Origin of the sequence: Mesorhizobium sp. CAU 1732, assembly GCF_039888675.1 — a bacterium.
Lineage (GTDB): Bacteria > Pseudomonadota > Alphaproteobacteria > Rhizobiales > Rhizobiaceae > Aerobium.
Genome location: NZ_JBDQQR010000002.1, coordinates 715,395 through 770,260 on the forward strand (window position 1 = coordinate 715,395; position 54,866 = coordinate 770,260).

Consider the following 54,866-nt stretch of genomic DNA (forward strand, 5'->3'; position numbering starts at 1 on the left):
GTGGTGTACTACACGCTGCAGAACTCGCCCGACTACAAGCTGGCCTACCAGCATTATTTCCCCGACAAGATCTAGGGGCCGCAAGTGGTTTGCCCGGCAGGCGCGGTTCTCGGATCGCCGTCTGCCGGGTCCATCCAGATGCCAAATGCGGGAAGCTAAATGATCGCTTACATCCGGTTTGCGGACACGCTCTCGGCGTGGTTCGGCAAGGTGTTCGCCTGGTGCGTCATGGCGATGACGATCGGCGTGGGTTACGAGGTGTTCGTGCGCTATGCGCTGAACGCGCCGACGCCATGGGCCTTCGACCTCTCCTACATGATGTACGGCACGCTGTTCATGATGGCCGGCGCCTACACGCTGTCGCGTGACGGGCATGTCCGAGGCGACTTCATCTACCGGCTCTGGCGGCCACGCACGCAGGCGACGGTCGAGCTGGTCCTCTACATCTTCTTCTTCTTTCCCGGCGTGCTGGCTCTCATCTTCGCCGGCTGGCGCTACGCCGCCCGCTCGTGGCGCTATCTGGAAGTCTCCAGCATGAGCCCCGCCAACATCCCGATCTTCCATTTCAAGTCGGTGATCGTGGCGGCGGGCATCCTCCTGTTCATACAAGGCGTCGCGCAGGTCTTCCGCTGCGTGGTCTGCCTGCGAACGGGCGCCTGGCTGAGTGCCGACGACGACGTCGAGGAGACCGAAAAGGTCCTGATGGATCAACTCGCCCGGGAAGACGCCCCGATCCATGGCGGGGAGCCGCTGGATATTCCCTCAGGCTACGAGCCCGCCGAACTGAGACAGGATCGCAAGGATGACTGACCCGTTCATTGCAGTCGTGATGCTGCTGATCCTGATCCTCGCGATCTTCCTCGGCTTTCCCGTCGCGTTCACGCTCATGGCGCTGGGCGTCGGCTTTGGCTACTACGCCTATTTCGACGATGGCCGGATGTGGCGCGCCTATGAGCGGGCGGTCGAGGACGGCGCCAGCACCATGACCCAGTGGGAGCAGTGGGTCGGCGGCTTCTTCAACAACCGCATCTTCGATCTCTTCGTGAACCAGACCTATTCGGTCATGTCGAACGACGTGCTCACGGCGATCCCGCTCTTCCTGTTCATGGGCTACATCGTCGAGCGCGCGAACATCATCGACCGCCTCTTTTCCACGCTCTACATCGCGACGCGCCGCCTGCCCGGCGCGATGGCGGTCGCCGCACTCGTCACCTGCACGCTGTTCGCGACCGCGACGGGAATCGTCGGCGCGGTCGTCACTTTGATGGGCCTGCTGGCTCTGCCGGCGATGCTGAACGCCCGCTACGATGTCCGCTACGCGACCGGCGTGATCTGCGCCGGCGGCACGCTCGGCATCCTGATCCCGCCCTCGATCCTGCTCATCGTCTACGCGGCGACATCCGGCGTGTCTGTCGTGCGCATGTATGCCGCAGCACTCATCCCCGGATTGATGCTCGCCGGACTGTATCTCGTCTACGTCATCGGCCGCGCAATGCTGCAACCGCGGCTCGCACCCAAGCCGCGCGACGAGGACATCGGCGAGCACACATCCGGCCAGGTCGCGTGGATGCTGCTGACGTCCTTCGTCCCGCTGGCATTTCTGATTTTCGCCGTTCTGGGCGCCATCCTGTTCGGCATCGCCACGCCGTCGGAAGCGGCCGCGATCGGCGCGATCGGCGGCATCGCTCTCGCCGCCGCCTATGGCGCCCTCACGTGGCAGCGGCTGAAGGAATCCGTCTATCTCACCGCGCGAACGTCCGCGATGGTGTGCTGGCTCTTCGTCGGCTCGGCAACCTTCGCCTCCATCTTCGCCTATCTCGGCGGGCAGCAGCTCGTCAGCGAGTTCGTCACCGGGCTCGACATGTCGCCGCTGATGTTCCTGATCGTCGCGCAGCTCATCATCTTCGTGCTCGGCTGGCCGCTGGAATGGACGGAGATCATCGTGATCTTCATCCCGATCTTCCTGCCGCTGCTTGCCCATTTCCAGATCGATCCGCTGTTCTTCGGCATCCTCGTCGCGGTGAACCTGCAAACGGCGTTCCTGTCTCCGCCCATGGCGATGTCGGCCTATTATCTCAAGGGCATAGCGCCGAAACATGTGCAACTGCCGGACATCTTCATGGGCATGATGCCGTATATGGCGATCGTCATCTTCTGCCTGGTGCTGATCTACGTCTTCCCGCAGACCGTCTACTGGCTGCCCAACCTGCTGTACGGCTGAACAGGAACGCCCGCGATGTTGCTATCGAGACTCTGCGCCGCCCTCGCCTTCGCCAGCTTCCTGGCGTTCATGTCCGTCTATGTCCTGCGTGTGAACCGGCTCGACCTGTGGGTCGTCATCGGCATCGCCATCCTGCTGGCCGTCTACAACCTTTTGACCGAAAAGGATTTGAGGCGCTGAGACGCGTTAAAGCATGTCTCCCAGAAGGGAGAACCGGCTTTGGGATAAAGACATACGTAAAAGACAAAGACCTGAAGCGTGGCAGGCGAACCTGAAGGATCGCGACACGCTTTAGTCGCTCGCGCCACGAAGCCCGAGCGGCGGAGCCTCGGCCTCGTCCGGCAACTCGCGGTCGAACGCGTATGACATGCCCGTCCACCGCCAGATTCGTCCCTTGTCGTCGCCGCGCGCCGGCAGCGTGACGATGTCCGGCCATCCCTCCGTCGCCGATCCGGGGTCGGTGTAGAGAACCACGTTCTCGGTGTCGTAGACCTGCCGCCAGCCTGCCTCGCCGTCATCGGGCGCGAAGCCGGTGATGTTGCAGCCGGTCGCCCCGTAATACCAGGACGAGCCGCAGAGCCGCGTGAAGAACAGCCTGCGTCCATCATCGCCCTCGATCATCGCGACGTCGAGCTTCGGCTGCGACGCGGTCGAGGTCGCAAACGCTGCGATGTCGTCCTCGCGCAGCGTGCGGGCGAGGTTCAGGTATGACGAGTAGGGCGTCAGCGTCACAGCGCGATAGGCCGACATGTCGCGCGGCGAGCAGCGTTCCTGTGCCGCATCGATGGCCAGACGCGACCCGCGCAGCGGATAGGCGATGTCGCCGATCGTCTCTCGCAGCGCATCGGACAATTCGATCTCCATGCGCAGGCCGGCCTTGAGCGACCCGATCGCGCGGCGCGGCACGGCCATCGTCAGCGTGCGCCCCTCACTCTCGACCGTCAGGTCGAAGCTGTTGCCGTCCACCACGAGCGCGCCGCCGCCATCCGCGCCTTCGACGCCTTCGGCAAGGTCCAGGCGCAACGTCCAGCGCTGCGCCACGCATGACAGAACGGCGCGTGACACACGCGCTTCACCGCGCGCGGCGGGCAGGACGGCATTCGCCTCGGCCTCCTCGACCACCCAGCGATCCGGCGTCTGTGCGTGAGAAGGAGCAACCGCCCCGCAGGCGATGATCGACGCCGCCAACAGGCCGGGCAGGGCAGAGCGACCTGCAATACTCGTTCCGCCTCTCGCCAAGCCCCTGCCCCAATTCACGTCCCGTCTCCCCCGAAGAATCACCCGGCCAAGTCTATTGGCAATGCCACGAGCGGCAAGGCCGCCCTCTGTCACAATCAGATGAGCTTGCCCGACAGGACATTCCTGCTAAAAGTGCCGCCGATCCTATGGGGGCGCGCGCCCCCGAACCACAGCCGGGGACGACATGTCGAAGTGGAAAGACGTCAAGAAGGTCGTGCTCGCCTATTCGGGCGGCCTCGATACCTCCATCATCCTGAAATGGCTCCAGACCGAACTCGGTGCGGAGGTCGTGACCTTCACGGCGGATCTCGGCCAGGGCGAGGAGCTCGAGCCCGCGCGCAAGAAGGCCGAGATGCTCGGCATCAAGGACATCTATATCGAGGACGTGCGCGAGGAATTCGTGTCCGACTTCGTGTTCCCGATGTTCCGCGCCAATGCGCAGTATGAAGGCCTGTACCTGCTCGGCACGTCGATTGCGCGCCCGCTGATCTCCAAGCGTCTGGTCGAAATCGCCCGCGAGACCGGTGCGGACGCCATCGCCCACGGCGCTACGGGCAAGGGCAACGACCAGGTCCGCTTCGAGCTGTCGGCCTACGCGCTCAATCCCGACATCAAGGTCATCGCGCCGTGGCGCGACTGGTCGTTCAAGTCGCGCACAGACCTGATCGACTTCGCCGAAAAGCACCAGATTCCCGTCGCCAAGGACAAGAAGGGCGAGGCACCGTTCTCGGTGGACGCCAACCTTCTGCACTCGTCCTCCGAGGGCAAGGTTCTGGAAGATCCGTGGGGCGAGCCGCCGGAATACGTCCACATGCGCACCCTGTCGCCGATGGACGCGCCCGACAAGGCGACCGACATCGTCATCACCTTCAAGAACGGTGACCCCGTCGCCATCGACGGCAAGGCGATGTCGCCGGCGACACTGCTCGCCGCGCTCAACGATCTCGGCCGCGACAACGGCATCGGCCGCCTCGATCTGGTCGAAAACCGCTTCGTCGGCATGAAATCGCGCGGCGTCTACGAAACGCCCGGCGGCACGATCCTCTTGCAGGCGCATCGCGCGATCGAGTCGATCACGCTCGACCGGGGCGCGGCGCATCTCAAGGACGAACTGATGCCGCGCTATGCGGAGCTGATCTATAACGGCTTCTGGTTCTCGCCCGAGCGCGAGATGCTTCAGGCGCTGATCGACAAAAGCCAGCAGGACGTCGAAGGCGAGGTTCGCCTGAAACTCTACAAGGGCAATGTCATCGTCACCGGCCGCCGCTCGCCGAAGTCGCTCTACTCGGATGCACTGGTCACCTTCGAGGACGACCGCGGCGCCTACGACCAGAAGGATGCCGAAGGCTTCATCCGCCTGAATGCCCTGCGCCTGCGCACGCTCGCGGCAAGGAAGCGGAACAGCTAGAGCGTTTCGGGTTTTCGCGGAAATACCCCCTCCACCACTTCGTGGTCCCCCTCCCGTAAACGGGGGAGGGTCCAGGTTGCGGCCGTCCGCGACGCCGGATCCTCCCCCCCATTTCCATGGGGGAGGGGGACCGCCGAAGGCGGTGGAGGGGGCGTTTCGCAAGCAGCGATTCCACCTCATCCAGAACCGCTTTAAGACTGTTACCTGCAGACAAAGAAAAAGGGGGCGCCACGACAATGGCGCCCCCTTTTTTCAAACCCTGGGTCATCTCGCCCCGCAAGCGCGGAGCGACGGTCTCAGTTGCCGTCGATGTCGGCTGCGATGATCGCGATTGCCTGCTGGTAGACGCCGGCGGCGTTCCAGCCCTGGATCGCGCCGAAATTGGCTTCGCCAGGCTGATAGCCGCGACCCGGACGCCATCCATGCGCACGCAGGAAGTTGGCCGTCGACGCAAGCGCGTCCGCGCGCGACCGGATCAGGTCGATATGGCCGTCCCCGTCGCCGTCCACGCCGTACTTCACGACATTCTCCGGCAGGAACTGCGTCTGGCCGACTTCGCCATGCGCCGCGCCGATCGCGTTCGGCGACAGATCGCCGCGATCGATCAGCGTCAGTGCGCCGTAGAGCTGCCGCGTGAAGAATTCCGAACGGCGGCAATCATAGGCGAGCGTCGCCACTGCCGAGATGATGTTCTGGTTTCCGAGGAAGCCGCCGAAGCCGGTCTCCATGCCCCAGATCGCGAGCAGCGGACCGGGCGGAACGCCGTAGCGTGCCTCGATATTGGCGAACAGGGACGCATGCTGCTTCTTGAGCGACTTGCCCTTGCGCGCGATCGCGGCGCCGCCGCGACGCTCCATGAACTGGTTGAGCGTCAGCTTGAAGCTCTTCTGGTTGCGGTCGGCTGAAATGGTCTTGCTCGCATAGGTCGTGCCGTCGAGAGCCGCCAGCGCGCGCTGGCCGACGCCGCGAGACGCGGCTTCCTGCCGGAACTGCGCCTTCCAGGCATTGAAGCCGCTGGCATTGTTGCCGCACGTCGCGGCCTGCGCCGCGCCGGCCGACATGCCGGCAACGAGTACGATGGCAGAGAGCAACCCGCCCCTGAACAGACTTTTCATTCAATTCTCCTCGGTAGCGAGCCGATCCCCAAAAATGGAGATTGCCAATGAACTCCGGGTTTGTCACCCGCATGACGAAACGTTGATCCCGTGCTCGGGCCCGGTATGGGCGGATAGACTTGCATAGTCTTCGTCCGTTACCGGGACCTTACTTGGGTGCCTGTGCCTGTCGATGGTGTCGAACTTGTGATCGCCGCGCACCGTCACGGTTCTCCGGATGTCGCGCGTTACCGCCTCCGTATCAAAGCTTGAAGCCCACGGATACAGGCTTTTTGGAACCTACCTGACACTCTACCGTTCTGGTTGCCAAGGGACCGTTACGAAGGAAGAATACCATGAAGACGAGATTAATTCTGTCTGTCGCCGCTGGCGCTGTCATCGCCATGTCGACATCCGTATTCGCCCAGTCGATGGTCGTCGCGACCACCGATCTGAACATCCGGTCGGGTCCGGGGCCGCAATATCCGGTCGTGGGCGCGATCACCGTCGATGGCCAGGCCACCCTGAACGGCTGCCTCGAAGGCAGCAAATGGTGCCAGGTCAGCTTCAACGGCGCCGAGGGCTGGGCCTATTCCGACTATCTGCTGGCTGACAATTCGGGCGTCGAGGTCGTCGTGACCGAGCGTCCTGCGCAGATGGAAATCCCGGTCGTGACCTATGAAGATACGGGCGACACCGCCAGGGCAGGCGGCGTTGCGGGTGCCGCGACCGGCGCGATCGCCGGTGCGATCATCGGTGGTCCGATCGGCGCCGCTGTCGGCGGCGTTGCCGGCGCGGCCGGTGGCGGCATCACGGGTTCGATCATCGAGCCGACGCCCGAGGTGCGCACTTATGTTGAGAGCAACCCGGTCGACCCGGTCTATCTCGACGGCGAAGTCGTGGTCGGCGCCAGCCTGCCCGATACGGTCGAAGTCCGGGAAATCCCGGATTACGAGTACCGCTACGTCTATGTGAACGGCCAGCAGGTGCTCGTCGAGCCCGATACGCGCCGCATCGTCTACGTCGTCCGCTAGTTCCCTCAGCCTGACGGACGACGCGAAGCCGCCGGTCGCAAGACCGGCGGCTTCAACCTTTTCCAGGCGCGCAAACCTTGACTCCCGCGCCGATTTCCTGTCTAGAGCCCACGAATTCAGCGACGAGTGAAAACTCCGAGCCGCCGACCTGGACGCTTCTTCCCTGGCGAAGATGTCGATCCCGGAGGTCAACACCCGGCAGCGCGATGCGCCCCCGGGTGCTTTTCGGCTTTGGGTTTGGCTTCGACGCCTTGAGGCACTACCTCTCCGGCGACAGGATTTGGCGGAGAGAGGGAAAAGCGGATGTTTGAGAGCCTACAGGAAAGACTCGGTTCGATACTGAACGGCCTGACCGGCCGTGGCGCGCTGTCGGATGCCGACGTCTCGGCCGCGCTGCGCGAGGTTCGCCGTGCGCTGATCGAGGCCGACGTCGCGCTTGAGGTCGTGCGCTCCTTCGTCGACCGCGTCCGTGAGAAGGCCGTCGGCGCCGAGGTTCTGAAGTCGATCAAGCCCGGCCAGATGGTCGTCAAGATCGTCCATGACGAACTGGTCGAGATGCTCGGCTCGGAAGGCGAGACGATCGACCTGAACGCGCCCGCGCCGGTCGTCATCATGATGGTCGGCCTCCAGGGCTCGGGCAAGACCACCACCACGGGCAAGATCGCCAAGCGCCTCACCGACCGCCGGGGCAAGAAGGTCCTGATGGCGTCGCTCGACACGCGCCGTCCGGCCGCGCAGGAGCAGCTTCGCCAGATCGGCGAGCAGGTGAACGTCGCCACGCTTCCGGTCGTAGCAAACCAGTCGCCGGTCGACATCGCCCGCCGCGCGGTGCAGGCCGCCAAGCTCGGCGGCCACGACGTCGTCATCCTCGACACCGCCGGCCGCACCCATATCGACGAGCCGCTGATGGTGGAGATGGCGGAGATCCGCAAGGTCTCCAATCCCCACGAAATCCTGCTCGTCGCCGATTCGCTGACCGGTCAGGACGCCGTCAATCTGGCGCGGTCCTTCGACGAGCGCGTCGGCGTCACCGGCCTCGTGCTGACCCGCATGGACGGCGACGGCCGCGGCGGTGCGGCCCTGTCCATGCGCGCCGTCACCGGCAAGCCGGTCAAGCTGATCGGCACCGGCGAGAAGATGGATGCGCTGGAGGAGTTCCATCCCAAGCGCATCGCCGACCGCATCCTCGGCATGGGCGACATCGTCAGCCTGGTCGAGAAGGCCGCCGAAACCATCGACGCGGAAAAGGCCGCGGCGATGGCGAAGAAGATGCAGTCGGGCAAGTTCGACCTGAACGACCTCGCCGACCAGCTTCGCCAGATGCAGAACATGGGCGGCATGGGCGGCATCATGGGCATGATGCCCGGCATGGGCAAGATGAAGGACCAGATCGCCGCTGCCGGCCTCGACGACAAGATGTTCGGCCGCCAGATCGCCATCATCCAGTCGATGACCAAGGCCGAGCGCGCCAATCCCGATTTGCTCAAGCACTCGCGCAAGAAGCGCATCGCCGCCGGCTCCGGCACCGACGCCGCCCAGATCAACAAGCTCCTGAAGATGCACCGCCAGATGGCGGACATGATGAAGGCGATGGGCGGCAAGGGCAAAGGCGGCGGCATGATGCGCGCGGCCATGGGCGGCCTCGCCTCCAAGATGGGTCTCGGCGGTCTCGGCGGCGGAATGATGCCCGGCATGGGTGGCGGCATGCCCGACCTGTCGAAGATGGACCCCAAGCAGCTCGAAGCGCTGCAGAAGCAGGCACAGGCAGCCGGCCTCGGCGGCGGGCTTCCCAAGGGCCTTCCAGGCGGAGGCGGGCTTCCGGGCCTGCCCGGCGGCCTCAATTTGCCCGGCCTGCCCGGTGGACCGAAGCGGAAATGACGGGGGAGACGCAGACAATGACGCAGACCAGGGACGAGGCGCGCGCGCAGCTTGCCGACTACCGCGCCTCGATCGACAACATCGACGCAGCCCTGATCCACATGCTGGCCGAGCGCTTCCGCTGCACCAAGGCGGTGGGCGTGCTCAAGGCCAAACACGGACTGCCGCCCGCCGATCCCTCGCGCGAGCAGCATCAGATTGCGCGGCTGAGGCAACTCGCCAAGGACGCCAATCTCGACCCCGATTTCGCGGAGAAGTTTTTGAACTTCATCATCCGCGAGGTCATCCGCCATCACGAGGCGATCGCCTCGGAAACGGCAGCGAATTCCTGAACACAACGATCACCGGACCTGAACAGGCCGAAACCTTTAGGAGAATGACATGGCACTGAAAATTCGTCTGGCCCGCGCTGGCTCCAAGAAGCGCCCTTACTACCACGTCGTCATCGCCGACGTCCGCTCGCCGCGCGACGGCCGCTTCATCGAGCAGGTCGGCGCATGGAACCCGATGCTGCCCAAGGACGGCGATCGCGTGACGCTCGACGAAGAGCGCATCAAGCATTGGCTCGACAACGGCGCGCTGCCGACCGACCGCGTCGCCCGCTTCCTCGACCAGGCCGGCCTGACCAAGCGTGAAGCCCGCTCGAACCCGAAGAAGGCCGAGCCGGGCAAGAAGGCCCAGGAGCGCGTCGCACTCGCCAAGAAGGCCGAGGACGATGCAGCCGCCAAGAAGGCCGCCGACGAAGCCGCAGCAGCAGAAGCCGCCGCCGCTCCGAAGGAAGAAGAGGCTCCCGCCGAGGAAGCCGCTTCCTGATCCAATGCATGTCGCCCGAAAGTGGGCACCGGTTTCGGGAAAACGACATGCATGAAACAAGGACTTGAAGCGCAGCAAGCGAATCTGAAAGATCGCGACGGGCTTCAGGCTCGAAACTGCGAAATGGCGGGCTTCGGCCCGCCATTTTCATGTGCGGACGAGAAACTGGTCGGCATTCAGCGCGCGAGGGCGGTTCCGAATGAAGTGGAATCGCCTTGCGCAAAACACCCCCCGTCCCTTCGGACCACCTCCCCCGTAAACGGATGAGGATCCAGGTCGAGGACGGCCGCAACGTGGATCCTCCCCCATTTTCATGGGGGAGGGGGACCGCCGAAGGCGGTGGAGGGGGCGTTTCGGTGAAAACCTGAAATGGTCCAGGGCAGCGTCAGGCGGCCCTCGGCGCATCCTGACCGGCTGCGCCCTGCCCCCGGTTCAGTCTCCATACGAACACACCGACGACGACATAGGCGATCACGCCATAGGCTGCCGGCGGTATCGCCATTTCCGGATTGTTCAGCATGTGCTCGCTCATCGCCAGTGCGATGACGAGGGCGGCATTGTGCAGGCTGATCGACATCGACAGTGCGACGGCCTGACCCCGCTCGATCCTGAGCATGCGGGGCACCCAGTAACCGACCGCGACGCTCGTCAGGCTGAAAGCAAGCGCGAGCGCACCGACCGTAAGCCCCCATGTCGCCAGCAGCCGCCATTGCCCGACCAGGGCGATCAGCACCACGACGACGAGGAAAAGCGTCGCCAGCAGCTTGACCGGCCTGTTGAGCCGCTCCGCGAAGGCGGGATAGCGCTTGTGGATGTAAATGCCGATCAGGGCGGGCACGATCGCGATGGCGAAGATCTGAAGCACCTGACGAAGCTCGAGCCGGACCGCGCCATCCTGGCCGTAAAACGCCAGCAGCGACAGATTGGCGATGATGGGCAGGGTCACGATCGAGAGCAGCGACGTGACGGCCGCAAGCGAGATGCTGAGTGCGACATCGCCGCGCGCCAGATGCGTATAGAGCGCAGCCGACGTCCCGCCGGGGCTCGCGGCAAGCAGCATCATCCCGACGCAGATGGCCGGCGGCAGGTTGGAGAGCGACACGAGGACGAAACACAAAACCGGCAGAAGAAGGATCTGGCAAAAAAGCCCCACAAGCACAGGCCATGGCCGCGCGAGCACACGCACGAAGTCCGAGAGCCTGAGCGAAAGCCCAAGCCCCAGCATGATGATGCAAAGCGCCGCCGGCAGCCCGATGCTCAACGCCATACTGGATTGCATATGCCGTCCCCCGTGAAGAAGCACATGCTAATATGAAGGTGTTACGAGAGATTGAAGGGGAGCTTTGTGACGTTGGAAGGACGCCAATCTAAAACCTGAAATCTGCCGCCTCTCTTGGTCCTCGGTCGTTCAACGTGTGGTGTGTGCCAAGCCCGAGGATCGTGCGCGAACCTCAACCGTTGAACATCAGCTTTCGACCCCGTTTCTGCCATTGGCGCCGCCATCGCTCTGTCCCAAAAGCAGCCGTTGGCGGCTCAACGATTTCCTTCAGGCTTTGGCGCGCTCACCAAGCGGTACACGAATAGCTCAGGAGCGTCTTGCGCGAACGCCTGAGCAACTTACTGCCTATGCTGCTCGTACTGGCTTGGGGCCCTTCCAAGGATTCATCATTCCATAAGTTTCTGCTTGATAGGTCACATTATTTTAGATGTCCGGGCAATGCCGAGCCGTCTCTGACAAACTGAATGGCCACTGCGGCACTTTCAGCATTTGCTGATCGATAGTGGCTTGGAGGCACCCCCATCACCCGTTTGAAGGCCCGACTGAAGGAAGCCTCAGACTCATATCCAAGGCGTTGTGATACAACGGAAATTCGCGCGTTGTCGCGAACGATCCAGTATCGGGCCTGATGCATACGAACCTGTGCGATATACTGGGCTGGTGTTTCGCCAACCACGTTGGAAAACTTGGCGGCAAAACCTGATCGCGATACGCCGATGAGATCAGTAAGCTTCTCGACGGTCCAATCATACTCTGTGTGGGAGTGAATAGCAGCTAACGCGCGTCCGATCTGCGGATGGCGAACCGCTGCGATCCATCCACTGGCACCGGCGCATCCGTATTCCACCCAGGAGCGGATGATCTGCGCCGCAAGGACGTCCGCGAGCCGCGCCACAATCCCACAAGCACCGACCCGGTTCGCCGCCATCTCGCAAGCCATTGCATCAAGCAGTTGAAGCGTGGCGGGTTCGTGACGCATGAGTTCCTTGGCTTGCATGACTTCCGGCATCATCCCGAGCAGTGGATGCAGGCTGTCCAGATTGAAGCGCATGGACCCATAGAACAACAGGCAGTTGCTGCCGGTCGCCATAGCGCTCGGATCGTAGACATCTTCGCCGAGAGGTCGACACTGCCATTGGGGAAAAGGTTGCCGTATGGCATCTGGCTCACTGGCAAGTGCGTGGGCTCCTCCGCGCGGCAGCAAAACGGCATCGCCGGCTAATAGCTCCAACCATTCTCCCCCCGGCGTCAGGAGCCAGCAGGCTCTGCCTCCGACGAAATGGAAATATGCGTGCGGCTTTTGCGGAAAAGAGAACGCCCAGGAGCCGTCAAGATGACGCCGCCCATACTCGATGCCGTCGAGCCGTAAACTTTGCAGCATGCCGGTGAGATGATCAATTGGCCGCGGATTGGACGAATTGCTAAGCATATCAGATTCTATAACATGGAAACGCCAATTCGTCCACGGTACGACTCTGGGAAACCACACCGGAGCCTGCCTATGTCCGATACGTCCTGTGACGATGATGCGATATCCACTAGCGCTTTTGCCTCCGATGTCGGACAGACAAAGGCTGCCTGGGGGGCGGTCGCATCGCTGGCCGTTGGCGTATTCGCCATGGTCACAGCGGAGTTTCTGCCAGCCAGCCTTTTGACACCCATGGCCAATGATCTCGGCGTCACCGATGGAACCGCTGGGCAGGCGGTGACCGCAACGGCGCTCGTCGCGGCCATCGCGGCACCTGTCGTTGTCCTTGGAACGGCGAGGCTCGATCGCCGCGTCGTGATCTGGGGCCTGTCGCTCCTGCTGGTGCTGTCCAATCTCCTTGCAGGTATCGCGTGGAACATCTGGGTGCTGATCCTTGCTCGTATTGGCGTCGGCATCGCGCTGGGCGGGGTCTGGGCGCTGGCCGCCGCTCTCGCCCTTCGCCTAGTCCCCCGGCATATGCTGCCAAGGGCGACCGCCGTCATTTTCGGCGGCATCGCGGCTGCGACCGTGTGTGCTCCCGCACTCGGAGCCTTTCTCGGCGATCTCTGGGGATGGCGCGTCACTTTCACTGTGGCGGCCGGTCTGGCTGCATTCGCTCTGTTGATGCAACTGGTCACGCTACCGAGCCTATCTCCCGAAACCCCGCCCGGCCCCGGCACCTTCGCGATTCTCCTACGGCGGCGCAGCATCCGGATCGGATTTCTGACGGTGCTGCTTGCCTTCTCCGGACATTTCGCAGGTTACACCTATATCCGGCCGTTTCTCGAACAGGTGCCGCATCTCGACGTGCAGATGATCTCTCTGGCCCTGCTCGCCTTCGGAGGCGGAGGTCTCTTCGGAAATTTCGCCGGTGGCTTCCTCGCTGAAAGAAGCGTCAGGCTGGAGATCGGCGCGGCATCGGTTCTTTTGGCTTTTGCGGCATTCACGCTGTTGGTCTTTGGACACAGCACGGGGACAGCCATTTTCGCGGTGACGATATGGGGCTTTGCCTTTGGTGCGCTTCCCGTCGGCACCCAGACATGGACGACGCAAGCAGGTGCGGACCACGCCGAAAGCGCCGGCGCCCTCCTCGTCACCACGACGCAAGGCGCAATTGCCATCGGCGCCGTGGCCGGAGGCATGCTCGTCGACAATCTGGGTATAGAGAGCGTCATGATCTACTGCTCCCTGGCGGCGATCGCGGGAAGCTCCGTGATGCTTCTTTTTTCTCGAGAATAATCACCCACACCAGTACCGCCGCGCCAGCGCAGTTGGCGCTCCCACCAAAACCATCTCGCAGCTGGAAATTACCTCAAATTCCAGTCGGGAACAAAAGAGATGGAAAGCAAAAATGTCAGAATTTGGCGTTCTTGGAAGTGCAACAATTCATGCTGTGAAATGAAGGAGCTTTCTTCTCGGCGTAGGATGAGCACATCCTTGAAGGCCGCGAGGTGCTCGAAGGTTGACTGAACGCCACGGTATTGGTTCAAGCCGCCATGGAACCCGCTTCGCTGGAAGGTTTCGATGTTGTGCTTGACGTAGGCTGGGTCGGCCCAGCGGGGCAGGACGTCGGGTGCGGGACGGAACATGTCGCGCTTTGCATCGATGGGGTCCCAGCCGGTGCCTTCGGCGGGATCGCCGGACATCCAATACAGCGCGCTGGGAAATGGACTTGCTCGCATCGGCGATACGATCGTCCATCTCTGGCTTCATCATCTCGAAGGCATAATAGAGGTCGCCAAGGCCCCGGTTGCGCAGCATGTCCCAGGTGCTCAGCGCACTGCGCGGCAGGAATGGAATGCTGATGCTATTGCGGTGAACCGGTCTGGCCGCATGACCATTGCCCGTTGGCCATGGTCGGCGCCCCAGTCATGGGACACGATGACCGCAGTGGGTACGTTCAGGGCATCGAGAATGCCGATCAGATCGCCCGCGATATAGGCGCCGCTATGCTTCGATGGGTCGTCTGGGGAATAGCTGTCGCCAAACCCGCGCATGTCGAGCGCGATCGCACGGTATCCTTTGTCCGAGACAGTTTGCATCTGGCTGCGCCAGGTTTCCACCCCACAACCGCCGTTCCTCTTCCGCAATCGCTTTCGACCACGGCCAGACACATCAAATTGTCAGCATCTGTCAGCAATGGTGCGGAAATTCTGTCCACCCCCCTCCACACCTCCCGGACAATGCCGTGCGTAACAACGGAGTGGCGGTGATGGACTGGAAGCGGGCGATGGAGAAGGAACGGGCGGCGCTTGGCAGCATCGTCGCCATGCTTTGCGCGCTTGCGGTTCTGGCCGAGCGCGCCTCCGGCCGCTCCCCCGCCGTGCGAAGCCTGGTTTTGTGGTTCCTGCGGCAGGCCGAGGCCGTGGCGCGCGATGTCGTCGCCTGCGGCCCGGACACGCCGGGCGCCTCGATGCCGATCGCCCCGGCGGGCGCAGGCCCGGCGGATGCCATGCGCCTCGCGATCAGCCTTCGCGCGCTGGCAGGGCACCTCGACAGCCAGGCAAGGCGGCTCTCCGCCGCGTGCAGGCGGATCGGCGGCGACCCTGACGCGGTGCCGCCCAGTCGGATGCTAGCATGTCGGATGCCGGCCAGTCGGATGCCGGCGCTTCGCGACGCGCTTGCCGCCCTGTCGCGGCTCGCGGCATTCGTCCCCGGCGCACCGCATCCGGCCCACGACACGTCATGACCTGTCACCTGGCGGTCCGCTTTTCACACCATGTGCACCCCCCAAGCGAAGACGGCTCGGGGGCATCGATGGCCGTCGAGGCCCAAGACCGGCACGCTCGTGCCATCGCCCTTCCAAACCCCAAAAACACGAAAGCCGCGGCGAACCGCGGCTTTTCGATGTTAGATGATTTGGAGCGGGTGAAGCGATTCGAACGCTCGACCCCAACCTTGGCAAGCAAGGAATTGCGCTGTGGCTGTACTCGAGCGGGATATCTCGGATTTCATTCCAGTGCGCAAAAGTGCCCATTCTTCCGGTATTCGTCGGATTGGTGTCTCGTGAATGGAACGATACTCCAATGAACTGGCGTGAACGAGAGTGGAATGGGGAGATAGTAACCGTGCGGTGACCAGCAGCAGCGCGGTTGTCGTTTTTGAGGCTGAAAGCAGACGGACAACTCTAGAGCATATCTATCGCACAGACGCCGTTCGGTACCGAACCTACCTGGCCTTTGCTAGGCGAGCCAAGCGAGCGCATGCGTCTATTTGTCATTGAACAGCTCCAATAGTGCAGGAAGCTTGTGAACAGCCCGAAGGCCTGCCAACGTTGTCGGCCCGTTCTTCCGGTGCATCATTCGATGACAGTTTGCGCATAACACTGCGAAATCCGTTTTGACGTTCATAGGCACTACGGTGTTTAGTGGCAGGGTTCCAAGTTGGATTAAGTGATGGGCCTCGATATACTGGTGCCCGATTTTTCCATACACTTTCTCGAAATCAAAACTGCAGCCTTGGCAGACATAACCCAGAGCTTTCTTCACCTTCCGACTGGTTGACGGATTGCGCTCGATGCTTTGATGCTGGCGATATATCCGGCGCTCTTCAACGCTGCCGCCATTAACTGCATCATCATCATCAGCGGTCGGAAGATCGGTTAGGCCGCCTAAGGTGTCGAGCTTCAAATAGCTGCTCAATATTTCTTTTAGATGTCGAGCGAGAACGGCTTCTGACGGGAGATTGGCTAGGTCATAGCTGTAGCCGCAAACATGGCCTGCCTCATAACCGTCCGGCAAGGTGCCGCTACCCGCAAGTTCGATTGCCGCGTTGCTCATACCAACTGACAGCTTTCCGAGACGCGCGTTGCCGAGCTGCGCGCGGCGTTCCAGTTCTGGAAGATAGCGAGACTTAAACTCTTGCTCGATCGCGGTCGTTCCCTGGTTTAGGGACAGGTAGAGTCGGGCCATATCGGCAGAGAAAAGATAAACTGCGTAGTAGCCGCGCGTTGCGGTTGTTGTGATCGCCGGGTTGAACACCGCAATCCATGGTATCCGAGCCCAATTGCCCTGACCTGGGCTACCTACAACCTTAAATCCCGATCCGAACAAGCTGTCGACGACCGCCTTGACGGCTGATGGGGCCTCATGACGAACAAATGCCGCTAAAGTGTTGTCTACGATATTTTTTGCTGCCTCAGTTGTAAAATCGGCTGCGATCCTCAGTAGTTCGGTCCGCATCAATGTCCTCCGCTCTTGCACACCTCGCTATAGCCGGGCGCGATCCGTCAACATTGACTGATCGTAACCTATTGTTAGAAAATAAAATCTTCTTGACGGCGACACTCGAATGGTTCCGGTCATGATTGTTTGTGTCAAGGAATCTCCGAGTGGCCCGTCATAAGGAACCGTTTTGGTCGCCCGGCGCCCCTGGTGATAGCGAAACTAGGCGCACCATTCTCGGATAGGGGATGAGGCAAGCGCTTCGTATTCGGATAACGTTTGCTAAGCTGTCTCACGCACTGCGGACGGATTGAAGTGAATGACCACCTCGTCCGACTTACCACCGGGAAAGGTAAAGGTGAATTCAGGGGCATTGGGATCAGCGCGCTTCACCTTCGATGGCTTTACCGGCTGAAAATAGCCCCTTGAGACATGACCTAGTGATGGAAGCACGGGCCGTCGCCCTTTGAACCAATCAGTAATCGTCACGATCTGCAGCCTCGGCAGATGGCCATGCGCAGTTTCCGCGAATCCGAAAGAGGCCGCCTCGGCGTTCATGTCGCGTGTTGCATCATTGAGGCAGATGAAGAGACCCATATCGGCACGCTCACGATCGATCACTGCCTTAAATTCGCGAACATCCTTGGCGCCGACGTGCTGCCCCCCTTTCACTGACGTCAAAATTCTGCCCCAGCCTCGCGGTCCGTTCATGAAAAACATTTGGCCGTCAATTCCGCGGTCCGGTCCCTTTTTGATTTCCTTCAAGGCTTGAACGCCCACAAGGTAGTTGGCCCACCATTGGAATTGGAACTTGTCCTTAAGGGCCAATCGCTGCGCACTCTCAAAGTCACGTGGTATGCCACCTACATTGAAGCGGGCGCCAGGAAATTGGGTAAGAACTCGGTCTTCGATAACCTTGATGGCGTGGAATGCCACGTCTATACCAATCCAATTCCGACTGGTGGCTTGTGCTGCAGCAACACTCGTGCCGCAACCACAGAATGGATCCAAGATTGTGTCACAGGGGTCCGTCGAACCTTCAATGATGCGCCGCAATAGGGCTAGCGGCTTTTGTGTCGGATATCCCAGAGATTCACGGCCGGACGCTGGCTTGATATCTGACCAGTCATTTTGAAGTGATACGCCAGGCATTTCATCGAGATAGCGCTTCTGAGCAGGTACTGCGCCAGGTCGAGTCTGGACGATGCGGCCCTGCGCGATTAGTTCTCGCATTTTTTCTCGGCTGAATCGCCAGTGGCGTTGAACGCCCATCACTTCATATAATGGATTCCCTTTCGCCGCACCGCCCGGGCCGGTGATGTCACTCAGACGAAATAAGCGCCCCGTGCCAGGTTCTTTGTGCTTGTAGAAGTCTCTAACGTACCGCTCGTCATAAGGTGTGTATTGTGTGTTCCATTTCCAGGTTCGACCTTTTGTGTAGAATAGGATCACATCTCTCACGTTGCCAAACTGCTTGCGGCCCTGCTTGGCGTCATTGTGCGCGGACTGACGGCGCCAACTAATTTCGTTTCGAAAGTTCCGAGCGCCGAAGGCGGCATCCAGAATTATCTTCAAGTAGTGGGAAGCGGTAGGATCGCAGTGCAAGAATAAGGATCCTGTGTTCTTCAGAACACGATGCAATTCTGTGATGCGTTGGCCCATCATGACGAGATAGGCCATCATGTCGCTTTCGCTTAATGCGCTGTGAAGAGCGTGAATGATCGAGGCTACGCTCCCGCCTCGCCGCATAATCTCGTCGAGCGCCCACTGAGCTTCGTTGCCCCAAGTCCATGTATCTCGGAAGGCCTCAACTTGAGCGCTCGCGGCTTCATCCTGCGGCGTTTTGAACAAGACGTTGTACTTGGCATTGCTATTAAATGGAGGGTCGAGATAAACGAGGTCAACGCTCTCGGTAGCGATTTCCTCACGAAGTATTGTAAGGTTGTCTCCAAACCACAGTTGATTCATCTTGCACCCGCCGCGTTCTCTAGTGCGAACGATGCGGCGCCATGGTTAATATTTGATTATATTTTGCGGACTGGGCTAGTCCATGTTCCATTGGCCGCTTTTAAGCGGGCCCCAATAACTGCCTCTATAGTCAATAAGCGAGCGCTAACCTGCCATACGCTCCGTTTTACATCTCCACGTGCGCACCATTCCCCCTGTGTGGCCGGTGCAACTACGCATCCGCTGTTTGTGGGTACGCGGATACCTTGGTGCGCTTGATACGCGCCCCGTTTCCTCGTGTCCTAGCCGTCCACCACTGCGCTACTACGCGCCCGACCAAGCAAGCTCAGCGGCCACATTCCGTGAACGGTTCCGAAACAAATAGTGGACGCACTCACACACACCAAAACTTGAACGAAATCAGCTATTTACAAGGCCTACAAAACAAGTGATGCTTTGGTTGTACCGATGAGGAACGCTGACGCGCGGGTAACACCGCCTTCATGAAGTGGTGCTTCAGACATAACAACCGACGCGCAAGCTGGTTAGTAGCCGTTCCGCAAGGTTGAGAAGTTCTGCAGAGCGCTGCCGGTCGCATTGAACCCCGAAATTGAAACCGGGGCTGAGATGCACGGCGTAGCGCTTCTTTGTTCCGTGCTCTCCGCTCGAGCGGAGATACCTATGGACAACATTCGTCCCAACGGCTCGTCAGCGCCGCAAAAGCTGATCAACATCCAAGTGGCTGCAAGGGAATTGGGCGTCCATCCGTGGGCGCCGCGCCATAAACGCCGGCATCATTCCCGCGTACACCCCATTCAATTCCAGAAAGTTGGTAAAGCTGTCCGAAGTGGTGGCGTATATCGACTCGTGCCGGAACGGGGGTAGCGAATAATGCGCAAGCCCTGTTCCGCCCCGAACTACGACGACCCCGTCGATTGGCTGACGCCGCCAGAATACTATCACGCGCCGTTGCGGGCCGGGGTTCACACCATCCCGATTGCAGCGAATGCGGCGATTATGACGTTCACGGTGGAAACTGGTCCTAACGGCCAGTCGATCATCCTGACTGTCTGGTCGGGAGGTGCGTGATGGTTGATCCGAAACGCATCTTCGGTGATTTAGCGCCGCTCTACCGGAAGGCTGGCTTCTGGCCACGTCCCTGGCGGAGACAGCTTGGTTGCTCCCGGGATCACTGTCGCGGAGCATCATGATGGCAAAGGCTTGGTCGTGATGCACTTGCGCGAATCCTTAGCCCCTGCATAACTTACAAGAATTCAGATTGGTTTGTAGGGGGGATAGTATGAAGTTCGAAGGGTTTCAAGTAACGAACTTCCGAAATGTGATTGATTCGGGCTGGATTACCGCCAATCAAATCACCGCGTTTGTTGGTCAAAACGAAGCTGGGAAGAGCAATCTCTTCGAGGCGCTTTATTGCCTCAACCCAATTATCGAAGAAGCCGACTACAATCTAAACGAGGATTGGCCGGTCGATCAATGGGAAGGCCGGAAGAATGCTGACGGAGAGCTCGTCTGTCACGCGCGCTTTCGCCTCTCATCCGATGAAATAGCCGCGCTGGTTGCTGCCGCAGCACCAGAAATGGAAGCCATAGCCGAAGGAGAAACGCCTCCCTCGGCACCGCTCGTGGAAGTCCCATCCGAAGCCTTTATCAACCTCTACAAATACTACGGCTATGCAACCGACTTCGAAGTGAAAGGCTTCACATCCGGAACTCTTAGTGAGGGACGAGCCACAGCGTGGGCGAAAGCAAGCGTGCCCAAGTTCGTGTACATTCACGACTACGACATGTCGGGCGCGCAGGTGGAGCTCAACCAGCTCCGCGACCGATGGGATCAGGTCGGCAGGAAGAACCGTCACAAATTGAGCAATGAGGACCAGACCATCCTCATTATTCTCGACCTCGCGAACATCGAGCTAGATGACTTCCTTCAAAAAGGTGATTCTGCGGAAGGCCGCACCGTGCGCTCCTTCGATAAGCGCTCGGCCTCGGCCTATCTCACGAAGCAGTTCGATAATCTGTGGAGGCAGAAGGAAGTCAAATTCGATATTGAGATTGACGGTCCGACGCTGAACATTTTCGCTGAGGATGCAGGCATCGGGATGCCGGTACGGCTGCATCGCCGTTCGACGGGCTTTCGTTGGTACGTCTCGTTCGCTTGGAAGTTCACTCACGCTACAAGCGGCGAATTCAAGGATTGCGTCCTGCTCCTCGAAGAGCCGGGGGTACATCTCCATTTCACCGGACAACGTGACTTGCTCGCGGTATTTGAGCGCCTCGCGGAACACAACGCCATTCTATATACCACACATCTCGCCTCAATGGTTGATCTCGCTCATCCGGAACGCGTGCGGATTGTCGAGAGTCGCGATAACCACGTTGCAGTGACACGAGGGATCGTGAGTTCACAACGGGAGCCGATGGCCGTAATCGAACAAAGCCTCGGCCTCACCGGCGACCACAGCGGCATTCTCGGCAGCCGACAAGTGTTGATTGTCGAAGGAGGCGGGGACACAGTGGTGCTGCAAAAGCTCTCCGGTCTTCTCAAGGCAGACGGGAAAGAAGGATTATCGGACAAGGTGTATCTTTGGCCCGCGCACGGCGCACCCAAAACACCGATGTACGCCGGTTTCGCCATCGGCCAGGGTTGGGATGCGGGAGTGCTCCTCGACAGCGATGATGAGGGTCTCGAAAATGGCCGAGAGCAGTGGAAAGAAATTTCGGATCCTCATGCTCGGTAAGGCGGCCGGAACGAAACAGACTGATTTCGCCATTGAGGACCTCTTCCCACCAAAGTTCTTCATCGACTGCGTGAACGATACTTATGGGCTCGCCATCAAGCCGGAGGATTTGCCTGAGGACGGTTCCGACATGATTACAAAGAAGGTCGAGCACGTTCTGAAGACGAAGTACGGTCACAGCCGACTCGATAAGAAGCTCATCTTGGGCGAGATGTGGAAGCAATTCGATGCGTGGAAGTCGATTGATGATCTTCCGGCGCATACCGCTAGCCGAGCCGAAAAGATGTTTATGGCGATCAACGCAGCGTTCGGAGAATAGCGGCTGCAGTGCATGCCTATGCAGACATAGCCAGTCACGTATGAATTGGGTTCAACTTCTTTGCATTCCCGCGACGCCGCGATTTCACGCAGCCTCGATTTCGTATCTTGGTAACCCGCGTGTAACCGCCGCCCTCTGAGCCGCCTCGACTCCGTGCTATTTCCTTGAGACCAAAAACACGAAAGCCGCGGCGAACCGCGGCTTTTCGATGTTAGATGATTTGGAGCGGGTGAAGCGATTCGAACGCTCGACCCCAACCTTGGCAAGGTTGTGCTCTACCCCTGAGCTACACCCGCTCGCGCGGCTCTCGCCGCAGGCCGGGCCTATATGGCCGAACTCGAACGCGATTGCAACAGGGAAAACATCGCCTGCGAAACCTTCCTGCACGATCGATGTCGACCGCCCGGTCTGGACGGTTCCGCCGCATATCGGCTAAGCACGAGGCCCCAGCCATTCCGTGCAGAAATCCAGCGCAGCGGTGTCCCATGCCGAAAACTCAAGCCCAGCTTTTCGACTTCCTCGCCGAGCTCGGCATCGCGGTGAAGACCGTGTCGCATCCGCCGCTGTTCACGGTCGCCGATTCGCAGGCCCTGCGCGGCGAAATTCCCGGCGGGCACACCAAGAACCTGTTCCTTAAGGACAAGAAGGACAACTATTTCCTGCTGACCGTGGCCGAGGACGCCGAGATCGACCTGAAGCAGATCCATCACATTATCGGCGCGTCGAGCCGCGTGTCCTTCGGCAAGCCGGACAAGCTGCTCGACTATCTGGGCGTGACGCCCGGCGCGGTGACGGCCTTCGGCATCATCAACGACACCGCGCATCAGGTGCGGATCATTTTCGACGAAGCGCTGATGCGTCACGACGTCATCAACGCGCATCCGCTGACCAATGACGCGACCACGTCGATCGCGCGCGAGGACCTGCTTCGCTTCGTCGAGGCGACGGGACATGAGCCCCTCGTCTTGAAACTCGCGGCCTGAACGCCACATTTCCCCCAGCGTTGACTCGACCGTCCCGGCTCTTGGGTTTAGAGCGGATGCGGACGCTTCGACAAAATGAGGAATGACCATGAGCGCGCAGGACAATCCATACGGCAACGGCCAGTTCGGCGGCTACGCGGTCGCCAACGGCAACACGCCGGGCGATGCCGGTGAGGCGGCGGCCGCAGTGGTGAAGGACACGACGACGGCGACGTTTCCCGCCGACGTCATTCAGGAATCGCGCAATCAGCCCGTGCTCGTCGATTTCTGGGCGCCCTGGTGCGGCCCCTGCAAGCAGCTTCAACCGGCGCTGGAAAAGGCCGTCGCGGAATCGGGCGGCCGCGTAAAACTCGTCAAGATGAACATTGACGACCACCCGTCGATCGCGGGACAGCTCGGCATCCAGTCGATCCCGGCCGTCATCGCGTTCCGCGACGGGCAGCCGGTCGACGGCTTCATGGGCGCCATCCCCGAAAGCAAGATTCTCGAATTCATCGACAAGGTCGCCGGCCCGAGTGACAAGGCCGCCACCGCTGACGCGCTTGCCGCCGCCGCGGAGGTTCGCGCCGAGGGCGACCTGCAGGGCGCGACGCAGATCTACGCGACCATCCTGCGCGACGCGCCCGACAACATTGATGCGATCGCCGGTCTTGCGGAGGTCCTTTTCGAACTCGGCGACACCGAAACCGCCCGCGAGGTTCTCGCCCGCGTGCCGGAGGGACAGGAAGACGCCCCGCAGCTCGCCGGCATCAAGGCGCAGTTCGCGCTGGCCGAGCAGGTTTCGTCGCTCGGCGATCCCGCGGCGCTGGAGCGCGCGCTTGCCGAAAACCCCAGGGATCATCAGGCGCGCTTCGACCTCGCTTTGATCCAGAACGCAATGGGCGAGCGTCAGCAGGCCGCCGACAGCCTTCTGGAAATCATGCGCGCGGACCGCGAATGGCAGGATGACGGCGCACGCCTCCAGCTCCTGAAATTCTTCGAGGCCTGGGGCATGACCGACGAGGCGACATTGGCCGCGCGCCGCAAACTTTCGTCGCTGCTCTTTTCGTGAGCGGCGGCCCGCGCGCGCTTCGGCGCGCGCCCACAGCGAGCGGCCACGGCGCCGGAACGACAGGCAAGGAGACGTAAGTGCAGGCGGGAAATGCCCGATATCGCACGGCAGAAGACCTTCCGGACATCGTTCCGGTGTTTCCCCTGACCGCCGCGCTGCTTCTGCCTGGTGGACGCATGCCGCTCAACATCTTCGAGCCCCGCTATCTTGAGATGATCGACCACGTCATCGCGCATCATCGCCTTGTCGGCATGCTGCAACCGAGGCTGGATGGCGCGTTGCGGGCCGATGGCGAGCCCGAACTGTGCGACGTCGGATGCCTCGGACGCCTGACCTCGTTTGCCGAGACCGGCGACGGCCGCTATCTCGTCTCGCTGCAGGGCGTCTGCCGGTTTCGCGTGGCTGAGGAGAGCCACGCGAAGACGCCGTTCCGGCAATGCCGCATCACCTCCTTCGCCACCGATCTCGACGCCGAGGCGGGCGCGGCGGAAGTCGATCGCCCGGCCTTGCTGAAAGCGTTCCGCGCCTATCTCAAAGCCAACGACCTCGACGCCGATTGGGAGAGCGTGAGCCGCGCCGAGAACGCGACGCTCGTCAACGCGCTCTCCATGATGGCGCCCTACGGCGCGGCCGAAAAGCAGGCCCTCCTCGAAGCCCCCGACCTGAAGACACGCGCGGAGACATTGATCGCGATCACCGAATTCGCGCTGGCGCGCGATGACGAGAATTTCGGGTCGAGCCTGCAATGAACGACGAGCCGCACTTCACCGGAACGGCCGTCGCGCCGACCGGCGACAGCAGGAAGCACGAGATCGACCCGAAATTGCTCGACATGCTGGCATGCCCGCTCACCAAGGCCCCGCTGAAATGGTCTCCGGCGACATCGGAACTGGTGTCGACCGCGGCGCGGCTTGCTTATCCCGTGCGCGACGGCGTGCCGATCATGCTGCCCTCCGAGGCACGCGCCCTCGAACAGGACGAGTTTGGCGGATGAATGCGCGGCGACGTTCCTGATACCGGCCCGCCTGCAATATCTGCGACCGAGCGGATCGACCGGCGGCGCGGAAAGGGCGACGCCAACCGGGACGCGATCGTGGCTGCGGCGGCAGACCTTTTCTGGCGCAAGGGATACGCCCAGACGACGCTCGGCAGCGTGGCGCAGGCAGCCGGCATCCCGCCTGGAAACCTCTTCTACTATTTCCGCACCAAGGCCGACCTGGCGTTCGCCGTCGCGGACATCTTCGTCGCCGAAACCCAGGCCATGCTTCACGATACGGAGCATGAGGAGGCGGAACCGCGCAAGCGGCTGGCCGCCCTCGTGGCGCGTCTCGCGCGCAGCCTGCGCAGCCGGGTCGCGCATGGATGTCCCATTGCCTTGTGCGTACGCGACTTTCGCAGCAGTGCGCCCGAAGCATCCGACCGTGCGGCCGAGGCGTTCACGATGCTGATCCAGTTCATGGCCCGCGAGCTGGGCAGGTCGGGGCTGCGCCCCTCCATCGCGCTCGGCCAGTCGCGCGCCGCTTTGGCCGAGTGGCAGGGCGGCATGATGCTGGCCCACGCGATGAAGGACGCCACCGTTCTGTCCGAGAGTTTCCGCCGCATGGATCGCCTGCTCGCGGGACATTGATTTGGAGACAAGCGCTCGCACGGTGGCAACGGCGACGGGCATCAATGAAAATTCCTCCCCTTGGGCATCACTGTCCTGACGGGCTGTGGCGCGGTCGGCGCTTGCCGGGCAAGTGCCTCGCGAACCGCCTGGCGGTGCTCACGCGGGATGCTAGCCATGGTCCGCCGGTCTTCGTCGATCGAGTGCTTCACCTCGTCGGTGGGCGACAGGAAATCAACGTCCGACGCCGCTTCGGAGAGCGCTTCGAGCCGCGGGCTCAGATCGTCCATCGCCTCGGCGACTATGTGGATGACGCCTCTTTCCGCCTGAAGGCGACCACGCACGCGCACCAGTCGCGTTCCCATGATGACGGGCAGCAAACGTTCGAAATCCCGCTTCCAGACGATCACGTTGGCGATACCCCCCTCGTCTTCCAGTGTCATGAAAATCGCATTGCCCTTGCCCGGGCGCTGACGCACCAGAACCAGCCCCGCGACGGAGATACGCCGGCCACTGGGCACGAAAGACAGGGCTGCGTTTGGTGTGATCCCGTCCCGATCGAAACCCGCCCGCAGAAAGGAAACAGGATGCGCCTTGAGCGAGAGGCGAAGGGAGCGGTAATCATGGATGACGTGCTCACCCAGCGGCATGACCGGCAGCCTGGTTTCAGGTTCATTGTCTTTCAAATCTAGATCAGGCCGGTCGAAGAGAGGCAGCGTTTCTGCGGCACTTTTGCCGTCCAGCGCGCGCACCGCCCACAGCGCCGCGCGGCGATCGAGCCCGATCGAGCGAAAGGCGTCGGCTGCGGCCAGCTTCTCCATGTCGCCGACATCGAGACCGGATCGCAGCCAGACGTCGCGCACGGATACGTAGCCGCCACCTCGCTGCTCCACCAATTTTTTGACCTTCGCCGCCGAAAGCCCTTTGATCTGCCGCAGACCAAGCCGAACGGCGTGTCGCGTTCGAATGACGTCGTGCATTTCCTCGTGGCGGCGGGCGATCTGATCACGATCGAATGGCGCAGTTTCAAGCGTGCAGTCCCAGTCGGAATGCATGATATCGACCGGCCTGATCTCGACGCCATGCTCGGCCGCGTCGCGCACCAACTGCGCCGGAGCATAGAACCCCATGGGCTGAGAGTTGAGAATCGCGGCGCAGAAGACGTCCGGATAGAAGGTCTTGAACCAGCAGGACGCATAGACGAGCAACGCGAAAGACGCGGCGTGGCTCTCGGGGAAGCCGTAATCGCCAAAACCCTCGATCTGCGCGAAGACACGCTCGGCGAATTCCTTGTCGTAGCGGTTTTTCACCATCCCATTGATCAGTCTGTCTTTGTACTTGTCGATGGTTCCGTTGCGTTGGAATGTCGCCATCGAGCGCCGAAGCTGGTCCGCCTCGCCGGGAGCGAAACCACCCGCTTCGATGGCGATCTTCATGGCCTGCTCCTGAAACAAAGGAACGCCAAGGGTTCTCCCGAGAATTTCCCTCATCTGCTCACTGGGATAGGTCTCCTTTTCCTTGCCCATACGGCGGCGCAGATAGGGATGCACCATGTTGCCCTGGATAGGTCCCGGGCGAACGATCGCCACCTCGATGACGAGATCGTAGAATTCACGCGGCCTCAGCCTTGGCAGCATCGACATCTGCGCCCGGCTCTCGATCTGGAAGACCCCCAGCGTATCTGCCCGGCAGATCATGTCGTAGACATGGGCGTCCTCCTTGGGGAGTGACGCCAGGGTCAGTGCGCGGTCATAGTGCCGCTCCAGAAGGGTGAAGGCGCGTTTCAGGCAGGACAGCATGCCAAGCGCCAATATATCGACCTTGATAAGACCGACGGTATCCAGATCGTTCTTGTCCCATTCGACCATCCTGCGGTCGTCCATTGCCGTCTTGACGATGGGCACAATCTCGTCGAGGCGGTCCTTGGTGATGACGAACCCGCCGACATGCTGCGACAGGTGACGGGGACATTCGATCTTCATCAGTTCGTTTGCGTGGTCGATGACGTGGCGTCGCATCCGATCATCGTTGGAAAGCCCCCCAGCCGTGGCTTCCTTTTCACCCAGTTCCGATGTCGCCCAACCCCAGATCGAACCGGAAAGCGACGACTGCACATCGTCCGAGAGCCCCATGGCCTTCGCAACCTGGCGTAGCGCGGACCGGCCTCGATATGTGACGACGGAAGCGGCAAGCGCCGTTCGTGTCCCGCTATACTTTTCGTAGATGTAAGCCATCACCTCGTCGCGCCGTTCATGCTCGAAATCGACGTCGATATCCGGAGGCTCGTCGCGCTCCGTCGAAATGAACCGCTCAAAGAGGCCGTTCATTAAAAGGGGATCGACTTCCGTGATTCCCAGACAAAAACAGATGACCGAGTTCGCTGCCGAGCCGCGTCCCTGGCACAGGATGTTCACGTCTTTCATGCGCGCGAACCGGACGATGTCGTGCACGGTGAGAAAATAGCGTGCGTATTCCTTGTTGGCGACGATCTCCAGTTCATGCGTAATTTTATCGACCAGTCCTGACGGAAGACCATCTGGATAGCGACGCTGCGCGCCTTCCCAAGTCAGCCTTTCCAGCTCGGCTTGAGGGTCGATGCCGGGTTCCGTGGTCTCCTCAGGATAATTGTGGCTCAACTCCTTCAGTGAAAATCCCAGCGTGCCCGCAAACCGCATCGTCTCGGCAATCGCTTGTGGATGGCGGCGAAACAGCCGGGCCATTTCCTCTGGCGGCTTCATGTGGCGCTCGGCGTTGGCGGCGAGCTCGAACCCGGCTTCGGCCACCGGCACATTGAGGCGGATCGCCGTCAGCACATCCTGAAGGGCGCGGCGTTCGCAGACGTGATAGCGCACATCGTTGACGGCCATGAGCGGCACTCCGACCTGCGCCGCCATGCTGGCCGCCTGCTCGATGCGAAAGCGATCGTCGCCGTCGTAGCCGGGCGCGACGGCGATCCACAGGGCCTTGCCGCCGAAACGTTCGCGCAGCGCCCGCAGGAATTCGCTCTCGTCACGCAAACCGTCTCCAAGAACAGGAAGCACGGCAAGCGACAAGCCGTCGCCCCATTCGATCAGATCGCTGCGATAGACATTCGGCGCGCCCTTCGGGCTTTCCTCGCGCAGATTGGCCTGGGTCAGCAACCGGCACAGATGCCCCCAGCCCTGCCTGTTCTGCGGGTAGGCCAGCACGTCCGGCGTGCCGTCGGCAAAGACGAGCCGACAGCCGGGATGATAGGGCAACTGAACCGGCTCTTCCGTTTCGGACACTGGAATCTGCTTCGACTGGCTCCACGCGCGCACCACGCCCGCAACGCTGTTGCGGTCGGCGAGCCCCATGGCGGCATGACCGAGCAGCTTGGCCGCGATGACCAGTTCCTCCGGCCGGGAGGCCCCGCGCAGGAACGAGAAGTTCGACTGCACGGCGAACTCCGCATAGCCAATGCCGGCGCGCATGTTCATGCGAACAGCCCGTGCATGAACCAGCACGGCATGCTTGGCGAGGCGCCGTAGAGCCCCTGCCGATACAGCCAGAAACGGCGGCCCGCTTCGTCCTCGACGCGGAAATAGTCCCGTGTCGGCGCATCCGTCTCGTCACGCCACCATTCGGGCGCGATACGCTCCGGTCCTTCCGCGCGCGCGACCCGGTAAAGCACGCGCCGCCACCGGAAATATTGCGGCGGCCCCTCGGGCACTTCCGCCGCCGTCACCTGGACGTTTTCCGGCCGGGCCAAAAGCCGGATCGGCCGCTCGGCCATGATTTTTCCGGGAGCGCCCGGCTTCGCCGGCGCATGCGTTCGCCTGTCCGCGCCATCCTCGAAAGACTGCAGGACCGCCGCACGCTCGGGAACGTGGCTTTCGACGAGATGCGGGAGCGCCAGCGCGCCCTCGCCAAGACGCGCGCGCACGCGATCGGCGAACAGCGCGAGCCCCTTGTCGTCGCCCTTGTGTTCACCGGCGAGATCCACCTGCTCGATGGTGAAGGCAACGGTGCTCAGCACGGACAGCCGCACCAGTTCGAAGCCGCAATCGGCATCGATCTCGTCTGCCTTCGCCGTAAGTTTCTCGTGAAACAGCTTGTGGATCAGGGCCGGTTCCCGCAACGGCCGCGACGACCCGATCGTAAAGCGCCGCACCGCGCCATCGACCCTGAACAGCGCCAGTTGCAGGCGCCGCGCGCCCTCGCCGCGACGTTCCAGATCGGTCTTGAGCGTCGTGGACAAGAGCAGGACCAGCCGCTCGATGTCTTCCAGCAGGACGATGGGTTCAGCCAGATGCCGCTCCACCGAAAGCGGCGCGACGGGCATGCGCGGCGACACGGCTTCCTCAAGTCGCCCGAGCGCCTGATCGAGCCGCATCAGCAAGGTCGCGCCGAACCGGCGCGCAAGCGGCGCGCGCGGCGCGGTCAGGATCGATCCCACCGTTCGCAGGCCGACGCTTTCAAGCCCGGTGCGGACCGCCGGCTGGAGCCGAAGGCAGCCAAGCGGCAGCGGCGACAGGGCGTACGCCTCCTCGCCCGGCCTGACGAGCGCCGGGCTCATGAACCGTGCCGCAGCCCAGGCCGCGCCCGGCGTCGAGGCGAGGCCGGCACGGGCCCGAAACCCCTGCGTGAAAAGCCGGTTCAGCATATCGTCCAGCATCGCCTTTTCGCCGCCGAAAAGATGCGCGCACCCCGTGATGTCCAGAAACAGGCCGTCGTCACCCTCCAGCGCCACCAGCGGCGTATAGCGGTCGCACCAGTCCGCAAGGCTTGTCAGGAGCTTGCGGTCGCCGGCAGGCTCCGCCTCGACGATCTCGATCGTCGGATGCATGGCGCGCGCATCGGCAAGTCCCATCCCCCGCTTGAGGCCGAGCGCAGCCGCCTTTTCGTCCAAGGCCGCGACACGCTGGGTGTTGTTCTCGCGATGGCTGACAACGAGCGGCGGATGCCCGGCATTGTGCCCGGCCTTACGCGGCACCGCGGAGCGCCACGACCGCCCCAGCCTGCTTCTCAGAATCCGCTCGGTCTGAAGCAGCGGAAACCACAGCGCCAGGATCCTGCGCCCCGGCTCCGGCGCGAGCCCCGAAACCGGCATCGGCCGATCCGTCGATCCGTCTCTCGTGAAAGACGCACTCATCTTTATTCCATTCCAGAATGACTGTTGCGGGGATCGCCATGCGGCTGCGCGCGATCGTGACGGTGAAGGCCGGCGGCCCGATCGAACCTTCGAGTGCCCCCAGGATCGTGCGGCGTTCCGCTGCCGGCGCGGGTGAGACGACGAGCCGGACGGGCGCCGCCGTGGGCTCGGGCTCGCCTGCCTGCCGCAGCAGATAGAGGGGGCGGACGGCGGCCTGCGCGCGCCGGTGAAGCCTGCGCGTCGCCGTGAGATCGAGCCGGCGCGAATGGCCGCGCACCTCCAGGATCACACTCGACAGGGCGGTCAGCGCGGCAGCCTCCTCCGCCACCCACAAGGCGTCCTCCAGCCGCCGCGTTTCGGCCACCAGAAGGGCATCGGCCGGAATGCCGAAACGATGCAGGATGCCCGGCGCGTAAGGGAGGCCTGCCTCCGACAGGACTTCACCCGCAACCACCCACAGAAGCGGCGCCTTGACCGCCGATTGCCGCAGCGCCATGGCCGCCAACGCCAGCGTGAAACCGGCCACCGCGCCCGCGTCACGCGTCTGCGCGCCATGGATCTCGGTCAGCGCCGCAAACGGCAACCCTCCGCCCAGAGCCGTATCGAGGCGCTCGTTTCCGATCGGAAGCATCAGCCCCTCACCCGGCATGCCGTGCCGGCGCAGCACCACATCCTCGCTCTGCCGGCCCAGATCGGCGCCAGGCGCGGAAGGACGCTCCCCGGCCCCATGCAGCCGATCCGGCAGCCTGCCTTCGATTCTCGCGATTTCCCGACGCAAGGCAAAGACGGCCTCGCGCGCCACGGCGGTCGCCATGATGCGGTTCTTTCGTTCACTTGTTCCTGTTATGTTCCTATGGATTCCAGAGCCGCCGGGAAGAGTCAAGCGGAGTCTCGGAGAATTTATTCCTCGCCCGGCGATTCAGGTCGGCCCCGGGCCTTCATCATCCGACGCATCGGGGGTCGAAAGCCGCGTCACAAAGGTCTATATGGCCCGAAAGGACACCGCATGGCCCGTATCTATCAAAGTCAGGAATGGAGCACGAAGCTCTCTCCTTCGCTGCAGGATTTCGAACTCCTGGCGCTGGAAACCTATGCCCATCTGCCCGACGAATTTCGCATGCTGACCGGCGAGATCGTCATCCTCATCGCGGAATTTCCCACCGACGAGATCATGGACGATCTCGCGCTGGAAACCCCGTTCGACCTGCTGGGCCTGTTTGAGGGACGAGGCATCGCGGAGCGGTGGAACCCGTCGACGGGGGAAGGTCCGAACCGCGTCACCCTCTATCGCCGCGCGATTCTCGACTACTGGTCGGAAAACGAGGAGACGCTGGGCGACATCGTCGCGCATGTGCTGATCCACGAGATCGGCCACCATTTCGGCCTTTCCGACGACGACATGGAAAAGATCGAAGAGGGCGTGGAGTAGAATGGCAAAGCCGCTCTCGCCGTCCGACCTTTACGATCGGTTGAGAGAAGCGTGGAGCCTGGAGACATCCAGCCGGTGGACGACGCGATCCCCTTCGAGGACATGCCCGCCACGCGCGGACGCGATGGCCGACACGAGCCCGGCACAGTATCAGGCGCTGAGGCGAAGGCTGGGGCTTTGACTGGTCAGGCGGCCTCGGCCGGCATTTCGGGGATCGCGTCGATCTCCGCCCGCTTCGCATCCGCCACGACCGCGAGATCGTAGGACGCCTGCATGTTCATCCAGAACCTCGGCGAGGTTCGGAAGAATTTTGCAAGACGCAGCGCCGTGTCCGTCGTGACGGGCGACTGTTCCGCCGCCAGCCGCTCGATACGGGTGCGGGGAACGCCGAGTTTCCTTGCAAGCACGCCTGCACTCATCCTCAGGGGTACGAGATACTCCTCCCGCAGAATTTCTCCGGGGTGTATCGGGGGATCGAATCTCAAGTCCATTCCGAACTCCATGGATTTCAGGACTCGAAGGTTTGCTGGACTACTGCTCGCCGAGTTTCATCGACGGGTCGTACTCCGTGCCCTCGACCTCCTTGAACACCGCCTGGCCGCAGCGCATCGTCTTGGTTTCCGCGTCGAAGGCGTAGGTCGGCGAGCCGTAGATGTGCCAGCCCTTGTTCAGCGCGGCGGTCACCTTGTGGCAGAAGCTCGAATCGTCGGGGCCGGAGAGAAAGCGGTAGAGTTTCATCGGTGTTTTCCTATTTTCCTGCCCTGGCCAGCACGCGCTCGGCCTGGTCGAGATGCAGCCGCTCGATCATCCTGCCGTCGATCGATATGACGCCCTTCTTTTCGTTCTCCGGTAGCGCGAAGGCGGCGCGGACCGCAAGCGCATCAGTCACCTCGTCGCCGGAGGGCGAAAAGGCGGCATTGGCCGCCTCGATCTGCGCCGGATGGATCAGCGTCTTGCCGTCGAAGCCCATATTGCGGCCTTCCTCGCATTCGCGCGCGAAGGCATCGAGATCGCGAAAATCGTTGCTGACGCCGTCGAGCACGTCGAGGCCCCCCGCGCGCGCCGCCAGCACCATCTGCGACAGCCAGGAGGCGAGATAGCGCCGGTCGGGCGTGACCTTGACGCCGGTCTCCTTGACGAGATCGTTGGTGCCCGCCACGAGGCAGGCGAGCCGTGCGCCCCTGTCGCGGCCGAGTGCCGCGATCGCGCCGATGTTGAGGAGCGCGCGTGGCGTCTCGATCATCGCCCAGAGCCAGAGCGACGGGCGCGCATCGGTGTCATCGAGCAGGTCGTTGGCTTCGAGAATGTCGCGCGCGGTTTCGACCTTGGGCAGGAGGATGCCGTCCGGGCGGCATTCGCGCGCCGCGAGAAGGTCGCCCTCGCCCCATTCGCTCGACAGCGCGTTGACGCGCACGATCATCTCCCTGCCGCCCTTTTCGCGGCCGGCGAAGATCGCCTTCAGCCGCTCGCGCGCGGCGAGCTTTTCGGCAGGCGCGACGGCATCCTCCAGATCGATGATCACGGCATCGCAGGCAAGCTGCGCGATCTTCGCGAGCGCCTTCTCGTTGGTGGCGGGAACATAGAGGACGGAGCGGCGCGGCCGTGGGGTTCTGATCTGCATCCCTATGTTCTGGCTCAACCGATTCGCCGGCGCAAGCGCGCTCGTGCAACGAACGCTCTTGCCGCGCCGCTGCAAAGCTGGTTCCTTGCCCGCCGCCCACCAGCGGAGCCATCCATGCCCAGTTACGACATTGTCATCATTGGCGGCGCGATCGTCGGTTCCTCGATCGCCTATTTCCTGCGCGAGGAAGGGTTTTCGGGATCGATAGCGCTGGTCGAGCGCGACCCGAGCTTCGCCCATTCCGCGACCACGCTCTCCTGTGCGTCGATCCGCCAGCAATTCTCGATTCCCGAAAACATCAGGCTGTCGCAGTTCACGCTCGGCCTGTTTCGCGAGTTAAAGACGCGGTTCGGCAGCGACGCCGACATCGCCTTCCGCGAGAAGGGCTATCTCATCCTCGCCGGCCCCGAAGGGCTGCCGATCCTCAAGGCCAACCATGCCGTGCAGGAGGCCGAAGGCGCGGACATCGTGCTGGAAGACGCCGACGCGCTGGCGAAGCGTTTTTCGTGGATATCGACCGAAGGCATCACGGCCGGCGCCTATGGCCGCTCGGGCGAGGGCTGGTTCGACGCGCACGCGCTTCTGACGCTGTTCCGCAAGGCCTTGAAGGACAAGGCGATCGACCTGATCACCGGCGAAGTCGCCGCGATCGAGCGCAACGGCGCGCGGGTCGCGAGCGTAACCCTTGCCGATGGCACGCGCCTCGACGCCGGTCATGTTATCAACGCAGCCGGCCCCAATGGCGGCAAGGTCGCCGCGATGGCGGGAATCACCCTGCCGGTCGAACCGCGCAAGCGCTCGGTCTTCGTCTTCGAGGCGCGCGACCGCATCGACGACATGCCGCTGATGGTCGATCCCAGCGGCATCTATGTGCGCCCGGAAGGCTCGGTCTACATCACCGGCGGCGCCGAACCGGAAGACACGGACGGCCCGGCAGACCCGGCCGATTTCGAGCCGGACTGGTCGCTGTTCGAAGAGACGATCTGGCCCATTCTGGCGACGCGCGTCCCCGCCTTCGAGGCGATCAAGCCGGGTCGCGCGTGGGCCGGTCACTACGACTACAACACGCTCGACCAGAACGCGGTGGTCGGCCCGCATCCGGAGGTCGAAAACTTCATCTTCGCGAACGGGTTCTCGGGCCACGGCCTGCAGCAGGCGCCGGCGGTCGGCAAGGCGCTGGCGGAACTGATCCTGCACGGCAGCTACCGCACGATCGACTGCTCAGCCTTCTCCTACGAGCGCATCGCGGAAGGCAGGGCCTTCCGCGAATTGAACGTTATCTGATTACAAATCGAGTTCAGGAGAAGGTCTTGGGTCACGCTCTCGCGAGGTCACCGTGGAGGGAATTTGGTCCGCGATCAGGTGACGACCAGTCCCGCTTCGTCGAGGGCGGCGGCGAATTCGCGCTCTGCATCGGCAGTCGAGCGATGCCCGTCGAGCACTTTCAGGCAGGTGTCGCGCGCGTCGCGATGGCGCGGGCCCCGCGCGCCCGGCCATTGCGTGCTCGACAGGATGTCCACCGCCTCGCGCACCGTGCCGATACGGTGAGGCACCCCGCCGATCGTCACGGTCACCGGTGTCCCGAAGCTCTTGTCCTGCTGTGTCATCAAGTTCAACGCCCGCTGGGGAACCGGGTTCCCGGCAGGCGCAAAGCCGGACCATTGACGCGGCGTGAGCCGATGCCTATCTGAGCACCGGGTTCGGAAGCCCCTGCCGCCCGCAGGCTCAGGCCACGGTGAAGCTTCCCGACGAGACATCGTTTCCCTGTCGTCAGACGGCCGAAACGGCAATGCGGGCTCCCGTGACACACATGCCGTCCATCAGATGGATAGGAGAACGCGATGACCACCACATCATCCGATTACAAGTCACATGCCAAACGCCTGCGCGACGCGCTCGCTGCCGACGGTATCACGGTCAGCCATGGCAAGGCGCTTGAACTGGTCGCCCGGCAAAACGGCGCGCGCGACTGGAATACGCTTGCCGCGCAGGACACGGCCACCAAAAGCCCGATCGAACGGAGCGGCGCGCCTTTCAGCGTGGGAGAGCCAGTCGAGGGCACCTTCAACGGCAACCCGGCGCATGGCCGGGTCATCGGCCTGTCCGAGACGATCAAGCCGGAACTCTGGCGGGTTACCGTCAAGTTCGACCCTCCGGTCGACGCGTCCACGTCGCAGAACTTCTCGGTCAAGCGCAATCGCGTCGAGATGGTCGTTGGGGCCGATGGTCGCTCGCGGCGGCTGACCGGCACGGAAACCGGCGTCATGGCGCTCAAGCGCGCCTGACGGCACCCTGAGCCCGAAAACAGGCGGTTGCGACCCCGGTCGCAGCCGCCTGTTTGCTCAGAGCCGCTTGAGAAACGCCGAGACCTCCGCCAGCCCGTCGCGCAGGATTTGCGCATTGTTGGCATAGCCGATGCGCACCGTGCCCTCCGCATCAAGCGCCGATCCGGGCGTGAACAGAACGCCGGTCTCCTCGAGCAGTTTGACGCAAAAGGCTTCCGCCGGCATGCCGGCATCGTAGCGCAACAGCGCCGTCGTTCCCGATTGCGGTTTCACCCAATCCACCTTCGGCTCGTTGCCGACCCACGCTTCCAGGATGCCAAGATTTTCGCGCACGATCCCCCGGCTGCGCGCGAGGATCGCGTCGCGGCTTTCCAGCGCAATGGCCGCCAGGAAATCGTCGACCATGCCGACGCTGATCGTGTTGTAGTCGCGATGGATCGACACCTCATGCAGCAGATCCTGCCGACCGGCGATCCAGCCCAGCCGCAGCCCCGCCAGCGAGAACGCCTTCGACATCGAGCCGGTGCTGATCGCCTTGCCGTAGAGGTCCGCGACCGAAACGGTCGTGCCCGCACCCGTCTGGTCGGTGCCGCGATAGACTTCGTCGGCGAGAATCCATGCGCCGGTGTTTTCAGCGATCGCGACGATCTCGCGCAAAGTCGCCTCGTCCATCAGCGCGCCGGTCGGGTTGTTGGGATTGGCGAAGACGATCAGCTTGCAGGCGTCGCCTGCAAGCTGCCGCAATGCGTCGAGATCGACCCGTTAAGCATCCTCCTCGCGCAACCGCAACTGCCTCACCTCGGCGCCGAGGCTTTCGGGAATGGAGACGTGCTGCTGATAGGTCGGCACGATCGAGACGACCACATCGCCCGGCTCCACAAGCGCCTGATAGACCAGCGCGTTGGCGCCGATCGCACCATGCGTGACCGTGATGTCTGCGGGCTTCTTTGTCTCGTAATGCGCGGCAATCGCATCGCGCAGCCGCTCGGAGCCCTCGATCGCGCCATAGGTCAGCTTCATCGGCAAAAGATCGTCGAGAAGACTGTTCGACTTGCCCGTCAGGGCAAGAAGCTGGTCGACCGTCAGCGATTCCACGCAGGTTTCGGCCAGATTGTAGCGGCAGAGGTTTTCGTACCGGTTCATCCAGATTTCGACGCCGAACGGCCTGATCTTCATCGCACGCTTCTCCTCTTGTCCGACCGACTCCGGACTTTGAATTTCCCGGGATTGTGTGTAAATCGGGTCCGCAGGAATTCTGAAGGCCGAAAGACAGGCAAGACCATGGACCCGTTCACCACGCTCACAGGCGTCGCAGCACCGCTTCCGATCGTCAATGTCGATACCGACATGATCATCCCGAAGGACTATCTCAAGACGATCAAGCGCACCGGACTGGGTTCCGGCCTGTTCGCCGAGATGCGCTTCAACGAGGATGGTTCGGAAAACCCCGATTTCGTGCTCAACAAGCCGGCCTATCGCAAGGCGCAGATTCTCGTCGCCGGCGACAATTTCGGCTGCGGCTCGTCGCGCGAGCATGCGCCGTGGGCGCTGCTCGATTTCGGCATCCGCTGCGTGATCTCGACCTCCTTCGCCGACATTTTCTACAACAACTGCTTCAAGAACGGCATCCTGCCGATCACCGTCAGCCAGGACGATCTCGACAAGCTTATGGACGATGCGGGGCGCGGTGCGAACGCCACGCTGACCGTCGATCTCGTCGAGAATGAAATCCGCGGGCCGGACGGCGGCGTCATCACCTTCGATCTCGACCCCTTCAGGCGTCACTGCCTGCTCAACGGCCTCGACGACATCGGCCTGACGATGGAGAAGGCGCCGTCGATCGACAGCTTCGAGAAGCGCAACGCGGAAAGCCGTCCCTGGGCCTGAGCGAGCGACCGGCATGACCCCTTTCATTGCCAAGCGGCACGAATCCATCGTGTTCGGCCTGCTTCTCTCGGGCATGATGTCCTGCATCGTGTCTGGTCTGTCGACCGCGATCGCGACCGGCATCGGCAGCGATTTCGCGCTGCGCTGGCTTGCCGCGTGGCTCCCGTCATGGGCGGTGGCCTTTCCCGCGGTCCTGATCGTGGCGCCGATCGTCCGGCGCATTCTAAGGCACATCGTCCAGGAAGGCTGACATGACCCGTCGTCTCATCTCCACCGGATCGCCTTTCGAAAAGACCGCAGGCTATTCGCGTGCGGTTGTGGACGGCGACTGGTGCTTCGTCGCAGGCACGACCGGCTACGACTACGACTCGATGATCATGCCCGAAAGCGTCGAGGAGCAGGCAAGAACCTGCCTCGCGACCATCGAGAAGACGCTGAAGGATGCGGGCTTCTCGCTCGCCGACGTCGTGCGTACGCATTACTACGTCACCGACCGCGCCTATGTGCAGCGCGTCTATCCCATCCTGGGCGAGCATTTCGGCTCGATCCGCCCCGCCGCGACGATGCTCGTCTGCGATCTGGCCGAGCCCGAGATGAAGATCGAGATCGAGGTGACGGCGCTGAAACGCATACGGGCAGGCGCCTGACCACGCTTGCACCCCGGGCGTCCTGCCGCTAGCAAGACGTCGGTTCGACATTCCTCTCCGAAAGGCTTTTCCATGGCTACGCGCAAACTCCTCCTTCTTCCCGGTGACGGCATCGGCCCCGAGGCGATGGGCGAGGTGAAGAAGATCATCGCAGTGATGAACGAGGACATGGGCGCCGGCTTCGTGACCGAAGAGGGCCTCGTCGGCGGCTGCGCCTACGACGCGCACGGCGCATCGATCTCCGAAGACGATATGGCCAAGGCGATGGCGGCCGACGCGGTCCTGTTCGGCGCGGTCGGCGGACCCAAATGGGACGGCGTGCCCTATGAGGTCCGCCCCGAGGCCGGCTTGCTGCGCCTGCGCAAGGACATGGAACTGTTCGCCAATCTGCGCCCCGCCATCTGCTACCCGGCGCTGGCTGCCTCCTCCTCGCTCAAGCCAGAGGTGGTCGAGGGCCTCGACATCCTCATCCTGCGCGAGCTGACCGGCGGCGTCTATTTCGGCGAGCCGAAGGAGATCATCGACCTCGGCAACGGCCAGAAGCGCGGCATCGACACGCAGGTCTACGACACGTTCGAGATCGAGCGCATCGCGGGCGTCGCCTTCGAGCTCGCGCGGACGCGCAACAACCACGTCACCTCGATGGAAAAGCGCAACGTCATGAAGTCCGGCGTGCTCTGGAACGAGGTCGTGACCAAGTATCACAAGGACCGCTACCCGGACGTCAAGCTGGACCACATGCTCGCCGACGCCGGCGGCATGCAGCTCGTGCGCTGGCCCAAGCAGTTCGACGTCATCGTCACCGACAACCTGTTCGGTGACATGCTGTCGGACGTGGCCGCCATGCTGACCGGTTCGCTCGGCATGCTGCCGTCCGCATCGCTCGGCGCGCCCGATCCCAAGACCGGCACCCGCAAGGCGCTCTACGAGCCGGTGCACGGCTCCGCACCCGACATCGCCGGCCAGGGCATCGCCAACCCGATCGCCATGATCGCGTCCTTCGCCATGTGCCTGCGCTACTCCTTCTCGATGGTGGCCGAGGCCGACCGTCTGGAAGCCGCGATCTCGGCGGTCCTGGACGACGGCCTGCGCACCGCCGACATCATGTCGGACGGCATGACCGAAGTCGGCACGGTCGCGATGGGCGACGCGATCGTCGAAAAGTTCCGCGCGCTGTCGGCCTGACCCATCGCGCCTCGCGACACTTCGCGAGGCGTCCGTCAGATGAACCCGATGAAGCGGCCGGCAAGCACGATGCCGGTCCACAGCGCCAGCGACACGGCCGCCATGGCTTTTGCGGAGCCGCTGTAGTCGCGTTCGTCCGACGCGGGCTCGACCATCATGCGTCGGAACGCGGCCAGGTTTAACCCCGCGAGCACAAGAAGCATCAGCTTTAGCTGGAACGCCGAATTCGTCGCATATTGCTGCGCCCGTACCGAGAACAGCAAAAGCCCCGTCGCAATCGCCATCGGGAGCGCCACGGCGATCGCTTCGCGCATAAGATGCAGAAACGGCGCACGCGCCACCGAGCGTACGACGCCCAGAATGCGCAGATCCATCATGACGACGGCCGCGAACACCACGCCGATCGCCATGATGTGCAAGGCATTGATCAGCGGATAGGCGTAGAACGACACCTTGAGGGCGCGCACGAGAGACAGGCGCTCGACATGCGCGAATATGTCGAAGAGCGTGTCGATCAGTTTTCCGGCACCCGGTTGGGATAGATGTCGTAGGTCTCGCCCTTGTGGACGAGGCGCACGGCCTTCATACGGGGCTCGGTCTCCTCGCGCGACCGGTTGCCGATGGCGGTCACATCGTCGCCGACAGCGGCGGTGTCCTCCATGAAGCCGGCATTCGCCGTCGCGCGCAAAGTCGCGAGTTCGACCCGCCAGCTCTCGCCCTCGACATTGACGTCGAGCGTGGGATGCGGGTTCGCGTAGGTGATGGCCGTGATCGTCCCGGTCAGCTCGAAGAACCCGTCCTGCGTCCAGGACCAGCCATGATGGGCAAGCGCCGCCGTGGATATCAGGATCGTGCCGGCGCAGGTCGCGCTTACAGCGCGAAGCGAAAAGATCATAAGCGGTCTCCTTTCTCTCGCTAAAAGACTAGGGTGTTGGCGCCGGAGATCAAATCACGTCGCGATGAGGGCGGACGACAGGCGGACATGGAGGGACACATGGCACACACAGCAAGCTCGCCGCTCGTCAGGATGGCCGAACTCGAAATCGACCCCGCGCAGTTGGAGGCCTACACGGCACTGCTGAAAACGGAGATCGAGGCTTCGATCGCCATGGAGCCCGGTGTCCTGATGCTCCACGCGGTGTCGCTGAAGGACCAGCCGTGCCATCTGCGCATCATGGAAGTCTACGCCGACCAGAACGCCTACGAGGCGCATCTGCGGTCGCCGCACTTCATGACCTACAAGTCCGCGACGTCGAGCATGGTCAAGGCGCTGCGGCTGATCGAAACCGAACCCGTCGCTCTGCGCGCGCGTGGGAATATCCCGCTCGTGACATGACGCAATCCGGTTCGTTGACTCTTTTCACAAACGGCGTAAAAGGCAGGCGCACACCGGGATTGAAACAATGCGCGGCCTCTTGATGGCTTTCTTTGCATTCCAGTTCCCCGGGCATGGAGCAGAGGCTCCAGCCGGGCGCGCGCTTGCACGCCTGCGTTCCACCAAAGCAACAGCCAAAACGACGACCGCCAAAACGGTCTGACGTCCCTTGGCCTGCTCGCCCTCTCCCCGGGTCCGGCTCTAGGGGACGGCCCGCAGCCAGCGGGTTTCCAACAGCACCGGCGGAGAGACCGAGCATGATCCCGAAAGCGGGAGCGTGCTGCCAACAGGAGCAACCGAAATGGGTTTCAAGATTGCAGTCGTCGGCGCCACCGGCAATGTCGGGCGCGAAATGCTCAACATCCTCGAGGAGCGCGGTTTTCCGATCGATGAGATCGTCGCACTCGCCTCGCGCCGCTCGCTCGGCACCGAGGTGTCCTACGGCGATCGCACGCTGAAGGTGAAGGACCTCGCACAATACGATTTCTCCGACACCGACATCTGCCTGATGTCGGCGGGCGGCAACGTCTCCAAGGAATGGTCGCCGAAGATCGGCAAGCAGGGCTGCGTCGTCATCGATAACTCGTCGGCCTTCCGCTACGACCAGGACGTGCCGCTGATCGTCCCGGAAGTGAACCCCGACGCGATCGACTTGTTCACCCGCAAGAACATCATCGCCAACCCGAACTGTTCGACCGCGCAGCTCGTCGTCGCCATGAAGCCTTTGCACGACCACGCCACCATCAAGCGCCTCGTCGTCTCGACCTACCAGTCGGTGTCCGGCGCGGGCAAGGAAGGCATGGACGAGCTCTTCACGCAGACACGTGCGGTGTTCGTGGCGGACGGCGTCGAGAACAAGAAGTTCACCAAGCGCATCGCCTTCAACGTCATCCCCCACATCGACAGCTTCATGGAAGACGGCTCCACGAAGGAAGAATGGAAGGTGATGGTCGAGACCAAGAAGATGCTCGACCCGAAGATCAAGGTCACCTGCACCGCCGTGCGCGTGCCGGTCTTCATCGGCCATGCCGAAGCGGTCAATATCGAGTTCGAGAAGCCGATCACCGCCGACGAAGCGCGCGACATCCTGCGCGATGCGCCCGGCTGCCTCGTCATCGACAAGCGCGAGGACGGTGGCTACATCACGCCGCTGGAAAGTGCGGGCGAAGACGCGACCTTCATCAGCCGCATCCGTGAGGACCAGACGATCGAGAACGGCCTCAACATGTGGGTCGTCTCCGACAATCTGCGCAAGGGCGCGGCGCTCAACGCGGTGCAGATCGCCGAGCTTCTGGTCGCGCGCGGCCTGATCCAGCCGAAGCAGAAGGCCGCCTGAGCACCACCCGTACGAAAAACCGCTCCGTCACGAGACGGAGCGGTTCTCAAAACACAACTATCGAAAGAAGGCGGGCCTGCCCGCCTATTTTTCGTCCTTGACGACCACCGGCTCCGCGGGAGCCGGGATCGAACCTGTCTGGATGCTTGCCACCGTCATGTCGGTGTCGACGGATGCCGTCCTGTCCTTGTGGCCGCAAGCGCTTGCGGCGGATACGGACAGGCCGAGAATTGCGGCCAATGCGAGAGCGGTCTTCATGCACGGTCTCCTTTGTCTTGGGGATCAGCCCGCAAAGGCTAACAAGGCGATCCGGATCGACCAAATCACGATTGCCGTGAACATGCCTGGATAGACGGAGGGCGCGGCCTCATCGACGGGTGATTCCGGCGATCGCGCGCTTTTCCTGTATGGCCGTCAGGAAACGGCTGGCCACCCTTTCCAGGAATCGTGCACTGAAGGACCCTACGGGCGTGAGACTTTCGAAGTCATACAGTTCATCCGGCCGGACCCTGTTGTAGTCGTCCAGGATCAGATGGCTCGCCTTTTCGGGGCCAAGTCCAATTCGACGCTGCTCGATCTCTGGAACGATCTCGTAAAGCCGCTCTTCGCCGGCTTCCGAAGGCCTCGGGACCTGGCTGGAAATGGGGAAGAGATAAATCCAGCCGTTGACTTCCATCATGAGGCAGACACGCCGGACCTTGCGGCCGCTTTCTTCTCCGCGTTGTGCCTCGTGGCCCCAGAGGTAGTTGTAGCGGTAGACATCGCCGCGCTTCATACGTCGGATTTTGTCTCATCGAGGATCTGCTGGAATCCAGCGGTCAAATTCTCGATGTCTTCGTCCGGAGCATCGGCCAAGGTGAACGCGGTCCGTTCCTGCCGGCCTGCGGCCAGGCGTTCGAGGCGCTCATATTCCGCCATCGGCATCATTATTACCTTGGCCTTGCCGCGCTTCGCCAATGAGACTTTACCCATCATTGCCGCATCCAGAACGTCGCCCGAGTGCCGGCTCAGGTCGGAGAACGTGAATTGCTTCATGCCTGCCTCCTACTTTGTATTGTTTGTATCTTCTGTAAGATACAAACAATACAAAGGATTGCAACATATCAAAAGGGCGCGGCCTCGTCGGCCACGCCCTTCATTGTCCGGCAATGGCGCCTCGGCCTACATATGGATCGGCTTGGCGAAGGTCGCGAGTGCGGCTTCCTTGACGGCTTCCGACATGGTCGGGTGCGCGTGGCAGGTGCGCGCGAGGTCTTCCGACGAGCCGCCGAACTCCATCAGAACCGCCGCCTCGTGGATCATCTCGCCGGCGCCGAAACCGACGATGTGGACGCCGAGCACGCGGTCGGTCGCCTTGTCGGCGAGGATCTTCACGAAGCCCTCGGTCTGCAGCATGGCGCGCGCGCGGCCGTTGGCCGAGAACGGGAACTTGCCCGCCTTGTAGTCCACGCCGGCCTTCTTCAGCTCTTCCTCGGTCTTGCCGACAGAGGCGACTTCCGGGCTCGTATAGACCACGCCGGGAATCACGTCGTAGTTCACGTGGCCAGCCTGCCCTGCGATGATCTCGGCGACCGCCACGCCCTCGTCCTCGGCCTTGTGGGCCAGCATCGGTCCGCGCACCACGTCGCCGATCGCGTAGACGCCCGGCACGCTAGTGAGGAAATGATCGTCGATCGCAACGCGTCCGCGTTCGTCCAGCGTCACCCCCGCCTTCTCCAGGCCCAGCGCGTCCGTGAACGGCTTGCGGCCGGTCGAGACGAGCACGACATCGGCCTCGATGGTCTCCGCGTCACCGCCCTTCACAGGCTCGAAGGTGACGGTCGCGCCCTTCTTGGCCTTGGCGACGCCAGTCACCTTGGCGCCGAGCTTGAACTCCATGCCCTGCTTGGCGAGCGTCTTCTGGAACTGCTTGGCGACTTCGCCGTCCATGCCGCCGAGGATCGTGTCGAGATATTCGACCACCGTGACCTTGGAACCGAGACGCGCCCAGACCGAGCCGAGCTCCAGGCCGATCACGCCGCCCCCGACGACCACGAGGTGACCTGGCACAGCGTCGAGTTCGAGCGCGCCGGTGGACGAGACGACCACCTTCTCATCGAAGGCCACATCGACGCCGGGAATGCCGGCGACGTCCGAGCCCGTCGCGATGACGATGTTCTTCGTCTCGATCTCCTGGATCGTACCGTCCTCGGCCGTCACCGACACCTTGCCCTCGCCGAGCACCTGGCCGGTGCCCTTGAAGGTGTCGATCTTGTTCTTCTTCATCAGGAAGACGAGACCCTTGGTGTTCTGCTCGACGGTGTTGACGCGGTGCGCCATCAGCTTCTTGAGGTTAACCTTGGGCTTGGAAATCTCGATGCCGAGCGCGTCGAAGGAGTGCTCGGCTTCCATCAGCATCTCGGTCGCGTGCAGCAGCGCCTTGGACGGAATGCAGCCGACATTGACGCAGGTTCCGCCATAGGTGTCGCGCTTTTCGACGATCGCCGTCTTGAGACCCAGCTGCGCTGCCTTGATCGCGCACACATATCCACCCGGACCGGCTCCGATCACGACGACATCATAGCTCATCGAATATTCCCTTCCTCGTCGGTTGAGCGGCTCAGCGTCCGCCGCTCGTATTCAGGATTGCGCCCGTCGTATAGGACGCTTCGTCAGACAAAAGCCAGAGCACCGCGCGCGCCACCTCGTCTGCGGTGCCGGCGCGCTGCATGGGCACGAAACCGCTCATGGCGGCGACGCGATCGGGCTGGCCGCCCGATGCGTGTATCTCGGTATCGATGATGCCGGGCCGCACCGCGTTGACGCGAACGCCCTCCGTCGCGACTTCCCGCGAAAGCCCGAGCGTGAACGTATCGATCGCGCCTTTTGAGGCGGCGTAGTCGACATATTCGCCCGGCGCGCCGAGCACGGCTGCGACCGAGGAGAGGTTGACGATCGAGCCGCCCTTGCCGCCATGTTTCGTCGACATCCGCTTCACCGCCTCGCGGGCGCACAGGAACGAGCCGATGACGTTGATGCGCATCATGCGGGTGAGGCGGTCGACACTCATCTCGTCGATGCGCGCCTTGCGGTCGACCACGCCTGCATTGTTGACCAGCCCGTCGAGCCGGCCGAAACGCTCGTCGACGGCGGCGAACATCGCCAGCACGTCGCGCTCCTCGCCGACATCGCCCTTGATGGCGAACGCATCGCCGCCGGCAGAGACGATCTCGTCCACGAGCGCGGAAGCCGCCTTGTCGTTTGCGGTGTAGTTGATCGCGACCCGCCAGCCCGCGGCAGCGCCCAGCCTTGCGACCGACGCGCCGATGCCGCGCCCGCCACCCGTGACGAGCATCGATTTACCGTTCATCGTCATTCCTGACACCCGCTGAGCGTGAAGACGTCGGATGGCAACCGGTCCGCGTCGATTGTGTCGGAGATCGGTCCCGCTGCCAGACCGCGCGCAAGATCGGCGAAGACGAGCCTGTGTGGCGCGGCCTCGCCCTGTGCGGGCAGGAGCCCGATCGTACCCGTATCATCGGCCGCGTAGATCGAGCCTTCCCATGCCGTGCAGGCAGCGATTTCCTCGCCGGTCACATCGCCTTCGGGGCAGTCCTTCATCAAGAGCCCGACGGGCCGCGCCGGACCTTCCGTCCACATGACGACGCCATCAAGCAGCACGTCGCCACTGAGCGCCATCTTGAAACTGTTGGTCACGACGGCGGTCTGGCCCGGCCTGAAGTCGAGCGAGACGCCGGCGCTGTCGTCACTATAGACGGCGAGTTCCAACGGGCACGCGGCCTGCACCTGCGTTGCGGAGAATGTCAGAAGCAGCGCCATGCCTGCCAGTCTTGCGTATCGCTGCTTCAACCGGTCCTCACATCGCCAGACGCCAGAGCATCATCCCCAGGCCGACGATCGACAGGGACCAGACGATCGTGCGCGCGACCGGGATGCCGGCGGCGTAGAGCACAACATAGATGACGCGGCAGATCAGCCAGAGCCATGCACCGGTCGCGGCGATGCCGCCGGCCTTGCCGCTGATCGTCAGCGCGAGCGCCAGGGCGATGAAGGCGGGATAGGTCTCGAGCAGATTGTGCAACGCGCGGTCGAGCCGCTGCGAGAGGATGCTCTTGGTTTCGCGCTTCTCGTCGCGCGCGGAAAACAAATAGGCCGGCCCAAGATCGCCTGATGTGCCGGCCTGCAAGATCACGTTCAGGAGCAGCAGCAAGACGCTCCAGCCGAGCACGACTATTTCGGTCGTCATAACGATTTCCATCGTCATATCCCTTGTCGGCCGGGCCGGGCCGGGTGGCCCGGTCACTATGCGGACGTGAGAGACTTTCGGCCAGATCGCGCCCGGCGGCAAGCGCCGGGCCGATGGATCAGAGATCCAGAACCAGCCGCTCGGGGTCTTCCAGGCTTTCCTTGACGCGGACGAGGAAGGTCACGGCTTCCTTGCCGTCGACGATGCGGTGATCGTAGGACAGCGCCAGATACATCATCGGGCGGATCACGATCTGCCCGCCGACGACCATCGGCCGCTCCTGGATCTTGTGCATGCCGAGAATGCCCGACTGCGGCGCATTCAGGATCGGCGTCGACATCAGCGAGCCGTAGACGCCGCCATTCGAGATGGTGAAGGTGCCGCCCTGCATGTCGGCGACAGAGAGCTTGCCGTCACGCGCGGCGATGCCCAGACGGCCGATTTCCTTCTCGATCTCGGCGATCGACATCTGGTCGGCATTGCGCACCACCGGCACGACGAGGCCCTTCTCGGTGCCGACCGCAACGCCGATATGCGCGTAATTCTTGTAGATCAGGTCGGTGCCGTCGATCTCGGCGTTGACGGCCGGGATTTCCTTCAGCGCATGCGTCACGGCCTTGGTGAAGAAGCCCATGAAGCCGAGCTTCACGCCATGCTTCTTCTCGAAGACATCCTTGTACTTCGTCCGCAAATCCATCACCGCCTTCATGTCCACCTCGTTGAAGGTGGTGAGCATGGCGGCCGTGTTCTGCGCATCCTTGAGGCGGCGCGCGATCGTCTGGCGCAGCCTGGTCATGCGGACGCGCTCTTCGAGAGCCACTTCCGCCTCCGAAGACGGCGCGCGGGCGGCAGCCGGTGCTGCGGGGGCAGGCGCAGTCGACACGCCCTTGGCGATGGCTTCCAGCGCATCGCCCTTCAGGACCTGCCCGCGCTTGCCCGAACCGGACACCTGGTCGGCGGACACGCCAGCCTCGGCCAGCGCCTTCGCGGCGGCGGGAGCGGGCGGCATGGACGTCTTCTCGGCGGCAGCGGAAGCAGGCTTCGCAGCCTCGGCCTTCGGCGCTTCCTGGGGCGCTTCGGCTTTCGGCTCTTCCTTCTTGGGAGAAGCGGCAGCGGCCGCGCCTCCATCGCTGATCATGCCCAGAAGCGCGCCGACGCCCACGGTCTCGCCATCGGCGGCGGTGATCTCTGACAGCGTTCCTGCGGCTGGCGCGGGAACCTCGATGGTCACCTTGTCGGTTTCCAACTCGACGATCGGCTCGTCGGCTGCGATCGCGTCGCCTGCCTTCTTGAACCACTTTCCGATGGTCGCCTCGGTGACGGATTCTCCGAGGGTCGGGACGCGAATTTCGGTAGCCATTATATCTTTCCCGTTGCCTGATTTCGCTTGGGCAGTGGTGGTCGTGTTATTCGCCCAGCGCGTCTTCGAGGAAAGCCTCGAGCTGCGCCAGATGCTTGGACATCAAGCCGGTCGCCGGCGAGGCGGCGGCTGGACGTCCGGTGTAGCGTACGCGCTGGTGCTTGGCGTCGATATGGGCCAGCACCCATTCCAGATACGGGTCGATGAAGGACCACGAACCCATGTTCTTGGGCTCTTCCTGGCACCACACCATCTCCGCATTGCGGAATCGCGACAGTTCGTTGATGAGCGCCTTGGCCGGGAACGGATAAAGCTGCTCGACGCGCAGGAGGTAGACGTCGTTGACGCCGCGCTTCTCGCGTTCCTCGTAGAGGTCGTAATAGACCTTGCCCGAGCAGAGCACGACGCGGCGGATCTTCGAATCCTTCACCAGCTTGATCGGCTGGTCGCTCAGATACTGCGCATCGTCCCACAAGAGACGGTGGAACGAGCTTTCGCCCGCCATTTCCGACAGGGTCGAGATCGCCCGCTTGTGGCGCAAGAGCGACTTCGGCGTCATCAGGATCAGCGGCTTGCGGAAGTCGCGCTTGAGCTGCCGGCGCAGGATATGGAAGTAGTTGGCCGGCGTCGTGACGTTGGCCACCTGCATGTTGTCTTCCGCGCACATCTGCAGGAAGCGCTCCAGGCGGGCCGATGAATGCTCCGGCCCCTGACCCTCATAGCCATGCGGCAGAAGGCAGACGAGACCCGACATGCGCAGCCACTTGCGCTCGCCGCTCGAGATGAACTGGTCGAACACGACCTGCGCGCCGTTGGCGAAGTCGCCGAACTGGGCTTCCCAGAGCGTCAGCGCGCGGGGTTCGGCGAGCGAGTAGCCATATTCGAAGCCCAGCACGGCCTCTTCCGACAGCATCGAGTTGATGACTTCGTAGTTGGCCTGGGCCGGGCTCATATTGTTGAGCGGGATGTAGCGGTCTTCGTTCTGCTGATCGTAGAGCACCGAATGGCGTTGGCTGAACGTGCCGCGTTCGGAATCCTGACCCGACAGGCGGATCGGATTGCCGTCCATCAGGATCGCACCGAAGGCGAGCGCCTCGGCCGTCGACCAGTCTATGCCTTCGCCGCTTTCGATCGCCTTGCGACGGTTTTCGAGGAAGCGGCCGATGGTGCGGTGGACCTCGAAATCCTTCGGCACCTCGGTCAGCTTCTTGCCGATCTCCTTGAGCGACTTGATCGGCACCGAGGTCTTGCCGCGGCGCTGCTCGTCCTGATTGTCGGCCGTGCGCATGCCCGACCAGGCACCGTCGAGCCAGTCGGCCTTGTTGGGCTTGTAGGCCTGTCCGGCTTCCCACTCGGCTTCCATCTTGGCGCGCCAGTCGGCCTTCATCTGGTCGAACTCGGCCTGGCTGATCAGCCCTTCGCCGACCAGCTTGTCGCCGTAGAGCTGAAGCGTCGTCCGCTGCGAGCGGATCGACTTGTACATCAGCGGCTGGGTGAATGCCGGCTCGTCGCCTTCGTTGTGACCGAAGCGGCGGTAGCAGAACATGTCGATGACCACCGGCTTCTGGAAGGTCATGCGGAACTCGGTCGCGACCTTCGCCGCGTAGACCACCGCCTCCGGGTCGTCGCCATTGACGTGGAAGATTGGCGCCTCGATCATCTTGGCCACATCGGACGGATAGGGCGACGAGCGCGAGAAGCGCGGGTTCGTCGTGAAGCCGATCTGGTTGTTGATGATGAAATGCAGCGTGCCGCCGACGCGATGGCCGCGCAGGCCCGACAGGCCGAGGATTTCAGCCACGACGCCCTGGCCGGCAAAGGCCGCGTCGCCATGCAGAAGCAGCGGCAGAACCTTCGAGCGCTCCTCGATCGGAACGGCCTCTTCGCGCGTGCGGCCGAAAATCTGGTCCTGCTTCGCGCGGGCCTTGCCCATCACGACCGGGTTGACGATCTCCAGATGCGACGGGTTCGCGGTCAGCGACAGATGCACCTTGTTGCCGTCGAACTCGCGATCCGACGACGCGCCGAGATGGTACTTCACGTCGCCCGAACCTTCGACGTCGTCAGGCGCGAACGAGCCGCCCTTGAACTCGTGGAAGATCGCGCGATGCGGCTTGGCCATCACCTGGGACAACACGTTGAGACGGCCGCGATGGGCCATGCCGAGCACGATCTCCTTCATGCCCATGGCGCCGCCGCGCTTGATGATCTGCTCCAGAGCCGGGATCAGCGATTCGCCGCCATCGAGGCCGAACCGCTTCGTGCCCTTGTACTTGACGTCGATGAACTGCTCGAAGCCCTCGGCCTCGATCAGCTTCTGCAGGATGGCGATCTTGCCCTTCGGCGAGAACTCGATGCCCTTGTCCGGTCCCTCGATGCGCTCCTGGATCCACGCCTTCTCGTCGGGGTTCGAGATGTGCATGAACTCGACGCCGAGCGTCGAGCAATAGGTGCGCTTGAGGATGTCGAGCATCTGCCGGATCGTGGCGTATTCCAGCCCCAGCACATGGTCGATGAAGATCGGCCGGTCGTAGTCGGCTTCGGTGAAACCGTAAGCCTCGGGCGACAGTTCGTTATAGTCCTCGAGCGGCTTGGCGAGGCCGAGCGGATCGAGGTTGGCGTGCAGATGGCCGCGCATGCGGTAGGCGCGGATCATCATGATCGCGCGCACGGAATCGCGCGTCGCGCGCAGCACGTCCGCCTCGGAGGCCGGCACCGCGCCGTTGGCGGCTGCCTTCTCCTTGGTCTTCTTCTCGAAATGCTTCTCGACAGAGCCCCAGTCGCCGTCGAGCGCCGAGACCAGTTCGCCATTTGCAGCGATCGGCCAGTTCGGCTTCGTCCAGGACGCGCCCTCAGCGCTCTTGCGGACGTCGCCCGCATCATCCTTCAGGGCTGCGAAGAAATCGCGCCATTCAGGATCGACGGAGGACGGGTTCTCCTGCCAGGCGGCATGGAGCCGCTCGATATAGTCGGCATTGCCGCCATAGAGAAACGAGGTGAGGGAAAACTGATCGTTGGCCTGATCTTGCCGTGCCATTTTTGATCCTTCGGAGCCTGGTGCTCCGTCTCCTTTGCAGCGCGAATAGTGAGTAGTGAATAGCGAATAGAGCTTTCTGGCACCCGGCCGTCGCTCGCACTCCCTATTCGCCACTCCCTACTCGCTATTGGCTTTTCAACCCTTGATCGCTTCGACGAGCGTCTTGCCAAGCCGCGCCGGCGACGGCGAAACCTTGATGCCTGCCGCTTCCATCGCCGCGATCTTGTCTTCCGCGCCGCCCTTGCCGCCGGAGATCACCGCGCCTGCGTGACCCATGGTGCGTCCGGGAGGCGCAGTACGTCCGGCGATGAAGCCCGCCATCGGCTTGGAACGGCCGCGCTTCGCCTCATCCTTGAGGAACTGCGCCGCCTCTTCTTCCGCCGAACCGCCGATCTCGCCGATCATGATGATCGACTGGGTCTCGTCGTCCGCGAGGAACATCTCGAGGATGTCGATGAATTCGGTCCCCTTGACCGGATCGCCGCCGATGCCGACTGCGGTGGTCTGGCCGAGGCCTTCGTTGGTGGTCTGGAACACTGCTTCATAGGTAAGCGTTCCCGAGCGCGAAACAACGCCCACCGACCCCTTGCGGAAGATCGAACCGGGCATGATGCCGATCTTGCACTCGTCCGGCGTGACGATGCCGGGGCAGTTCGGGCCGATGAGGCGCGACTTCGACCTGTCGAGCCTCGCCTTGACCTTGACCATGTCCATCACCGGGATGCCCTCGGTGATGCAGACGATCAGCGGGATCTCCGCATCGATCGCCTCGATGATCGCCTCGGCGGCGCCTGCCGGCGGGACGTAGACGACCGAAGCGGTCGCGCCGGTCTTGTCCTTGCCTTCGGCGACCGAAGCAAAGATCGGCAGGCTTTCACCCTTCGAGCCGCTCCAGGTCTCGCCGCCCTTCTTGGGGTGGATACCGCCGACCATCTTGGTGCCGTGATAGGCCAGCGCCTGCTCGGTGTGGAAGGTGCCGGTCTTGCCGGTCAGGCCCTGAACGAGGACCTTGGTGTCTTTGTTGATGAGAATGGACATCAGTTCTGATCCTTCGAATCCGTTAGCCGTTGACCGCAGCGACGATCTTCTTCGCCGCGTCATCGAGATCGTCGGCGGCCGTGATGGCCAGTCCGGACTCGTTGAGGATTTTCTTGCCCAACTCGACATTGGTGCCTTCGAGGCGCACGACCAGCGGAACCTTGAGACCAACTTCCTGAACCGCAGCGACAACGCCCTCGGCGATGACGTCGCACTTCATGATGCCGCCGAAGATGTTGACGAGGATGCCCTCGACCTTCGGGTCGGCGGTGATGATCTTGAACGCTGCCGCGACCTTTTCCTTGCCTGCGCCGCCGCCGACGTCACAGAAGTTCGCCGGCTCCTTGCCGTAGAGCTTGATGATGTCCATCGTCGCCATGGCAAGGCCGGCGCCGTTGACCATGCAGCCGATATTGCCGTCGAGCGCCACATAGGCGAGGTCCCACTTGGAGGCCTCGATTTCCTTGGCGTCTTCCTCGGTCTCGTCGCGCAGCGCCTTGACGTCGTCGTGGCGGAACAGGGCGTTGCCGTCGAACGACATCTTGGCGTCGAGCACGCGCAGGCGGCCGTTGGTCATGACGATCAGCGGGTTGACCTCGAGCAACGCCATGTCCTTCTCGACGAAGGCCTTGTAGAGGATCGGGAACAGCGTCTCGCCGTCCTTCGCCGCATCGCCCGAAAGCTCCAGCGCCTCGTTGATCTTGGCAACGTCCGACGCGGTCACGCCGGCTTCCGGGTCGATCGCGACGGTGATGATCTTCTCGGGCGTGTCATGAGCCACGGCCTCGATGTCCATGCCGCCCTCGGTGGAGACCACGAACGCGACGCGGCCGACCGAACGATCCACCAGCAGCGACAGATAAAGCTCGCGGTCGATGTCGGCGCCGTCCTCGATGTAGAGGCGGTTGACCTGCTTGCCGGCGTCGCCGGTCTGCGCGGTCACCAGCGTGTTGCCGAGCATGTCGTTGACGTTCTTGACGACTTCCTCGACCGACTTCGACAGGCGCACGCCGCCCTTGGCGTCCGGGCCGAGTTCCTTGAACTTGCCCTTGCCGCGTCCGCCGGCATGGATCTGGCTCTTCACGACATAAAGCGGACCGGGAAGCTGCTTCGCGGCAGTCTCCGCCTCGTCGGCCTTGAGGATCGCTACGCCATCGGCGACGGGAGCGCCATAGCCCTTGAGGAGCTGCTTGGCCTGGTATTCGTGGATGTTCATCCGTTCGTCCTCACTTGGCGAGATTGGGGGCGATCGCCGTGCAGGCGTCGCAGAGGCCCTTCACGGCTTCGACCGACTTGTCGAACATCTTCTGCTCGGCCTTGTTGAATTCGATTTCGATGACGCGTTCGACGCCGCCGGCACCGATCACCACCGGCACGCCGACATACATGTCCTTGATGCCGTACTGGCCCGACAGGTGCGCCGCGCACGGCAGAACGCGCTTCTTGTCCTTCAGGTAGGCTTCGGCCATCGAGATCGCCGAGGCAGCCGGCGCGTAATAGGCCGACCCGGTCTTCAGCAGGCCAACGATCTCGCCGCCGCCCTTGCGGGTGCGCTCGACGATGGCGTCCAGCTTTTCCTTGGTGGTCCAGCCCATCTTGACGAGATCGGGCAGCGGGATACCGGCAACGGTGGAGTAGCGCGTCATCGGCACCATGTCGTCGCCGTGGCCGCCCAGCGTCATCGCCGAGACGTCCTCGATCGAAACCTTGAATTCCTCGGCGAGGAACAGGCGGAAGCGCGAGGAGTCGAGCACGCCGGCCATGCCGACGACGTGGCTCTTGGGCAGGCCCGAAAACTTCTGCAACGCCCAGACCATCGCGTCGAGCGGGTTGGTGATGCAGATGACGAACGCGTTCGGCGCGTACTTCTTGATGCCCGCGCCAACCTGCTCCATCACCTTGAGGTTGATGCCGAGCAGATCGTCGCGGCTCATGCCGGGCTTGCGCGGAACGCCGGCGGTGACGATGCACACGTCCGCACCCTCGATGCCGGCATATTCGTTGACGCCGACATAGCGCGCATCGAAGCCGTCGACCGGCGAGGACTGCGCGATATCGAGGCCCTTGCCCTGCGGAATGCCTTCCGCGATGTCGAACATGACGACGTCGCCGAGTTCCTTCAAGCCGATCATGTGGGCGAGCGTGCCGCCGATCATGCCTGAGCCGATGAGGGCAATCTTGTTGCGAGCCATGGTGATTGTTTTCCCTTGTAGACGCCGGGCAGAGGCCGCGCCGGCCTTTGGATCGTTGATGCCGAAACTGGTTCCGGACACGGGATGCCGTCCGAATTCGCGACAGGGCATAGACGCATCACAATAAAAATTCAACCGATTCTTGCCGGCTGAACCTTTTCAAACGTTTAGATCAATATTGTCTTACGTAAACGTCAATTGATTTCGACAAAATGGCGCCCCTGGAGTGGATTTTTCATCGTCCGTTAACGCTCGCGGCGAATTCAGGCGCGAGCAGATGCCGACCGTGCGGCGTCGAGCCAGTCGCGGCTCTGCATTTCCGTCAGGCGCGAAGCCGTGCGGGCGAATTCGAACGCCTCGGTTCCGACCCTGCCGGTATAGAGCTCTTCCGGCGCGGTTTCCGCGCTGGCGACCAGCCTGATATTGTGGTCGTAGAGCGTGTCGATCAGCAGGATGAAGCGCTTCGCCTCGTTTCGCCTGTCCTGGCCCATCGCCGGGATGCAATCGACGAAGATCGTGTCGAACCGCGCCGCGATGGCGAGATAGTCGCGCGCGGCGAGCGGCCTGCTGCACAGATCGTCGAAGCCGAACCGCGCAACGGTACCGTTGGCGCGCGGGACGATCACCTCGCGGCCCTTCACCGCCAGCCTGACCTCGGCGGTGTCGTGGCCGGATGTCGCCGCGTTCCATGCTTCGTCCATGAGACGGTCCGCCTCCGGGCCGCATGGCGTGACGTAGACCGGCATCTGGTCGAGCTTGCGGCGGCGGTAGTCGACCGGGCCGTCGAGGCTCATGACGTTGACGTGGCGCTCCAGGATGTCGATGAACGGTTCAAACAAGGCCCGGTTCAGCCC

At 62.6% G+C, this 54,866-nt stretch carries 58 protein-coding genes, 1 tRNA gene and 1 pseudogene (2 of these 60 cut by a window edge); 28 read left to right on the forward strand and 32 right to left on the reverse strand.

The features are described from left to right. From AAFN55_RS21120 to AAFN55_RS21135, 4 genes are all read left to right on the forward strand, one after another. Positions 1-75, forward strand: partial view of a twin-arginine translocation signal domain-containing protein gene (locus AAFN55_RS21120; protein WP_347800940.1) — the 3' portion only. Its footprint begins 1,050 nt before the window's first position; only the last 75 of its 1,125 coding nucleotides appear in the window; the start codon falls outside the window, past its left edge; it ends in the stop codon at positions 73-75. A gap of 84 nt (positions 76-159) precedes the next feature. Further along, a complete protein-coding gene (locus tag AAFN55_RS21125; protein ID WP_347800941.1) occupies positions 160-810 on the forward strand; it encodes a TRAP transporter small permease subunit in 651 nt (216 codons plus the stop codon). Beyond that, on the forward strand, positions 803-2,221 hold the full coding sequence (locus tag AAFN55_RS21130) for a TRAP transporter large permease subunit (protein ID WP_347800942.1): 1,419 nt from the start codon (positions 803-805) through the stop codon (positions 2,219-2,221). The genes AAFN55_RS21125 and AAFN55_RS21130 overlap by 8 nt, the downstream gene beginning before the upstream one ends. A 15-nt stretch (positions 2,222-2,236) precedes the next feature. Beyond that, positions 2,237-2,401 carry a hypothetical protein gene (locus AAFN55_RS21135; RefSeq protein WP_347800943.1) on the forward strand — a complete coding sequence of 55 codons (165 nt, stop codon included), beginning with the start codon at positions 2,237-2,239 and terminating at the stop codon, positions 2,399-2,401. A gap of 111 nt (positions 2,402-2,512) precedes the next feature. On the opposite strand, the gene AAFN55_RS21140 is transcribed toward AAFN55_RS21135, so the two are convergent. Then, a complete protein-coding gene (locus AAFN55_RS21140) occupies positions 2,513-3,478 on the reverse strand; it encodes a hypothetical protein (protein ID WP_347800944.1) in 966 nt (321 codons plus the stop codon). 166 nt (positions 3,479-3,644) lie between these two features. On the opposite strand from AAFN55_RS21140, the gene AAFN55_RS21145 reads away from it, so the two are divergent. Further along, positions 3,645-4,868 (forward strand): argininosuccinate synthase, encoded by a 1,224-nt coding sequence (locus AAFN55_RS21145; RefSeq protein ID WP_347800945.1) that lies wholly within the window; start codon positions 3,645-3,647, stop codon positions 4,866-4,868. A gap of 296 nt (positions 4,869-5,164) precedes the next feature. Here the strand turns inward: AAFN55_RS21145 and AAFN55_RS21150 are convergent, their stop codons facing one another. Next, positions 5,165-5,983, reverse strand: coding sequence for a lytic murein transglycosylase (locus tag AAFN55_RS21150; protein WP_347800946.1), 819 nt, complete (start codon positions 5,981-5,983; stop codon positions 5,165-5,167). Positions 5,984-6,318: 335 nt separating this feature from the next. On the opposite strand from AAFN55_RS21150, the gene AAFN55_RS21155 reads away from it, so the two are divergent. From AAFN55_RS21155 to rpsP, 4 genes are all read left to right on the forward strand, one after another. After that, the gene (locus tag AAFN55_RS21155) at positions 6,319-6,996 is read left to right on the forward strand and encodes a DUF1236 domain-containing protein (RefSeq protein WP_347800947.1); all 678 of its coding nucleotides are present in this window, start codon (positions 6,319-6,321) and stop codon (positions 6,994-6,996) included. Between the two features lie 303 nt (positions 6,997-7,299). Further along, positions 7,300-8,874 carry a signal recognition particle protein gene (gene ffh / locus AAFN55_RS21160; protein ID WP_347800948.1) on the forward strand — a complete coding sequence of 525 codons (1,575 nt, stop codon included), beginning with the start codon at positions 7,300-7,302 and terminating at the stop codon, positions 8,872-8,874. Between the two features lie 17 nt (positions 8,875-8,891). After that, complete coding sequence (locus tag AAFN55_RS21165) at positions 8,892-9,206, forward strand: chorismate mutase (protein WP_347800949.1); 315 nt, start codon at positions 8,892-8,894, stop codon at positions 9,204-9,206. A gap of 49 nt (positions 9,207-9,255) precedes the next feature. After that, positions 9,256-9,687: a 30S ribosomal protein S16 gene (gene rpsP / locus AAFN55_RS21170; RefSeq protein WP_347800950.1), complete on the forward strand. Its 432-nt coding sequence runs from the start codon at positions 9,256-9,258 to the stop codon at positions 9,685-9,687. A gap of 385 nt (positions 9,688-10,072) precedes the next feature. Here the strand turns inward: rpsP and AAFN55_RS21175 are convergent, their stop codons facing one another. Both AAFN55_RS21175 and AAFN55_RS21180 read right to left on the reverse strand, forming a co-directional pair. Continuing rightward, positions 10,073-10,966, reverse strand: a complete 894-nt coding sequence (locus AAFN55_RS21175; RefSeq protein ID WP_347800951.1) for a bile acid:sodium symporter family protein — start codon at positions 10,964-10,966, stop codon at positions 10,073-10,075. 418 nt (positions 10,967-11,384) lie between these two features. Next, positions 11,385-12,395 carry an AraC family transcriptional regulator gene (locus tag AAFN55_RS21180; protein WP_347800952.1) on the reverse strand — a complete coding sequence of 337 codons (1,011 nt, stop codon included), beginning with the start codon at positions 12,393-12,395 and terminating at the stop codon, positions 11,385-11,387. Between AAFN55_RS21180 and AAFN55_RS21185 the strand changes: the two genes are divergently transcribed. Beyond that, a complete protein-coding gene (locus tag AAFN55_RS21185) occupies positions 12,357-13,673 on the forward strand; it encodes an MFS transporter (RefSeq protein ID WP_347800953.1) in 1,317 nt (438 codons plus the stop codon). The two genes, AAFN55_RS21180 and AAFN55_RS21185, sit on opposite strands and share 39 nt — an antisense overlap. 68 nt (positions 13,674-13,741) lie before the next feature. Here the strand turns inward: AAFN55_RS21185 and AAFN55_RS21190 are convergent, their stop codons facing one another. Next, complete coding sequence (locus tag AAFN55_RS21190) at positions 13,742-14,080, reverse strand: hypothetical protein (protein WP_347800954.1); 339 nt, start codon at positions 14,078-14,080, stop codon at positions 13,742-13,744. A gap of 126 nt (positions 14,081-14,206) precedes the next feature. Then, positions 14,207-14,497: an alpha/beta fold hydrolase gene (locus AAFN55_RS21195; protein WP_347800955.1), complete on the reverse strand. Its 291-nt coding sequence runs from the start codon at positions 14,495-14,497 to the stop codon at positions 14,207-14,209. Between the two features lie 125 nt (positions 14,498-14,622). Between AAFN55_RS21195 and AAFN55_RS21200 the strand changes: the two genes are divergently transcribed. Continuing rightward, complete coding sequence (locus tag AAFN55_RS21200; RefSeq protein WP_347800956.1) at positions 14,623-15,123, forward strand: hypothetical protein; 501 nt, start codon at positions 14,623-14,625, stop codon at positions 15,121-15,123. Positions 15,124-15,643: 520 nt separating this feature from the next. Here AAFN55_RS21200 and AAFN55_RS21205 read toward each other — a convergent pair. Both AAFN55_RS21205 and AAFN55_RS21210 read right to left on the reverse strand, forming a co-directional pair. After that, complete coding sequence (locus AAFN55_RS21205) at positions 15,644-16,615, reverse strand: DUF3578 domain-containing protein (protein ID WP_347800957.1); 972 nt, start codon at positions 16,613-16,615, stop codon at positions 15,644-15,646. 264 nt (positions 16,616-16,879) lie between these two features. Next, positions 16,880-18,565 (reverse strand): site-specific DNA-methyltransferase, encoded by a 1,686-nt coding sequence (locus AAFN55_RS21210; protein ID WP_347800958.1) that lies wholly within the window; start codon positions 18,563-18,565, stop codon positions 16,880-16,882. Positions 18,566-19,435: 870 nt separating this feature from the next. On the opposite strand from AAFN55_RS21210, the gene AAFN55_RS21215 reads away from it, so the two are divergent. The 3 genes from AAFN55_RS21215 to AAFN55_RS21225 all read left to right on the forward strand — a co-directional run bounded on the left by AAFN55_RS21215 (position 19,436) and on the right by AAFN55_RS21225 (position 21,621). Beyond that, a complete protein-coding gene (locus AAFN55_RS21215) occupies positions 19,436-19,633 on the forward strand; it encodes a hypothetical protein (protein WP_347800959.1) in 198 nt (65 codons plus the stop codon). A gap of 211 nt (positions 19,634-19,844) precedes the next feature. After that, positions 19,845-21,302, forward strand: coding sequence for a hypothetical protein (locus AAFN55_RS21220; protein WP_347800960.1), 1,458 nt, complete (start codon positions 19,845-19,847; stop codon positions 21,300-21,302). Next, positions 21,256-21,621 carry a hypothetical protein gene (locus tag AAFN55_RS21225; protein ID WP_347800961.1) on the forward strand — a complete coding sequence of 122 codons (366 nt, stop codon included), beginning with the start codon at positions 21,256-21,258 and terminating at the stop codon, positions 21,619-21,621. Before AAFN55_RS21220 ends, AAFN55_RS21225 begins: the two co-directional genes overlap by 47 nt. A 221-nt stretch (positions 21,622-21,842) precedes the next feature. Here AAFN55_RS21225 and AAFN55_RS21230 read toward each other — a convergent pair. After that, positions 21,843-21,917: transfer RNA gene (locus tag AAFN55_RS21230), tRNA-Gly, on the reverse strand. Positions 21,918-22,106: 189 nt separating this feature from the next. Between AAFN55_RS21230 and AAFN55_RS21235 the strand changes: the two genes are divergently transcribed. The 5 genes from AAFN55_RS21235 to AAFN55_RS21255 all read left to right on the forward strand — a co-directional run bounded on the left by AAFN55_RS21235 (position 22,107) and on the right by AAFN55_RS21255 (position 25,282). Then, positions 22,107-22,604, forward strand: a complete 498-nt coding sequence (locus AAFN55_RS21235; protein WP_347800962.1) for a prolyl-tRNA synthetase associated domain-containing protein — start codon at positions 22,107-22,109, stop codon at positions 22,602-22,604. A gap of 88 nt (positions 22,605-22,692) precedes the next feature. Then, positions 22,693-23,655, forward strand: coding sequence for a thioredoxin (gene trxA, locus AAFN55_RS21240; protein WP_347800963.1), 963 nt, complete (start codon positions 22,693-22,695; stop codon positions 23,653-23,655). Positions 23,656-23,732: 77 nt separating this feature from the next. Beyond that, entirely contained in the window at positions 23,733-24,404 is a 672-nt protein-coding gene (locus tag AAFN55_RS21245; protein ID WP_347800964.1) for an LON peptidase substrate-binding domain-containing protein, read from the forward strand. Then, positions 24,401-24,649 carry a Trm112 family protein gene (locus AAFN55_RS21250; RefSeq protein WP_347800965.1) on the forward strand — a complete coding sequence of 83 codons (249 nt, stop codon included), beginning with the start codon at positions 24,401-24,403 and terminating at the stop codon, positions 24,647-24,649. Before AAFN55_RS21245 ends, AAFN55_RS21250 begins: the two co-directional genes overlap by 4 nt. After that, positions 24,650-25,282, forward strand: coding sequence for a TetR/AcrR family transcriptional regulator (locus AAFN55_RS21255; RefSeq protein ID WP_347800966.1), 633 nt, complete (start codon positions 24,650-24,652; stop codon positions 25,280-25,282). Positions 25,283-25,323: 41 nt separating this feature from the next. Here AAFN55_RS21255 and AAFN55_RS21260 read toward each other — a convergent pair whose 3' ends face one another. From AAFN55_RS21260 to AAFN55_RS21270, 3 genes are all read right to left on the reverse strand, one after another. Next, positions 25,324-28,719 carry an error-prone DNA polymerase gene (locus AAFN55_RS21260; protein WP_347800967.1) on the reverse strand — a complete coding sequence of 1,132 codons (3,396 nt, stop codon included), beginning with the start codon at positions 28,717-28,719 and terminating at the stop codon, positions 25,324-25,326. Beyond that, positions 28,716-30,131, reverse strand: coding sequence for a DUF6504 family protein (locus AAFN55_RS21265; protein ID WP_347801066.1), 1,416 nt, complete (start codon positions 30,129-30,131; stop codon positions 28,716-28,718). The genes AAFN55_RS21260 and AAFN55_RS21265 overlap by 4 nt, the downstream gene beginning before the upstream one ends. A 73-nt stretch (positions 30,132-30,204) precedes the next feature. Next, on the reverse strand, positions 30,205-31,188 hold the full coding sequence (locus AAFN55_RS21270; RefSeq protein WP_347800968.1) for a hypothetical protein: 984 nt from the start codon (positions 31,186-31,188) through the stop codon (positions 30,205-30,207). A 192-nt stretch (positions 31,189-31,380) separates the two neighbouring features. Between AAFN55_RS21270 and AAFN55_RS21275 the strand changes: the two genes are divergently transcribed. Next, a complete protein-coding gene (locus AAFN55_RS21275; protein ID WP_347800969.1) occupies positions 31,381-31,803 on the forward strand; it encodes a metallopeptidase family protein in 423 nt (140 codons plus the stop codon). 185 nt (positions 31,804-31,988) lie between these two features. On the opposite strand, the gene AAFN55_RS21280 is transcribed toward AAFN55_RS21275, so the two are convergent. From AAFN55_RS21280 to AAFN55_RS21290, 3 genes are read right to left on the reverse strand one after another with little or no spacing between them, the layout of a single operon-like run. Further along, a complete protein-coding gene (locus AAFN55_RS21280) occupies positions 31,989-32,294 on the reverse strand; it encodes a HigA family addiction module antitoxin (protein ID WP_347800970.1) in 306 nt (101 codons plus the stop codon). A gap of 40 nt (positions 32,295-32,334) precedes the next feature. Then, positions 32,335-32,541, reverse strand: coding sequence for a DUF1737 domain-containing protein (locus AAFN55_RS21285; protein ID WP_347800971.1), 207 nt, complete (start codon positions 32,539-32,541; stop codon positions 32,335-32,337). 10 nt (positions 32,542-32,551) lie between these two features. Beyond that, positions 32,552-33,424, reverse strand: a complete 873-nt coding sequence (locus AAFN55_RS21290) for a CoA ester lyase (RefSeq protein ID WP_347800972.1) — start codon at positions 33,422-33,424, stop codon at positions 32,552-32,554. A 114-nt stretch (positions 33,425-33,538) separates the two neighbouring features. Here AAFN55_RS21290 and AAFN55_RS21295 point away from each other — a divergent pair, with 114 nt between their 5' ends. Next, positions 33,539-34,708 carry an FAD-binding oxidoreductase gene (locus AAFN55_RS21295; protein WP_347800973.1) on the forward strand — a complete coding sequence of 390 codons (1,170 nt, stop codon included), beginning with the start codon at positions 33,539-33,541 and terminating at the stop codon, positions 34,706-34,708. A gap of 74 nt (positions 34,709-34,782) precedes the next feature. Here AAFN55_RS21295 and AAFN55_RS21300 read toward each other — a convergent pair whose 3' ends face one another. Further along, on the reverse strand, positions 34,783-35,031 hold the full coding sequence (locus tag AAFN55_RS21300) for a DUF982 domain-containing protein (RefSeq protein WP_347800974.1): 249 nt from the start codon (positions 35,029-35,031) through the stop codon (positions 34,783-34,785). A gap of 234 nt (positions 35,032-35,265) precedes the next feature. Between AAFN55_RS21300 and AAFN55_RS21305 the strand changes: the two genes are divergently transcribed. Next, positions 35,266-35,709 (forward strand): glyoxalase superfamily protein, encoded by a 444-nt coding sequence (locus AAFN55_RS21305; RefSeq protein WP_347800975.1) that lies wholly within the window; start codon positions 35,266-35,268, stop codon positions 35,707-35,709. A 57-nt stretch (positions 35,710-35,766) separates the two neighbouring features. On the opposite strand, the pseudogene AAFN55_RS21310 reads toward AAFN55_RS21305, so the two are convergent. Then, positions 35,767-36,885 (reverse strand): annotated as a pseudogene (locus tag AAFN55_RS21310) (aminotransferase). Positions 36,886-36,990: 105 nt separating this feature from the next. Between AAFN55_RS21310 and leuD the strand changes: the two are divergent. From leuD to leuB, 4 genes are all read left to right on the forward strand, one after another. Continuing rightward, complete coding sequence (gene leuD, locus AAFN55_RS21315; RefSeq protein ID WP_347800976.1) at positions 36,991-37,596, forward strand: 3-isopropylmalate dehydratase small subunit; 606 nt, start codon at positions 36,991-36,993, stop codon at positions 37,594-37,596. A gap of 13 nt (positions 37,597-37,609) precedes the next feature. Further along, positions 37,610-37,846 carry a DUF2798 domain-containing protein gene (locus tag AAFN55_RS21320; protein WP_347800977.1) on the forward strand — a complete coding sequence of 79 codons (237 nt, stop codon included), beginning with the start codon at positions 37,610-37,612 and terminating at the stop codon, positions 37,844-37,846. Between the two features lies 1 nt (position 37,847). Then, a complete protein-coding gene (locus tag AAFN55_RS21325; protein WP_347800978.1) occupies positions 37,848-38,243 on the forward strand; it encodes a RidA family protein in 396 nt (131 codons plus the stop codon). A gap of 72 nt (positions 38,244-38,315) precedes the next feature. After that, entirely contained in the window at positions 38,316-39,428 is a 1,113-nt protein-coding gene (gene leuB / locus AAFN55_RS21330) for a 3-isopropylmalate dehydrogenase (protein ID WP_347800979.1), read from the forward strand. Positions 39,429-39,463: 35 nt separating this feature from the next. Here the strand turns inward: leuB and AAFN55_RS21335 are convergent, their stop codons facing one another. Both AAFN55_RS21335 and AAFN55_RS21340 read right to left on the reverse strand, forming a co-directional pair. Next, entirely contained in the window at positions 39,464-39,895 is a 432-nt protein-coding gene (locus AAFN55_RS21335; protein WP_347800980.1) for a DUF6644 family protein, read from the reverse strand. A 47-nt stretch (positions 39,896-39,942) separates the two neighbouring features. Further along, complete coding sequence (locus AAFN55_RS21340; RefSeq protein WP_347800981.1) at positions 39,943-40,323, reverse strand: DUF6152 family protein; 381 nt, start codon at positions 40,321-40,323, stop codon at positions 39,943-39,945. Between the two features lie 99 nt (positions 40,324-40,422). Here AAFN55_RS21340 and AAFN55_RS21345 point away from each other — a divergent pair, with 99 nt between their 5' ends. After that, the gene (locus AAFN55_RS21345) at positions 40,423-40,764 is read left to right on the forward strand and encodes an antibiotic biosynthesis monooxygenase (RefSeq protein WP_347800982.1); all 342 of its coding nucleotides are present in this window, start codon (positions 40,423-40,425) and stop codon (positions 40,762-40,764) included. A 340-nt stretch (positions 40,765-41,104) separates the two neighbouring features. Next, the gene (locus tag AAFN55_RS21350; protein ID WP_347800983.1) at positions 41,105-42,139 is read left to right on the forward strand and encodes an aspartate-semialdehyde dehydrogenase; all 1,035 of its coding nucleotides are present in this window, start codon (positions 41,105-41,107) and stop codon (positions 42,137-42,139) included. A gap of 84 nt (positions 42,140-42,223) precedes the next feature. On the opposite strand, the gene AAFN55_RS21355 is transcribed toward AAFN55_RS21350, so the two are convergent. From AAFN55_RS21355 to zapE, 13 genes are all read right to left on the reverse strand, one after another. Next, the gene (locus AAFN55_RS21355; protein WP_347800984.1) at positions 42,224-42,397 is read right to left on the reverse strand and encodes a hypothetical protein; all 174 of its coding nucleotides are present in this window, start codon (positions 42,395-42,397) and stop codon (positions 42,224-42,226) included. 109 nt (positions 42,398-42,506) lie between these two features. Continuing rightward, entirely contained in the window at positions 42,507-42,914 is a 408-nt protein-coding gene (locus tag AAFN55_RS21360) for a hypothetical protein (protein ID WP_347800985.1), read from the reverse strand. Beyond that, positions 42,911-43,174, reverse strand: coding sequence for a type II toxin-antitoxin system prevent-host-death family antitoxin (locus AAFN55_RS21365; RefSeq protein ID WP_347800986.1), 264 nt, complete (start codon positions 43,172-43,174; stop codon positions 42,911-42,913). Before AAFN55_RS21365 ends, AAFN55_RS21360 begins: the two co-directional genes overlap by 4 nt. A gap of 126 nt (positions 43,175-43,300) precedes the next feature. After that, on the reverse strand, positions 43,301-44,707 hold the full coding sequence (gene lpdA / locus AAFN55_RS21370) for a dihydrolipoyl dehydrogenase (protein WP_347800987.1): 1,407 nt from the start codon (positions 44,705-44,707) through the stop codon (positions 43,301-43,303). Between the two features lie 31 nt (positions 44,708-44,738). Next, positions 44,739-45,494: an SDR family oxidoreductase gene (locus AAFN55_RS21375; protein ID WP_347800988.1), complete on the reverse strand. Its 756-nt coding sequence runs from the start codon at positions 45,492-45,494 to the stop codon at positions 44,739-44,741. After that, complete coding sequence (locus AAFN55_RS21380; RefSeq protein ID WP_347800989.1) at positions 45,491-45,988, reverse strand: hypothetical protein; 498 nt, start codon at positions 45,986-45,988, stop codon at positions 45,491-45,493. The genes AAFN55_RS21375 and AAFN55_RS21380 overlap by 4 nt, the downstream gene beginning before the upstream one ends. 7 nt (positions 45,989-45,995) lie before the next feature. After that, positions 45,996-46,385, reverse strand: a complete 390-nt coding sequence (locus AAFN55_RS21385; RefSeq protein ID WP_347800990.1) for an MAPEG family protein — start codon at positions 46,383-46,385, stop codon at positions 45,996-45,998. Between the two features lie 118 nt (positions 46,386-46,503). Beyond that, positions 46,504-47,745 (reverse strand): 2-oxoglutarate dehydrogenase complex dihydrolipoyllysine-residue succinyltransferase, encoded by a 1,242-nt coding sequence (gene odhB, locus AAFN55_RS21390; protein WP_347800991.1) that lies wholly within the window; start codon positions 47,743-47,745, stop codon positions 46,504-46,506. A 46-nt stretch (positions 47,746-47,791) separates the two neighbouring features. Next, on the reverse strand, positions 47,792-50,782 hold the full coding sequence (locus AAFN55_RS21395; RefSeq protein ID WP_347800992.1) for a 2-oxoglutarate dehydrogenase E1 component: 2,991 nt from the start codon (positions 50,780-50,782) through the stop codon (positions 47,792-47,794). Positions 50,783-50,917: 135 nt separating this feature from the next. Beyond that, entirely contained in the window at positions 50,918-51,820 is a 903-nt protein-coding gene (gene sucD / locus AAFN55_RS21400; RefSeq protein ID WP_347800993.1) for a succinate--CoA ligase subunit alpha, read from the reverse strand. Positions 51,821-51,842: 22 nt separating this feature from the next. After that, positions 51,843-53,036 (reverse strand): ADP-forming succinate--CoA ligase subunit beta, encoded by a 1,194-nt coding sequence (gene sucC, locus AAFN55_RS21405; protein WP_347800994.1) that lies wholly within the window; start codon positions 53,034-53,036, stop codon positions 51,843-51,845. A 10-nt stretch (positions 53,037-53,046) separates the two neighbouring features. After that, on the reverse strand, positions 53,047-54,012 hold the full coding sequence (gene mdh / locus AAFN55_RS21410; RefSeq protein WP_347800995.1) for a malate dehydrogenase: 966 nt from the start codon (positions 54,010-54,012) through the stop codon (positions 53,047-53,049). 263 nt (positions 54,013-54,275) lie between these two features. Beyond that, a protein-coding gene (zapE, locus tag AAFN55_RS21415) for a cell division protein ZapE (protein WP_347800996.1) crosses the window boundary here: on the reverse strand, positions 54,276-54,866 show its 3' portion. It continues 579 nt past the right edge of the window; 591 of the gene's 1,170 nt are visible here — the last part of the coding sequence; the start codon falls outside the window, past its right edge — the gene reads right to left on this strand; its stop codon occupies positions 54,276-54,278.

What these genes read in the sequence shown, in the direction of transcription:
- AAFN55_RS21125 (WP_347800941.1), top strand. Translation starts at nt 160, where the DNA reads ATGATCGCTTACATCCGGTTTGCGGACACGCTCTCGGCGTGGTTCGGC.
- AAFN55_RS21130 (WP_347800942.1), top strand. Translation starts at nt 803, where the DNA reads ATGACTGACCCGTTCATTGCAGTCGTGATGCTGCTGATCCTGATCCTC.
- AAFN55_RS21135 (WP_347800943.1), top strand. Translation starts at nt 2,237, where the DNA reads ATGTTGCTATCGAGACTCTGCGCCGCCCTCGCCTTCGCCAGCTTCCTG.
- AAFN55_RS21145 (WP_347800945.1), top strand. Translation starts at nt 3,645, where the DNA reads ATGTCGAAGTGGAAAGACGTCAAGAAGGTCGTGCTCGCCTATTCGGGC.
- AAFN55_RS21150 (WP_347800946.1), bottom strand. Translation starts at nt 5,983, where the DNA reads ATGAAAAGTCTGTTCAGGGGCGGGTTGCTCTCTGCCATCGTACTCGTT.
- AAFN55_RS21155 (WP_347800947.1), top strand. Translation starts at nt 6,319, where the DNA reads ATGAAGACGAGATTAATTCTGTCTGTCGCCGCTGGCGCTGTCATCGCC.
- ffh (WP_347800948.1), top strand. Translation starts at nt 7,300, where the DNA reads ATGTTTGAGAGCCTACAGGAAAGACTCGGTTCGATACTGAACGGCCTG.
- AAFN55_RS21165 (WP_347800949.1), top strand. Translation starts at nt 8,892, where the DNA reads ATGACGCAGACCAGGGACGAGGCGCGCGCGCAGCTTGCCGACTACCGC.
- rpsP (WP_347800950.1), top strand. Translation starts at nt 9,256, where the DNA reads ATGGCACTGAAAATTCGTCTGGCCCGCGCTGGCTCCAAGAAGCGCCCT.
- AAFN55_RS21175 (WP_347800951.1), bottom strand. Translation starts at nt 10,966, where the DNA reads ATGCAATCCAGTATGGCGTTGAGCATCGGGCTGCCGGCGGCGCTTTGC.
- AAFN55_RS21185 (WP_347800953.1), top strand. Translation starts at nt 12,357, where the DNA reads ATGATCAATTGGCCGCGGATTGGACGAATTGCTAAGCATATCAGATTC.
- AAFN55_RS21180 (WP_347800952.1), bottom strand. Translation starts at nt 12,395, where the DNA reads ATGCTTAGCAATTCGTCCAATCCGCGGCCAATTGATCATCTCACCGGC.
- AAFN55_RS21190 (WP_347800954.1), bottom strand. Translation starts at nt 14,080, where the DNA reads ATGTCCGGCGATCCCGCCGAAGGCACCGGCTGGGACCCCATCGATGCA.
- AAFN55_RS21205 (WP_347800957.1), bottom strand. Translation starts at nt 16,615, where the DNA reads ATGCGGACCGAACTACTGAGGATCGCAGCCGATTTTACAACTGAGGCA.
- AAFN55_RS21210 (WP_347800958.1), bottom strand. Translation starts at nt 18,565, where the DNA reads ATGAATCAACTGTGGTTTGGAGACAACCTTACAATACTTCGTGAGGAA.
- AAFN55_RS21215 (WP_347800959.1), top strand. Translation starts at nt 19,436, where the DNA reads ATGCGCAAGCCCTGTTCCGCCCCGAACTACGACGACCCCGTCGATTGG.
- AAFN55_RS21220 (WP_347800960.1), top strand. Translation starts at nt 19,845, where the DNA reads ATGAAGTTCGAAGGGTTTCAAGTAACGAACTTCCGAAATGTGATTGAT.
- AAFN55_RS21225 (WP_347800961.1), top strand. Translation starts at nt 21,256, where the DNA reads ATGGCCGAGAGCAGTGGAAAGAAATTTCGGATCCTCATGCTCGGTAAG.
- AAFN55_RS21235 (WP_347800962.1), top strand. Translation starts at nt 22,107, where the DNA reads ATGCCGAAAACTCAAGCCCAGCTTTTCGACTTCCTCGCCGAGCTCGGC.
- trxA (WP_347800963.1), top strand. Translation starts at nt 22,693, where the DNA reads ATGAGCGCGCAGGACAATCCATACGGCAACGGCCAGTTCGGCGGCTAC.
- AAFN55_RS21250 (WP_347800965.1), top strand. Translation starts at nt 24,401, where the DNA reads ATGAACGACGAGCCGCACTTCACCGGAACGGCCGTCGCGCCGACCGGC.
- AAFN55_RS21255 (WP_347800966.1), top strand. Translation starts at nt 24,650, where the DNA reads ATGCGCGGCGACGTTCCTGATACCGGCCCGCCTGCAATATCTGCGACC.
- AAFN55_RS21260 (WP_347800967.1), bottom strand. Translation starts at nt 28,719, where the DNA reads ATGAACATGCGCGCCGGCATTGGCTATGCGGAGTTCGCCGTGCAGTCG.
- AAFN55_RS21270 (WP_347800968.1), bottom strand. Translation starts at nt 31,188, where the DNA reads ATGGCGACCGCCGTGGCGCGCGAGGCCGTCTTTGCCTTGCGTCGGGAA.
- AAFN55_RS21275 (WP_347800969.1), top strand. Translation starts at nt 31,381, where the DNA reads ATGGCCCGTATCTATCAAAGTCAGGAATGGAGCACGAAGCTCTCTCCT.
- AAFN55_RS21280 (WP_347800970.1), bottom strand. Translation starts at nt 32,294, where the DNA reads ATGGACTTGAGATTCGATCCCCCGATACACCCCGGAGAAATTCTGCGG.
- AAFN55_RS21285 (WP_347800971.1), bottom strand. Translation starts at nt 32,541, where the DNA reads ATGAAACTCTACCGCTTTCTCTCCGGCCCCGACGATTCGAGCTTCTGC.
- AAFN55_RS21290 (WP_347800972.1), bottom strand. Translation starts at nt 33,424, where the DNA reads ATGCAGATCAGAACCCCACGGCCGCGCCGCTCCGTCCTCTATGTTCCC.
- AAFN55_RS21295 (WP_347800973.1), top strand. Translation starts at nt 33,539, where the DNA reads ATGCCCAGTTACGACATTGTCATCATTGGCGGCGCGATCGTCGGTTCC.
- AAFN55_RS21300 (WP_347800974.1), bottom strand. Translation starts at nt 35,031, where the DNA reads ATGACACAGCAGGACAAGAGCTTCGGGACACCGGTGACCGTGACGATC.
- AAFN55_RS21305 (WP_347800975.1), top strand. Translation starts at nt 35,266, where the DNA reads ATGACCACCACATCATCCGATTACAAGTCACATGCCAAACGCCTGCGC.
- leuD (WP_347800976.1), top strand. Translation starts at nt 36,991, where the DNA reads ATGGACCCGTTCACCACGCTCACAGGCGTCGCAGCACCGCTTCCGATC.
- AAFN55_RS21320 (WP_347800977.1), top strand. Translation starts at nt 37,610, where the DNA reads ATGACCCCTTTCATTGCCAAGCGGCACGAATCCATCGTGTTCGGCCTG.
- AAFN55_RS21325 (WP_347800978.1), top strand. Translation starts at nt 37,848, where the DNA reads ATGACCCGTCGTCTCATCTCCACCGGATCGCCTTTCGAAAAGACCGCA.
- leuB (WP_347800979.1), top strand. Translation starts at nt 38,316, where the DNA reads ATGGCTACGCGCAAACTCCTCCTTCTTCCCGGTGACGGCATCGGCCCC.
- AAFN55_RS21340 (WP_347800981.1), bottom strand. Translation starts at nt 40,323, where the DNA reads ATGATCTTTTCGCTTCGCGCTGTAAGCGCGACCTGCGCCGGCACGATC.
- AAFN55_RS21345 (WP_347800982.1), top strand. Translation starts at nt 40,423, where the DNA reads ATGGCACACACAGCAAGCTCGCCGCTCGTCAGGATGGCCGAACTCGAA.
- AAFN55_RS21350 (WP_347800983.1), top strand. Translation starts at nt 41,105, where the DNA reads ATGGGTTTCAAGATTGCAGTCGTCGGCGCCACCGGCAATGTCGGGCGC.
- AAFN55_RS21355 (WP_347800984.1), bottom strand. Translation starts at nt 42,397, where the DNA reads ATGAAGACCGCTCTCGCATTGGCCGCAATTCTCGGCCTGTCCGTATCC.
- AAFN55_RS21360 (WP_347800985.1), bottom strand. Translation starts at nt 42,914, where the DNA reads ATGAAGCGCGGCGATGTCTACCGCTACAACTACCTCTGGGGCCACGAG.
- AAFN55_RS21365 (WP_347800986.1), bottom strand. Translation starts at nt 43,174, where the DNA reads ATGAAGCAATTCACGTTCTCCGACCTGAGCCGGCACTCGGGCGACGTT.
- lpdA (WP_347800987.1), bottom strand. Translation starts at nt 44,707, where the DNA reads ATGAGCTATGATGTCGTCGTGATCGGAGCCGGTCCGGGTGGATATGTG.
- AAFN55_RS21375 (WP_347800988.1), bottom strand. Translation starts at nt 45,494, where the DNA reads ATGACGATGAACGGTAAATCGATGCTCGTCACGGGTGGCGGGCGCGGC.
- AAFN55_RS21385 (WP_347800990.1), bottom strand. Translation starts at nt 46,385, where the DNA reads ATGACGACCGAAATAGTCGTGCTCGGCTGGAGCGTCTTGCTGCTGCTC.
- odhB (WP_347800991.1), bottom strand. Translation starts at nt 47,745, where the DNA reads ATGGCTACCGAAATTCGCGTCCCGACCCTCGGAGAATCCGTCACCGAG.
- AAFN55_RS21395 (WP_347800992.1), bottom strand. Translation starts at nt 50,782, where the DNA reads ATGGCACGGCAAGATCAGGCCAACGATCAGTTTTCCCTCACCTCGTTT.
- sucD (WP_347800993.1), bottom strand. Translation starts at nt 51,820, where the DNA reads ATGTCCATTCTCATCAACAAAGACACCAAGGTCCTCGTTCAGGGCCTG.
- sucC (WP_347800994.1), bottom strand. Translation starts at nt 53,036, where the DNA reads ATGAACATCCACGAATACCAGGCCAAGCAGCTCCTCAAGGGCTATGGC.
- mdh (WP_347800995.1), bottom strand. Translation starts at nt 54,012, where the DNA reads ATGGCTCGCAACAAGATTGCCCTCATCGGCTCAGGCATGATCGGCGGC.